52 protein-coding genes and 1 tRNA gene are annotated in these 49,437 nt (G+C 72.9%); 23 read left to right on the plus strand and 30 right to left on the minus strand.

The features are described from left to right. Positions 1-10 precede the first annotated feature (10 nt). Together ASE87_RS03430 and ASE87_RS03435 are read right to left on the minus strand one after the other, a co-directional pair. On the minus strand, positions 11-1,072 hold the full coding sequence (locus ASE87_RS03430) for an NADH:flavin oxidoreductase/NADH oxidase (protein WP_043593778.1): 1,062 nt from the start codon (positions 1,070-1,072) through the stop codon (positions 11-13). A 94-nt stretch (positions 1,073-1,166) separates the two neighbouring features. Further along, positions 1,167-1,802 carry an HAD family phosphatase gene (locus tag ASE87_RS03435; protein ID WP_043593717.1) on the minus strand — a complete coding sequence of 212 codons (636 nt, stop codon included), beginning with the start codon at positions 1,800-1,802 and terminating at the stop codon, positions 1,167-1,169. A 53-nt stretch (positions 1,803-1,855) separates the two neighbouring features. On the opposite strand from ASE87_RS03435, the gene ASE87_RS03440 reads away from it, so the two are divergent. Further along, positions 1,856-2,689, plus strand: a complete 834-nt coding sequence (locus tag ASE87_RS03440; RefSeq protein WP_056225920.1) for an ADP/ATP-dependent (S)-NAD(P)H-hydrate dehydratase — start codon at positions 1,856-1,858, stop codon at positions 2,687-2,689. 37 nt (positions 2,690-2,726) lie between these two features. On the opposite strand, the gene ASE87_RS03445 is transcribed toward ASE87_RS03440, so the two are convergent. From ASE87_RS03445 to ASE87_RS03460, 4 genes are all read right to left on the minus strand, one after another. Beyond that, positions 2,727-3,419: a YceI family protein gene (locus ASE87_RS03445; protein WP_056226830.1), complete on the minus strand. Its 693-nt coding sequence runs from the start codon at positions 3,417-3,419 to the stop codon at positions 2,727-2,729. 117 nt (positions 3,420-3,536) lie between these two features. After that, on the minus strand, positions 3,537-4,340 hold the full coding sequence (locus tag ASE87_RS03450) for an amino acid ABC transporter ATP-binding protein (RefSeq protein WP_082452270.1): 804 nt from the start codon (positions 4,338-4,340) through the stop codon (positions 3,537-3,539). Next, positions 4,337-5,176, minus strand: coding sequence for an amino acid ABC transporter permease (locus tag ASE87_RS03455; RefSeq protein WP_231567041.1), 840 nt, complete (start codon positions 5,174-5,176; stop codon positions 4,337-4,339). Before ASE87_RS03455 ends, ASE87_RS03450 begins: the two co-directional genes overlap by 4 nt. Positions 5,177-5,205: 29 nt before the next feature. After that, positions 5,206-6,036 carry a transporter substrate-binding domain-containing protein gene (locus ASE87_RS03460; RefSeq protein ID WP_043593721.1) on the minus strand — a complete coding sequence of 277 codons (831 nt, stop codon included), beginning with the start codon at positions 6,034-6,036 and terminating at the stop codon, positions 5,206-5,208. Between the two features lie 79 nt (positions 6,037-6,115). Here ASE87_RS03460 and ASE87_RS03465 point away from each other — a divergent pair, with 79 nt between their 5' ends. From ASE87_RS03465 to ASE87_RS03480, 4 genes are all read left to right on the plus strand, one after another. Continuing rightward, complete coding sequence (locus ASE87_RS03465) at positions 6,116-7,447, plus strand: glycosyltransferase 87 family protein (protein WP_082452371.1); 1,332 nt, start codon at positions 6,116-6,118, stop codon at positions 7,445-7,447. Continuing rightward, positions 7,444-7,812, plus strand: coding sequence for a thiamine-binding protein (locus ASE87_RS03470; protein ID WP_056225923.1), 369 nt, complete (start codon positions 7,444-7,446; stop codon positions 7,810-7,812). Before ASE87_RS03465 ends, ASE87_RS03470 begins: the two co-directional genes overlap by 4 nt. 5 nt (positions 7,813-7,817) lie before the next feature. Continuing rightward, positions 7,818-8,744, plus strand: a complete 927-nt coding sequence (locus ASE87_RS03475) for a L,D-transpeptidase family protein (RefSeq protein ID WP_056225926.1) — start codon at positions 7,818-7,820, stop codon at positions 8,742-8,744. Between the two features lie 233 nt (positions 8,745-8,977). Further along, positions 8,978-10,228, plus strand: coding sequence for an MFS transporter (locus ASE87_RS03480; RefSeq protein ID WP_043593727.1), 1,251 nt, complete (start codon positions 8,978-8,980; stop codon positions 10,226-10,228). Positions 10,229-10,705: 477 nt separating this feature from the next. On the opposite strand, the gene ASE87_RS03485 is transcribed toward ASE87_RS03480, so the two are convergent. The 5 genes from ASE87_RS03485 to ASE87_RS03505 form a co-directional block, all read right to left on the minus strand. Next, positions 10,706-11,383, minus strand: a complete 678-nt coding sequence (locus ASE87_RS03485; protein WP_043593728.1) for a response regulator transcription factor — start codon at positions 11,381-11,383, stop codon at positions 10,706-10,708. Between the two features lie 86 nt (positions 11,384-11,469). Continuing rightward, the gene (locus ASE87_RS03490; protein ID WP_043593730.1) at positions 11,470-12,720 is read right to left on the minus strand and encodes a hypothetical protein; all 1,251 of its coding nucleotides are present in this window, start codon (positions 12,718-12,720) and stop codon (positions 11,470-11,472) included. After that, complete coding sequence (locus tag ASE87_RS03495; protein WP_043593732.1) at positions 12,717-13,874, minus strand: sensor histidine kinase; 1,158 nt, start codon at positions 13,872-13,874, stop codon at positions 12,717-12,719. Before ASE87_RS03495 ends, ASE87_RS03490 begins: the two co-directional genes overlap by 4 nt. Positions 13,875-14,049: 175 nt before the next feature. Continuing rightward, positions 14,050-15,249: a homoserine O-acetyltransferase gene (locus tag ASE87_RS03500; protein WP_056225930.1), complete on the minus strand. Its 1,200-nt coding sequence runs from the start codon at positions 15,247-15,249 to the stop codon at positions 14,050-14,052. Positions 15,250-15,347: 98 nt separating this feature from the next. Then, a complete protein-coding gene (locus tag ASE87_RS03505) occupies positions 15,348-16,679 on the minus strand; it encodes a bifunctional o-acetylhomoserine/o-acetylserine sulfhydrylase (RefSeq protein ID WP_043593735.1) in 1,332 nt (443 codons plus the stop codon). A 196-nt stretch (positions 16,680-16,875) separates the two neighbouring features. Between ASE87_RS03505 and ASE87_RS03510 the strand changes: the two genes are divergently transcribed. After that, positions 16,876-17,652 (plus strand): SDR family oxidoreductase, encoded by a 777-nt coding sequence (locus tag ASE87_RS03510; protein ID WP_056225932.1) that lies wholly within the window; start codon positions 16,876-16,878, stop codon positions 17,650-17,652. Here ASE87_RS03510 and ASE87_RS03515 read toward each other — a convergent pair. Then, positions 17,639-18,229 carry a hypothetical protein gene (locus ASE87_RS03515; protein ID WP_056225936.1) on the minus strand — a complete coding sequence of 197 codons (591 nt, stop codon included), beginning with the start codon at positions 18,227-18,229 and terminating at the stop codon, positions 17,639-17,641. The genes ASE87_RS03510 and ASE87_RS03515 overlap by 14 nt on opposite strands. Positions 18,230-18,852: 623 nt before the next feature. Here ASE87_RS03515 and ASE87_RS16290 point away from each other — a divergent pair. From ASE87_RS16290 to ASE87_RS03550, 7 genes are all read left to right on the plus strand, one after another. Continuing rightward, the gene (locus ASE87_RS16290; RefSeq protein ID WP_056225939.1) at positions 18,853-19,815 is read left to right on the plus strand and encodes a glycosyltransferase family 2 protein; all 963 of its coding nucleotides are present in this window, start codon (positions 18,853-18,855) and stop codon (positions 19,813-19,815) included. A 127-nt stretch (positions 19,816-19,942) separates the two neighbouring features. Continuing rightward, a complete protein-coding gene (locus tag ASE87_RS03525; protein WP_056225943.1) occupies positions 19,943-21,139 on the plus strand; it encodes an FAD-binding domain-containing protein in 1,197 nt (398 codons plus the stop codon). A gap of 79 nt (positions 21,140-21,218) precedes the next feature. Further along, positions 21,219-21,983 carry a YqjF family protein gene (locus tag ASE87_RS03530; protein WP_235472178.1) on the plus strand — a complete coding sequence of 255 codons (765 nt, stop codon included), beginning with the start codon at positions 21,219-21,221 and terminating at the stop codon, positions 21,981-21,983. Positions 21,984-22,017: 34 nt separating this feature from the next. Continuing rightward, positions 22,018-22,566: a phosphoribosyltransferase gene (locus ASE87_RS03535; RefSeq protein ID WP_056225946.1), complete on the plus strand. Its 549-nt coding sequence runs from the start codon at positions 22,018-22,020 to the stop codon at positions 22,564-22,566. Next, on the plus strand, positions 22,563-23,306 hold the full coding sequence (locus ASE87_RS03540; protein WP_235472179.1) for a Type 1 glutamine amidotransferase-like domain-containing protein: 744 nt from the start codon (positions 22,563-22,565) through the stop codon (positions 23,304-23,306). Before ASE87_RS03535 ends, ASE87_RS03540 begins: the two co-directional genes overlap by 4 nt. Then, entirely contained in the window at positions 23,303-24,007 is a 705-nt protein-coding gene (locus ASE87_RS03545) for a uracil-DNA glycosylase (protein ID WP_056225949.1), read from the plus strand. The genes ASE87_RS03540 and ASE87_RS03545 overlap by 4 nt, the downstream gene beginning before the upstream one ends. Before the next feature lie 130 nt (positions 24,008-24,137). After that, positions 24,138-24,731, plus strand: coding sequence for a GNAT family N-acetyltransferase (locus ASE87_RS03550; protein WP_056225952.1), 594 nt, complete (start codon positions 24,138-24,140; stop codon positions 24,729-24,731). Between the two features lie 3 nt (positions 24,732-24,734). On the opposite strand, the gene ASE87_RS03555 is transcribed toward ASE87_RS03550, so the two are convergent. Both ASE87_RS03555 and ASE87_RS03560 read right to left on the minus strand, forming a co-directional pair. Then, positions 24,735-25,352 carry a TetR/AcrR family transcriptional regulator gene (locus ASE87_RS03555; protein ID WP_056225955.1) on the minus strand — a complete coding sequence of 206 codons (618 nt, stop codon included), beginning with the start codon at positions 25,350-25,352 and terminating at the stop codon, positions 24,735-24,737. Between the two features lie 5 nt (positions 25,353-25,357). Further along, positions 25,358-25,696, minus strand: a complete 339-nt coding sequence (locus ASE87_RS03560) for a multidrug efflux SMR transporter (protein WP_043593751.1) — start codon at positions 25,694-25,696, stop codon at positions 25,358-25,360. A 121-nt stretch (positions 25,697-25,817) separates the two neighbouring features. On the opposite strand from ASE87_RS03560, the gene ASE87_RS03565 reads away from it, so the two are divergent. Beyond that, entirely contained in the window at positions 25,818-27,242 is a 1,425-nt protein-coding gene (locus tag ASE87_RS03565; RefSeq protein WP_056225958.1) for an amidase, read from the plus strand. Positions 27,243-27,297: 55 nt separating this feature from the next. On the opposite strand, the gene ASE87_RS03570 is transcribed toward ASE87_RS03565, so the two are convergent. Genes ASE87_RS03570 through ASE87_RS03590 form a run of 5 tightly spaced genes read right to left on the minus strand, consistent with a single transcriptional unit; the run spans position 27,298 to position 32,276 of the window. Next, positions 27,298-28,104 (minus strand): ABC transporter ATP-binding protein, encoded by an 807-nt coding sequence (locus ASE87_RS03570; protein WP_235472180.1) that lies wholly within the window; start codon positions 28,102-28,104, stop codon positions 27,298-27,300. Further along, positions 28,101-28,880, minus strand: coding sequence for an ABC transporter ATP-binding protein (locus ASE87_RS03575; protein WP_056225961.1), 780 nt, complete (start codon positions 28,878-28,880; stop codon positions 28,101-28,103). Before ASE87_RS03575 ends, ASE87_RS03570 begins: the two co-directional genes overlap by 4 nt. Next, on the minus strand, positions 28,877-29,830 hold the full coding sequence (locus tag ASE87_RS03580; protein WP_082452274.1) for an ABC transporter permease: 954 nt from the start codon (positions 29,828-29,830) through the stop codon (positions 28,877-28,879). Before ASE87_RS03580 ends, ASE87_RS03575 begins: the two co-directional genes overlap by 4 nt. Further along, positions 29,827-30,780 carry an ABC transporter permease gene (locus ASE87_RS03585; RefSeq protein ID WP_056225964.1) on the minus strand — a complete coding sequence of 318 codons (954 nt, stop codon included), beginning with the start codon at positions 30,778-30,780 and terminating at the stop codon, positions 29,827-29,829. The genes ASE87_RS03580 and ASE87_RS03585 overlap by 4 nt, the downstream gene beginning before the upstream one ends. Next, on the minus strand, positions 30,777-32,276 hold the full coding sequence (locus ASE87_RS03590) for an ABC transporter substrate-binding protein (RefSeq protein WP_056225967.1): 1,500 nt from the start codon (positions 32,274-32,276) through the stop codon (positions 30,777-30,779). The genes ASE87_RS03585 and ASE87_RS03590 overlap by 4 nt, the downstream gene beginning before the upstream one ends. A 285-nt stretch (positions 32,277-32,561) precedes the next feature. Between ASE87_RS03590 and ASE87_RS03595 the strand changes: the two genes are divergently transcribed. Together ASE87_RS03595 and ASE87_RS03600 are read left to right on the plus strand one after the other, a co-directional pair. After that, positions 32,562-32,990, plus strand: a complete 429-nt coding sequence (locus tag ASE87_RS03595; RefSeq protein WP_056225969.1) for an SIP domain-containing protein — start codon at positions 32,562-32,564, stop codon at positions 32,988-32,990. A 13-nt stretch (positions 32,991-33,003) separates the two neighbouring features. Next, the gene (locus tag ASE87_RS03600) at positions 33,004-33,942 is read left to right on the plus strand and encodes a siderophore-interacting protein (RefSeq protein ID WP_200925438.1); all 939 of its coding nucleotides are present in this window, start codon (positions 33,004-33,006) and stop codon (positions 33,940-33,942) included. Positions 33,943-34,015: 73 nt separating this feature from the next. Here the strand turns inward: ASE87_RS03600 and ASE87_RS03605 are convergent, their stop codons facing one another. The 3 genes from ASE87_RS03605 to ASE87_RS03615 are packed head-to-tail and all read right to left on the minus strand — an operon-like array spanning position 34,016 to position 36,587. Then, positions 34,016-34,837, minus strand: a complete 822-nt coding sequence (locus tag ASE87_RS03605) for an SDR family NAD(P)-dependent oxidoreductase (RefSeq protein WP_056225973.1) — start codon at positions 34,835-34,837, stop codon at positions 34,016-34,018. After that, positions 34,834-35,190: a Fe-S oxidoreductase gene (locus tag ASE87_RS03610; RefSeq protein ID WP_235472181.1), complete on the minus strand. Its 357-nt coding sequence runs from the start codon at positions 35,188-35,190 to the stop codon at positions 34,834-34,836. The genes ASE87_RS03605 and ASE87_RS03610 overlap by 4 nt, the downstream gene beginning before the upstream one ends. After that, positions 35,187-36,587 (minus strand): NAD(P)/FAD-dependent oxidoreductase, encoded by a 1,401-nt coding sequence (locus ASE87_RS03615; protein WP_056225976.1) that lies wholly within the window; start codon positions 36,585-36,587, stop codon positions 35,187-35,189. Before ASE87_RS03615 ends, ASE87_RS03610 begins: the two co-directional genes overlap by 4 nt. 192 nt (positions 36,588-36,779) lie before the next feature. On the opposite strand from ASE87_RS03615, the gene ASE87_RS03620 reads away from it, so the two are divergent. Continuing rightward, on the plus strand, positions 36,780-36,950 hold the full coding sequence (locus ASE87_RS03620; RefSeq protein WP_043595102.1) for a CsbD family protein: 171 nt from the start codon (positions 36,780-36,782) through the stop codon (positions 36,948-36,950). 81 nt (positions 36,951-37,031) lie between these two features. Here the strand turns inward: ASE87_RS03620 and ASE87_RS03625 are convergent, their stop codons facing one another. From ASE87_RS03625 to ASE87_RS03650, 6 genes are all read right to left on the minus strand, one after another. Then, positions 37,032-37,802 carry a crotonase/enoyl-CoA hydratase family protein gene (locus ASE87_RS03625; RefSeq protein ID WP_369813990.1) on the minus strand — a complete coding sequence of 257 codons (771 nt, stop codon included), beginning with the start codon at positions 37,800-37,802 and terminating at the stop codon, positions 37,032-37,034. Between the two features lie 62 nt (positions 37,803-37,864). Continuing rightward, positions 37,865-38,692: an arginase family protein gene (locus tag ASE87_RS03630; protein ID WP_235472182.1), complete on the minus strand. Its 828-nt coding sequence runs from the start codon at positions 38,690-38,692 to the stop codon at positions 37,865-37,867. 13 nt (positions 38,693-38,705) lie between these two features. Next, positions 38,706-39,845: a DUF418 domain-containing protein gene (locus ASE87_RS03635; RefSeq protein WP_056225983.1), complete on the minus strand. Its 1,140-nt coding sequence runs from the start codon at positions 39,843-39,845 to the stop codon at positions 38,706-38,708. Further along, the gene (locus ASE87_RS03640; RefSeq protein WP_056225987.1) at positions 39,842-40,564 is read right to left on the minus strand and encodes a PspA/IM30 family protein; all 723 of its coding nucleotides are present in this window, start codon (positions 40,562-40,564) and stop codon (positions 39,842-39,844) included. Before ASE87_RS03640 ends, ASE87_RS03635 begins: the two co-directional genes overlap by 4 nt. 92 nt (positions 40,565-40,656) lie before the next feature. Then, positions 40,657-42,597: a TPM domain-containing protein gene (locus ASE87_RS16455; RefSeq protein WP_056225990.1), complete on the minus strand. Its 1,941-nt coding sequence runs from the start codon at positions 42,595-42,597 to the stop codon at positions 40,657-40,659. Positions 42,598-42,748: 151 nt separating this feature from the next. Continuing rightward, complete coding sequence (locus ASE87_RS03650; RefSeq protein WP_056225992.1) at positions 42,749-43,156, minus strand: hypothetical protein; 408 nt, start codon at positions 43,154-43,156, stop codon at positions 42,749-42,751. Positions 43,157-43,206: 50 nt separating this feature from the next. Between ASE87_RS03650 and ASE87_RS03655 the strand changes: the two genes are divergently transcribed. From ASE87_RS03655 to ASE87_RS03660, 3 genes are all read left to right on the plus strand, one after another. Next, entirely contained in the window at positions 43,207-44,097 is an 891-nt protein-coding gene (locus tag ASE87_RS03655; protein WP_056225995.1) for a DMT family transporter, read from the plus strand. A 142-nt stretch (positions 44,098-44,239) separates the two neighbouring features. Next, positions 44,240-44,455, plus strand: coding sequence for a hypothetical protein (locus tag ASE87_RS16025; protein ID WP_148053617.1), 216 nt, complete (start codon positions 44,240-44,242; stop codon positions 44,453-44,455). 105 nt (positions 44,456-44,560) lie between these two features. Next, the gene (locus tag ASE87_RS03660) at positions 44,561-45,145 is read left to right on the plus strand and encodes a recombinase family protein (protein WP_056225998.1); all 585 of its coding nucleotides are present in this window, start codon (positions 44,561-44,563) and stop codon (positions 45,143-45,145) included. 56 nt (positions 45,146-45,201) lie between these two features. On the opposite strand, the gene ASE87_RS03665 is transcribed toward ASE87_RS03660, so the two are convergent. After that, a tRNA-Arg gene (locus ASE87_RS03665) sits at positions 45,202-45,276 on the minus strand. 77 nt (positions 45,277-45,353) lie between these two features. Between ASE87_RS03665 and ASE87_RS03670 the strand changes: the two genes are divergently transcribed. Together ASE87_RS03670 and ASE87_RS03675 are read left to right on the plus strand one after the other, a co-directional pair. Then, positions 45,354-46,073, plus strand: a complete 720-nt coding sequence (locus tag ASE87_RS03670) for a pyridoxal 5'-phosphate synthase (RefSeq protein ID WP_052505430.1) — start codon at positions 45,354-45,356, stop codon at positions 46,071-46,073. 107 nt (positions 46,074-46,180) lie between these two features. After that, entirely contained in the window at positions 46,181-47,008 is an 828-nt protein-coding gene (locus tag ASE87_RS03675; RefSeq protein WP_235472183.1) for a gamma-glutamyl-gamma-aminobutyrate hydrolase family protein, read from the plus strand. A gap of 63 nt (positions 47,009-47,071) precedes the next feature. On the opposite strand, the gene ASE87_RS03680 is transcribed toward ASE87_RS03675, so the two are convergent. Next, the gene (locus tag ASE87_RS03680) at positions 47,072-47,698 is read right to left on the minus strand and encodes a hypothetical protein (RefSeq protein WP_056226001.1); all 627 of its coding nucleotides are present in this window, start codon (positions 47,696-47,698) and stop codon (positions 47,072-47,074) included. A gap of 64 nt (positions 47,699-47,762) precedes the next feature. Here ASE87_RS03680 and argS point away from each other — a divergent pair, with 64 nt between their 5' ends. Next, positions 47,763-49,424, plus strand: a complete 1,662-nt coding sequence (gene argS / locus ASE87_RS03685; protein WP_056226002.1) for an arginine--tRNA ligase — start codon at positions 47,763-47,765, stop codon at positions 49,422-49,424. The last annotated feature ends 13 nt before the right edge of the window (positions 49,425-49,437 follow it).

Raw genomic sequence — 49,437 nt, forward strand, 5'->3', positions numbered from 1 at the left:
CCCGGGCGGCTCAGCGCACGCGGAACGGGGCTCGCTCGTACTGCGACGGCACGTAGTCGAGCTCGACCCCGAGTTCCGCCGCGGCGCGCAGCGGGAAGTGCGGGTCGCGCAGGAACTCGCGAGCCATGAGCACGACGTCGGCGCGACCGCTGGCCACGACCTCGTTCGCCTGCTCGGCGCCGACGATGAGCCCGACGGCGCCGGTCTCGACGCGGCCCTGGGTGCGGACGTGCTCGGCGAAGCGCACCTGGTAGCCGAGGCCGACCGGGATGCTCACGCCGGCGACGAGGCCGCCGGTCGAGATGTCGAAGAGGTCGGCGCCGGCGTCGTGCGCCCAGGCGGCGACGGTGGCGGTGTCGTCCTCGTTCCAGCCGCCGTCGGCCCAGTCGGTCGCCGAGAAGCGGACGAGCAGCGGGTACTCGTCGCCGACCTCGGCTCGGACGGCCGCGACGACCTCGAGCAGGAACCGCGCACGGTTCTCGAGCGAGCCGCCGTACCGGTCGTCGCGCTCGTTGCTCAGCGGCGAGAGGAACTGGTGCAGCAGGTAGCCGTGGGCGGCGTGCAGCTCGATCAGCTCGAAGCCGGCGTCGACCGAGCGGCGCGCGGCGACGCGGAACGCCTCGACGAGGTCGCCCACCGCCTCGGTGGTCAGCGCGACGGGCTCGTCGTAGCCCTCGAAGGCGACGGCGGAGGGGGCGACGGTGGTCCAGCCGCCCTGTTCGGCGGGGACGGTGCCCTGCGTCTCGCTCCACGGGCGGAAGGTCGAGGCCTTGCGGCCCGCGTGGGCGAGCTGCACGCCGGGCACGGAGCCCTGCGAGCGGATGAACGCCGTGATCGGGCGGAACGCCTCGACCTGCGCGTCGTTCCAGAGCCCGAGGTCTTGCGGCGAGATGCGGCCCTCGGGCGTGACGGACGTGGCTTCGGCGATGACCGCACCCGCGCCTCCTCGGGCGAGCGAGCCCAGGTGCACGAGGTGCCAGTCGGTGGGGACGCCGTCCTCGAGCTCTGCCGAGTACTGGCACATGGGGGCGACCCAGAGGCGGTTGCGGAAGGCCTGGCCGCGCAGGGTGATCGGGTCGAAGAGGCCGACGCTCGCGCCGGTGGGCGCCGCGGTGGCGTCGGGGGTGGTCGTGGGGACTGCGTCCGTCTGGGTCACGAGGGGGGGGTCATCGCCTTTCGGTGGGGAGGGCCGCGAGCTCGTCGACGAAGCGTCGGAGCGGCTCGGGCCCGGTGTAGAGGTGCCCGGTGATGCCGAGCGCCTGGGCGGCCTCGACGTTGTCGGACCTGTTGTCGATGAACACCGTGGCGGCGGCCGTTGTTCCGAGTTCGGCCAGGACGTGCTCGAAGATGGTGGCCGACGGCTTGAGGTCGTCGAGTTCGGCGCTGACGAAGACGTGCTCGAACAGCTCGCCGAGGGGCGAGTGCCGGAACGGCGACGCGAAGTCGAGACCGGCGTTCGAGAGGATCGCCAGGCGCGTGCCGCCGTCGGCCAGGTCGGCGATGACGTCGAGTGTGCCGGGCTCGGGGACGAACCACGACGGGAAGTCGGCGGCCCAGAGCTCGTGCACGCGGGTGCGGGTCCAGGCGGCGCCGGTGTCGGCCTCGATCGCCCGCCAGTACGCTCCGGCGCTGAGCGTGCCGCGGTCGAGGGCGTGGCGGTGGCGACCGTAGCTGGGCCAGAGCACGTCCGGGTCGACGCCCGCGAGGTCTTCGATGCGGCGGCGCGACGCGTCGTCGGGGAACCGCGCGATCACCTCTCCGTAGTCGAAGACGACGGTGCGGCCGGGGAGTGAGATGCTCATCGGCCCACCGTATCGGCGGGCACGGGTCGGTCGGGGCCGACTACCGTCGGGGCGTGACCTCCGACACCCGCTTCACCGACTGGACCTCTTCCGACGCCGCCGACCAGATCGCCGTCCCCGCGGTCGACGACGACAAGTACAGCCGCGGCGTGCTCGGCGTCGTGACCGGCTCGAGCTCGTACCCGGGCGCCGCCGTGCTCGGGGTCGAGGCCGCGCTGCACACCGGGGTCGGCATGCTGCGTTACCTCGGCCCCGCCCGCGCGTCCGACTTCGTGCTGCACCGTCGACCCGAGGCCGTCACGAGCCCGGGTCGCGTGCAGGCGTGGTTGCTCGGCTCGGGGGTCGACCCGGACCACCTCGACGACGAGACGCGCGACGGGTTCGCGACCGCCGCCTCCTCGGGGGTGCCGCTCGTCCTCGACGCCGGGGCGTTGTCGCTGCGCGAGCAGGCGACCGGGCCCGTCGTGCTGACACCGCACTTCCGCGAGCTGGCGAAGGCGTCGGGACGCGAGGTGGACGACGTCGCGGCCGACCCGGCGGGCGCCGCCGAACGCGCGGCGGGGGAGTGGGGTTGCACGGTGCTCGTGAAGGGCCACCGCACGTACGTCGCGTCGCCGGGTGGCACGCAGCTGGTCGCCGCCAGCGCCCCGTCGTGGCTCGCGACCGCCGGTGCGGGTGACGCGCTCGGAGGAGTCCTCGGGGCCCTGGTCGCGACGCACGCCGACGAGATCGCCGGGGACGAGGAGGCGCTGGCCCGGTTGGCCACGACGGCTGCGGTCGTCCACGGCCTCGCGGCGTCCCGGGCGAGTGCCGGGGGACCGTTCACCGTGCTCGGCCTGGTCGACGCCCTGCCCGCCACGATCGCGGAGCTGCTGCGCCGGGTCTGAGCCCGGCCGTGCCGGGCCAGGCGCGAGCGCCCGAGGGTCAGGAGGCGGGGGTCGCCGCCACGAGGAACTCGACCGTGCCCTGGTCCTCGACCTTGACGAAGCCGAGGCTCGGCGCGTCGACGCCGTAGTCCGAGAAGGTCACCGGGATCGACCCGCTCACCTGCACGCCGTCGCCCGAGAGCGCCGCCTGCAGGGGTACGGTGACGGTCTTCGTGACGCCGTGCATGGTCAGCTCGCCGGTCGCCTCGACCTTGGCGACCTCGCCGTCGGACGGGACGGCCGCCTCGATCGGCTGGGTCAGCGTGAAGGTGGCCGTGGGGTACTGGTTCACCTGCATGGCGGTGCCCTTGAAGTAGTCGTCGCGGTTGCTGCTGTCGGTCGCGATCGAGGCGACGTCGACGTCGATGGTCGCGGCCGAGATGGTCGTGCCGTCGACGGTGATGGTGCCGGAGACCTGGTCGGTCTTGCCGACGACGGTGACGTCGGTGCCGTTCAGCACCTCGTCGACGCGGTAGCCGGCCGTGCTGCCGTCGCCGATGCTCCAGTCACCCGCGAGTTGACTGGGGTCGAGCGTGCTCGAGCCGGGGGTCAGCGAGGCGGTGGGTGCGGCGTCGGGTTCACCGACGATCACGTCGCGGTAGAAGGCCGGCCCGGCGAAGGCCGCGGTGGCCCCCAGGACGACGACGACGGCTGCGGCGATGCCCAGCCCGATCTTGGTCTTCTTCTTCATGGTGTCTTCGTCCTTCGGAGGGGTCGGCGTGACGCGCGGCGAGTCCACGGGGCTGGCTCCGATGGTGGCGTGCCTCTTTTGCAAGAACCTGGGAGGCGCGGGTGAAGACGGTGGGCGTCAGGGCGCGGTGAAGCGGGTGAGGAACTCGCGGGTGCGGGCCTCGCGCGGCGCCGTGAAGAGCTGCGCGGGCGGGCCCTGCTCGGCGATGCGGCCCCGGTCGAGGAAGACGACCCGGTCGGCGACGTCGCGGGCGAAGGCCATCTCGTGCGTCGCCATGAGGATCGTCGTGCCGACCTCTTTCAGCGTCCGGACGAGGTCGAGCACCTCGCCCACCAGCTCGGGGTCGAGCGCACTCGTGATCTCGTCGAGCAGCAGCACGGCGGGGCGCGGGGCCAGGGCCCGGGCGATGGCGACCCGCTGCTGCTGACCGCCCGAGAGGCGGTCGGGGTAGGCGCCGGCCTTGTCGCCGAGGCCCACGCGCGTGAGGACCTCGAGGGCGCGCTCGTTCGCGGCGGCCTTGGGCTGGCGCAGCACGTGGCGACTGGCGAGCGCGACGTTGTCGAGCACGGTCAGGTGCGGGAACAGGTTGAAGTGCTGGAAGACGACGCCGATCCGGGCACGGACGGCGTCGACGCGCACCCGGGGGTCGGTGATGTCGTCGTCACCGAGCACGATGCGGCCGTCGTCGATCTGTTCGAGCAGGTTCACGGTGCGCAGCAGGGTCGACTTGCCCGAGCCGCTGGCCCCGATCAGCGCCACGACCTCGTCTCGCACGACGTCGAGGTCGATGCCGTCGAGCACGACCGTGTCGCCGAACGACTTGCGGACGCCCTCGAGGCGCAGCACCGTCTCGGGGCCGTGAGCGGCGGGGGTGACGGGCACCGCGCCTCCTGCGGTGGGCTCGGGGGTGGGGGTGCTCATACGACGCTGCCCGCCTGTTCGCGACGACGGAGGCGCGCCGACAGCCAGTCGGTCAGCCAGATGGTGGGCAGGGCGAGCAGCACGAAGAGCAGCCCCGCGAGCACGTAGGGCGTGAAGTTCGCCGCGGTCGCCGTCTCGATCTGCGCGGCGCGGACGGCGTCGACGGCCCCGAGCACCGAGATGAGCCCGACGTCTTTCTGCATCGAGACGAAGTCGTTCATGAGGGCGGGCGTCACCTTCCGCAGAGCCTGCGGGAACACGACGAGGCGCAGGGTCTTGGCGTGGCTGAGACCGAGGGACCGTGCCGCGAGGCGCTGCGACGGGTGGACGGCGTCGATGCCGGCGCGGATGACCTCGGACACGTAGGCCGAGTAGGTGAGGATCAGCGCGATGGTGCCCCAGAACTCGGCGGGCAGGCGTGGGATGCCGAGGCCGAGGCCCGGCACGCCGAAGCCCACGAGGTAGAGCACGATGATCAGCGGCATGCCGCGGAACAGGTCGGTGTAGCCCCGCACGAGTGCCCGGACAGGGAAGAACACCGGCCCCCTGAGGGTGCGCAGCGCGGACAGGACGGTGCTGACGACGGCGACGCCGACGGCCGCGACCAGCAGGACGCGCACGTTCAACCAGAGGCCCTCGACGACGCGGGGCCAGGCCGAGGCGAAGGTCGCCCCGTCGAGGAAGCTGAACTGGACGCGGGACCAGCCGGGCGTGCTGGTGACCGCCCACCAGGCGAGGGCGGCGAAGGCGACCGTGCTGACGGCCGCGATCACGACGGAGCGGGTCGACTGCCGTCGCCGGAACGCGCGTCGGTCGAGTTCGAGGTCGCTGACCACCACCGGGTCGGCCGCGACCGTGCGAGGCGCTACGACAGCTCTTTCACGTCGTAGTCGGCGAGCCACTGCTGCTGCAGCTCGGCGAGGGTGCCGTCGGCCCGGAGGTCGTCGACGGCTTTCGTGACGTCGGCGGTCAGCGAGCTGCCGAGCGGAAGGACGATGCCGAGCTGGTCGCTCGCCCCGTCGGTCGCGGGCAGCTGACCCAACACGACGCCGCCCTCGACGAAGTAGGTGGCGGTCGGGACGTCGAGGACGATGGCGTCGACCTGACCGGCCTCGAGCGCCGCCTTGGCGTCGTCGTTCGAGTTGTAGGCCTGCACTCCGCCGTCGGGGTCGATGGCGTTCTCGGCGGCGGTGAAGCTCGTCGTGCCGCTCTGGGCCCCGATCGCGAGGCCCTTCAGGTCGGCGATGGAGGTGGCGTCGGCCGCGGCGGTGCCGGGCAGGGTCACGACCGCCTGGCGCGTCTCGTAGTAGGCGGGCGAGAAGTCGACGGCCTTCTTGCGCTGGTCGGTGATCGAGAACTGCTGCAGGTTGAGGTCGAAGGTCTTCGGCCCCGGCGCGATGGCCTCGTCGAACGTGGTGCGCACCCAGACGACGTCGGAGTCGTCGTAGCCGAGCTTCTCGGCGACCGCGTAGGCGACGGCGGCCTCGTAGCCCTTGCCCGAGGTCGGGTCGTCGTCCTCGACCCACGGGCCGTAGGCCGGCTCACCCGTGGCGACGGTGAGCTCGCCCTCGGTGACAGGGCCGACGGCCGCGGCGCCGTCACCCGAGCCCCCGTCGGACGAGCAGGCGGCGAGCGACCCGGCCAGCACGAGGGCGGCGGCGGTCGCGACGAGTCGGAGGGAGGCGGGTCTGCGCATGAGTGGGATCGTAGCGGCGACCGCCGACGTCGGCCGACGCATGACGCCCGGTGTCGGGACCGACGGCTAGCCTGTGGGCATGCCGACCCCCGTGCCCTCCGCGTCGGCCGACCCCGGTGCGCCCCCCGTCCGTGACGCGCGGTCGTCGGGCACCCGGCCCGTGGTCGAAGGTCGCACCGCGTTCGTCGAGCGGGCGAGGTCGCTCGCGGCGTCACCCGTCGTGCTCGGCATCGCCTTCGTGCTCGTGCACGCCTGGCTCGTCCGGCTGAACCTCGTCGGCGGCAACCGCACCCTGGGCGACGTCGACGTCGTCTACCGCACCTGGATGCAGCAGGGCATCGGGGGCGGCGACTGGGTGGGCGTCGACCGACCGTGGGTCTACCCGCTGCTCGCCGCGGTGCCGATGCTGGTCGCCCGGCTCGGTGGCGACTCGGGCTACGGGGCGGTGTGGCTCGCGCTCGTGTCGCTGCTGAACGCCGCGGCCTTCGTCGTGCTCGTGGCGCGGCGGCGCGCCGGGTCCGTGGCCGCCGCGTGGTGGTGGCTGGGGTTCCTCGTCGCCCTCGGGCCGATCTCCCTCGGCCGCATCGACGCCGTGACGGTCGCGATCGCCCTGGTGGGCCTGCTCCTCGTCTCGACCAGGCCCTCGCTCGCGTCCGCCCTGCTCACGGTCGCGGCCTGGGTCAAGGTCTGGCCCGCCGCCCTCGTGGTGGTCGCCGTCCTCGTGGTGCGTCGCCGGGTCGAGGTCGTCGTGGCCGCGGCGGTGACCAGCGCGGTCGTGGTCTCGATCTCGCTCGTGCTCGGCAGCGGATGGAACGTGGTGGGCTTCGTCGGTCAACAGGCCGGTCGCGGTCTGCAGGTCGAGTCGCCCGCGGCGGTGCTCTGGCTCTGGCGCGCCGCCGCCGGGGTCCCCGGCACCTTCGTCTACTACGACCGTGAGATCCTCACCTACCAGATCGCCGGCGACGGGGTCGGGTTCGCCGCGAAGGCGATGAGCCTCGTGATGGCCGCGGTCGTGCTGGGCGTCGTGCTGCTGGGTCTGCGGGCGGTGCGCCGCGGGGTGACGGCCACGCGCCTCCTGGGTCCGCTGTCGCTGGCCGTCGTCGTCGCCCTGATCGTGACCAACAAGGTCGGCTCGCCGCAGTTCGTGGCGTGGCTGGCGGTGCCCGTCGTCGTCGGGCTCGTGCTCGCGCGGTCGGGCGGGCCGCGGTTCGCCGTGCCGGCGGTGCTGGCCGTGGTCGTGGCGGGGCTGACGCAGGTGGTCTACCCGCTCGAGTACGACGCCCTGCTCGCCGCGCGAACCGACCTGGTGGCCGTGGTCACCGTGCGGGCCGTGCTCGAGCTGGGTCTGCTGGCGTGGACCGTCGTCACGCTCTGGCGCGTGCGCCCGGCACACGCGAGGATGGACGCATGATCGTCGCGTTCTCCGTCTCGCCCAGTGGTGCCGCCCCCGAGGGCGGGCCGTCCTCCGGCTCCGAGCCCGACTCGGTCCACTCGGCCGTGGCGGCCGCCGTCGCGGTCGTGCGGGCGTCCGGCCTGCCGAACCACACGTCGTCGATGTTCACCGAGATCGAAGGCGAGTGGGACGAGGTGATGGCCGTCGTCAAGGCCGCCACCGAGGCCGTGGGGGCTTTCGGCTCGCGCGTCTCGCTCGTGCTCAAGGCCGACATCCGACCGGGGCGCACCGGCGAGCTGACCGGCAAGGTCGAGCGGCTCGAGGCGGCGCTCGGCGCCACCGATCACGCGGCCTCGCCGGTCGCGGCCGCCCCCGGGGCGTAGGCCTCGTGCCGGCGCGACCGAGCCGCCGCGGGACCGCCCTCCTGGCCGGCGGCGTCACCGTGGTGCTGGTGGCCGCCGTCGCGATCGGCGTCGGTGTGTCCCAGGGCGAGCCGTCCGCGTCGTCGACGAGCGCGAGCCCGACCGTCGCGGCCGCACCCTCCCCGACACCGACGCCGACCCCCGAGGCCGTCCCCGCGCCTCCGTCGCCCGAGGCCCTCGCGGCCCTGCCGCTGGCGTTCTACGACGCCGTCATCCCCGCGCTCCTCGACGGTGCCGACGTCACGCCCGAGAACGCCTGGGCGGTGGCCACGCCGACCGCGCCGCTCGTCGCGCTGTACGCGAGCGCTGCGGCCGACGCCGTGCCGGTCGCCACGCTCTCCTCGACGGTGCCGACCCTGAACCTTCCCGCGGCGACGGCGGTCTGGGGCTCCCGCGAGGGTGCCGACGGCGGCATGCTGCTCGTCTCGACACCGTCCCGCAACGCGACGCCCGGTGACGGAGGCGTGCCGGCGGCGCCGAGTGCGACCTTCGGGTGGGTGCGCGCCGCCGACGTGTCGGTGGTGGGCGCGGCGTCGAGCGTCGTGGTCGACACCGCGGCGTCCACCCTCTCGATCGTCGGGCCGGACGGGGTGGCGTCCGCCTCCGAGGCCGTCCGACTCGGCACGCCGGACGACCCGACCCCGTCGGCGACGGCGACCTACATGCAGGCGAACTACGTCGACCGCTCGATCGGGTACACGCAGGGCAACCCCATCGCCCTCACCGGGGCCCACTCGTCGCTCCTGCCCGAGTACGGCGGCAACTCCGCCCTCACGGCGATCCACTTCTATCCCGACCCGACCGGGGCGTCCCACGGGTGCGTGCGGGCGTCGGCGGCGATGACCGCTGCGCTGGCCGCCCTGCCGGTCGGCACCGCGATCACCTTCACCTGACCTCGTCGCACACCGATCGGGTCCCCGACTCCGATCGGGCGCCCGAGACACTGGTGCCGCGCGCCGCCGGGGTCGTAGACTCGTCTTCGCATCGCGCGGTCGAATCGATACGACCCGACGTCGAGCACCTGCCGGGTGTCGACGCCGCCCTCGGGCCCGCGCCCCTCCCAGCTCGACGGCGAGCCGTGGCAGGCTCCCTCGCTGACACCCTCGAACCCGAAGGCCTTTCGCTCGTGACCCACCTCTCCCGCCGTCGTCGCACGGCCGCCCTGATCGCCCTCGCCCTGGGTGGTTTCGGCATCGGCTCGACCGAGTTCGTCGCCATGGGCCTGTTGCCGAACATGGCGGGCGACCTGCTCCCCGACCTCTACTCGCGGTCGGCGGACGCCGGCATCGCCCAGGCCGGCTGGTTGATCAGCGCCTACGCCCTCGGCGTCGTCGTGGGGGCCCCGACCATCGCCGCGATGTCGTCGCACTTCCCGAAGAAGAAGCTGCTGCTCGCGCTGCTCGCCGCCTTCACGGTCGGCACCATCGCCTCGGCCCTGCTGCCGTCGTTCGGTTGGGTGCTCGCCGCCCGCTTCGCCGCGGGCCTGCCGCACGGCGCCTACTTCGGCATCGCGTCCATCGTCGCCGCGTCGATCATGGGCCCCGGCAACCGAGGCAAGGGCGTCGCACTCGTGCTCAGCGGCCTGACGATCGCGAACGTCGTCGGCGTGCCCTCGATCACCTGGCTCGGTCAGCAGTCGGGCTGGCGAGTGGCCTACCTCGCGGTCGCCCTCATCTTCGCGTTGACCTTCGTCGCCGTCGCCTTCGCCGTGCCGCACCAGGACGGCGACGCGTCCGCCTCGATGAAGCGCGAGCTGCGGGCGTTCAAGCAGCCCCAGGTGTGGCTCGTGATGGGCATCGGGGCCATCGGCTTCGGCGGCTTCTTCGCCGTCTACAGCTACATCGCCAACGCCGTCACCGAGGGAGCGGGCGTCTCCCAGGGCATCGTGCCCTGGGTGCTCGTGACGGTCGGCGTCGGCATGACCATCGGCAACCTGCTCGGCGGCTGGCTCGCCGACCGCTCGCTCAAGCTCGCCATGTACCTCGGCTTCGTCGGCCTCATCGCGGCCCTCTCGGCCTACGCGCTCACCTCGAGCTCGATCGTCGGCATCTTCGTCAGCACGTTCTTCGTCGGCCTCGTCGGCTCGAGCGTCGGCCCGTCGGTGCAGTCCCGCCTGATGGAGGTCGCGGGCGAGAGCCAGGTCATCGGCGCCGCCCTGAACCATTCGGCCATGAACCTCGGCAACAGCTTCGGCGCGTACCTGGGCGGCGCGGTCATCGCGGCCGGCCTCGGTTTCTCGGCGCCCGGCTGGGTCGGCGTCGTGCTCGCCCTCGCCGGTGTCGTCCTCACCATGATCAGCTTCGGCATGCAGCGGGTCGACGACCGACGCGGTGGGGCCCGGGCCACGGCCGCCGAACGCGAGTCGGTCTCGGCGTAGGCGTCCTCGGGGCGCCGGCCCGCGCCTCCTGAGGTCGTGCGCGACCGCCTGCGGGAGCGGATTGCCGGTCGCTGCACGACCGACGTCCCGTCGTCGTGCCGAACCCGATCGCGCCCTCAGGCGTGCCGATCCCGACTCGTCTCGTTCATTCGGCCGTGCCGAACCCGACTGGTCTCGGGCCGTCGGGCGTGCCTAACGTGACTTGTCTCGGACCGTCGGGCGTGCCTTACCCGACTCGTCTCGGGCCGTCAGGCGTGCCGAACCCGACAGAACGTGTTCGACACGCCGCTCAAGTCCTGGCTCCACCCCGTGTCGGGCGCTGGCTTGTCGCGATTTGCATAGGGCAGGGCAGGGCAGGGCAGGGCAGGGCAGGGCGGCGTCGCGGGGGAGCGGCGGGTCAGGAGGCGCAGGTCGCGCACACGACGAACGGCCCGGCCCACGAGGGGGTCGGGCCGTGCTCCGGGGTGACGCCGGGCGTCAGAAGCTGGTCTGGGCCGGCGTGTCGGTCTGCAGCAGGATGCCGTCCTGGATGGCGCGCTTCCGCAGGGCGACCTTGGTGCCCACGTCGTAGCCGGCCACGCGGTACTTCTCGCGGATGCGCTTCAGGTAGCTCTTCGCGGTCTCTTCGCTGATGCCCAACTGGTAGGCGACGGCCTTGACCGGCTCGCCACCACCGTAGAGCGCCATGACCCGGCGTTCTTGTGCGCTGAGTTTCGGCACGCCACCGACCTCGGCGGCGTTCAGGGCCAGGTCGAGTTCGGCCGAGATGTACGACTCGCCCTTGGCGGCAGAGCGGATCGCCTCGACGATCATCTCGGCGTCCTCGCTCTTGACGAGGTAGCCCAGGGCGCCGGCGGCGAGGGCCTCGCGCACCACGTTGGGCTCGGAGTAGGTGCTCATCAGGACGGTCTTGACGCCCGTCGTCTTGAGCGTGTTGATCTTGAGCGAGATCGGGATGTTGTCCTTGAGGTCGAGGTCGAGCAGCACGACGTCGACGGGGAACTCGGGGTGCGTGAGCAGCTCGGGCCAGGACGCGACCGCGGCGACCATCGAGATGTCGCTCGCGGCACCACGGATCCACTCGCTGAGGGCGCCCAGGAGCATCTTGTGGTCGTCTACGAGGGCGAGGCGGATGCGGTCGTCGTGGTCTGACACGTCGGGACCTTCTTTCAGGACGGTGTGGGGTTCATGCTACGGGCGGGGGTGGTGATCGGGCCGGACCACGCGGGGTGCTCGGCGGCTCAGGCCTCGGCGGGGTTGTCGACGATGCAGCTGACCGAGATCTTGACGCTCGATTCGTGGGACGACACCACGTACTCGCCGGCGCGCTCGAGAGCGTTCCAGGTGGCGGGTGTGACGCGGTTGCGGCGGATGCCCGTCGTCGAGATCACGACGGGTACGCAGACGCTGCGACCGGCGAACGACTGGGACGCGGCGGTCACCGGGCCGAGGGCCAGCTGGATGGTCGTGCCCGGTGCGCGGCTCTTCGAGTCGCCGAGCAGCAGCCAGACGCCCTGCAGCAAGCCGTCGCGCTGTGCCGGGGCGAGGAGGCCGGCCAGCGACGACGGGTCGACCAGCGTGACCGACCGGCCGAGGTACTCGGACTCGGTGACCGCGTGGTGCAGCCAGGTCTCGCGCCGCCCCTCGATGAGGTGCAGGCGGAGTTCGGTGGCGAGCGACGCGGCCTGCGAGGCGACCTTGGGCGAGAGGGGCAGCGGCACGTCGCCGTTGGCGACGCCGTCGAGCAGCTTCTCGGCCGCGAGGTCGAGTCGCGCCAGTTCGTCGCTCGCGAGCATGCCCACCGCGAAGCGGGGTTGCGACACGTTGCTCTGCACGAGCACCCGGTCGAGCTCGACCTGCACCATGCGACGGAACCGGTGGACCGCGAAGGTGGCGATGGCGCTCGGCAGGACGGCCAGGGCCACGACGGTGATCTGCTGCGGGCCCGAGTCGCTGGTCACGGGGGTCGAGAGCGCCACCATGACGACGAGCGCCACGAACAGCAGGGCGGTGGCGATGACGACCTCGCGCACGGGCCTCAGGGTGACGATCGGCAGCAGGCCGAAGCCGACGGCCACGCTCGAGGTGGCGTAGGCGCCCACGTCGTGCAGGGGCCAGATGGCGACGAAGTCGAGCGCGACGACGACGGCCAGGACGACCCCGATCACCGCGAACACCCCCGTGGTGAGTCTCTCGCCCCGCACGGTCACGAGCACGGCCGTGCCGATGAAGGTCGCTACGTACAGCAACCACGAGATCAGGACGGGGGCGACGTCGGGATAGGCCGACAGGTGGCTGAGGAAGAAGGCGAGGCCGTAGACGGCCTGGAGTGCGGCTACGACGGCTGCGCCGACGCCGAGGTAGCCGGTGCCGAGGGTCGCGCCGGCCGCTCGCGCCTGGCGCAGCGAGCGTGCGCCGGTCGAACTGATCGGCAGGCCGCGGGCGGCTCGGCGGCCCCGGACGACTCCGAGGGTGTTCTCGTCGATGCTCATCGTGGGGCCTCCAGGACGACGGTGGTGCCCGAGCCGGGGGACGAGAAGAGGCGGGCGCTGCCGCCGACCTCGTGCAGCCGGCCGACGACGGACTCCTTGAACCCCAGGCGTTCTTCGCTGATGCCCGCGAGGTCGAAGCCGACACCGGCGTCGGTGACCATCGCGCGCACCATCGAGTCGTCGTGGATGATCGTGACGTGGGCCTCGGTCACCCCGGCGTGACGACGAACGTTCTCGAGGCACTCGGCGAGGGCCAGCAGGAAGGCGTCGAGCACGTGCGTGGGCAGCAGCACCTGGCCGGTGCCGTGCCAGCTCACCTCGAGACCCATGCGTCCGAAGCGCTGCTTGACCGACTCGAGGGTCTGGCCGAGCGGCGACTCCTCGACGGTCTCGAGGCTGTAGTCGCCCGAGGCCTGCGGCTGGGGTGTGCCGCCGAGACGCAGGTGGCGCAGCAGGCGGGCGTCCTCGGCGGCCTGGTCCTGCAGGGCCTGGGGCGTGACGCCGAAGCCCGAGTGGGCGAGCAGGGTCAACGTGGCCAGCACCGTGTCGTGCAGCAGGCGTGCGCCCTGTCGTCGTTGCGCCTCGGTCTCGCTGGCCTGGCGTTCGGCCCGGTGGGCGTTGCCGATGCTGTAGATGCGGCGGGCCGCCAGGGGCACGGCGCGCCCGAGCCAGAGGCCCGTGACGAAGCAGGAGACCCAGCCGAGCAACACGGCGGCCACCGGGAAGGTGAGGAGCGAGCCGGTGGCCAGGGCCACCAGGGCCAGCTCGACGACGAAGGCCACGATCGCCGTGGTCAACCGCGGTCGGCTGGACGAGAGCATCAGGCTGAAGGCGGCGGTCGCACCACCGGCCAGGGGGATGATCGCGGTGGCGAGCGGGCCGTCGTCGGGCCCGCCGGCGGGCAGCAGCGCCACCACGGTCGCCGCGATGCCCGAGGCCAGTCCGACCGGGACCCAGACGCGGGCGCGCGGCCCGGTGACGAAGAGCAGCGACACGACGAGCAGCGCGACGAGCGGGGCGATGGCCGCGAGGTGCAGGGGGTCGGTCACGCCGGGGATCGCCAGGGCCACGATCGAGACCGCCGCGCAGGCGAGCCCCAGGGTGCTGGTCGTGCTGCTGAGCAGACGATCGCGCTCTTGGGCGAAGATGTCCATGATTCGTGAGTGGCTTCCGACGGTGGCGTCACGGCTGCCGGGTGGCTGGCGACTCCTCATGTTTTCATACCCAGCCCCTTCTCAGGGGGTCGTGCGGGGCCCGAATCGCCGATCGGCGAGGTAACGATCCGGTCGCGACGCCGAACTGTACCCCGCGGTGTCCACCGAACTGGGGTCAGGCGAGGAGGCGACGCAACTGGGCGCCCACCGCGTCGCCCTCGATGAGGAATCCGTCGTGTCCGTAGGGGCTCTCGACCACGGCCACGTCGTCGCCGTCCAGCCCGTGCCGCAGGTGTCGTGCGATCACCCGCTGGTCGGACACGGGGAAGAGACGGTCGCTGTCGACGCCGAGCACGAGCGTCCGGGCCGTGATGCGGTTCAGGGCCGCCGCCACGCCACCACGGTCGCGCCCGACGTCGTGCGAGTTCATCGCGCCCAGCAGGGTCACGTAGCTGCCCGCGTCGAAGCGCCGGGTGAACTTGTTGCCGTGGAAGTCGAGGTAGCTCTCGACCTGGAACCGCCCCGGGCCGCCGAGCGGCGAGATCTCGCTCTGCCAGCTGCGACCGAACCGGGCGTTCAGCTCGTCGGGCGAGCGGTAGTTGAGCAGGGCCATCCGCCGGGCGAGCGCGAGGCCTCGGTACGGGCCGTCCACGGAGTCGTAGTAGTCCCCGCCGTCGAAGGCGGCGTCCATCCGGATCGCCTCGTACTGCACCGTGTTCAGGGCGATCTGGTCGGCGCTCACGACCGGCGGCGCGGCCAGCACGGCGAGCCGGTCGACGCGCGCCGGGTGCGTGACGGCCCACTCGAGGGCGTGCATGCCGCCCATCGACCCGCCCACGACCGCGGCCCACCGCTCGATGCCGAGGCGGTCGGCCAGTGCCGCCTGGGCGGCGACCTGGTCGCGGATCGTCAGGTGGGGGAACCTCGACCCCCACTCGACGGCGTCCGGCGCGAACGACGAGGGGCCGGTGCTGCCCTGGCAGCCCCCGAGCACGTTCGGGGCGACGACGAACCAGCGGTCGGTGTCGATCGCGAGCCCGGGGCCGACGACGCCGTTCCACCAGCCGGCCGTGGGGTGGCCGGGGCCGGCCGCTCCGACGACGTGGCTGTCTCCCGTCAGGGCGTGCGAGACCAGCACGGCGTTGCCGCGGTCGGCGTCCAGCTCGCCCCAGGTCTCGTAGGCGATCCGTGGGCGGGGCAGCGTGACGCCGCTCTCGAGCTCGAGGTCGTCCAACGCTTCGAAGAGCCGGGCCCCGGGATCGTCCCCGTCGCGCCAGGCGCCGGTGACCGGCGGGCGGCCGAGCATCGCCAGGCGCGTGCGCTCGCTGATGACGCTCGACGGGACGGTGTCCTCGGGTGTGCTCTGCCAGTCCATGTGACGTCCATCCTGGACGAGCCGAGGAGGCGCGGTGCGTTTGTTACGCGCACCGCGCCTCCTCGGGCTGCCGCGTCCCGCGCGGCCTCGTCGTCGTCCTAGCTGCTGCGGAGCGCCTCCCGGGTGACGGCGCGCGCCGCCGCGAAGCCGGCGTCGAGGTCGGCCTTCAGGTCGTCCACGTTCTCGAGGCCGACCGAGAGGCGGACGAGTCCCGGGGTGACGCCGGTCGTCAGCTGCTGCTCGGGGGTGAGCTGCGAGTGGGTCGTCGACGCGGGGTGGATGACGAGGCTCCGCACGTCGCCGATGTTCGCGAGGTGGCTGAACAACTCGAGCCCGTCGACGAGGGCGCGTCCGGCGTCCACCCCGCCCTTCAGCTCGAACGACAGCACGGCTCCGACGCCCCTGGGGGCGTACTTGTTGGCCGCCGCGTACCACGGGCTGGTGGGCAGACCCGCGTAGTACACCGCGGCCACGTCGTCACGCGAGTCGAGCCACTCGGCGATCTCCTGGGCGTTCTGGACGTGCCGCTCGATGCGCAGGCTGAGCGTCTCGATGCCCTGGATCAGCGAGAACGCCGTGTCGGGGCTGTTCGAGGCCCCCAGGTCGCGCAGGAGCTGCACCCGTGCCTTGATCACGTACGCGAGCGCGTCGCCGACGGCCTGCGTGTAGACGGCCCCGTGGTACGACGGGTCGGGCTGCGTGAGGCCGGGGAAGCGCTCCGCGTTCGCCGACCACGGGAACGTGCCGCCGTCGACGATGAAGCCGCCGATGACCGTGCCGTGTCCGCCGAGGAACTTCGTCGCGGAGTGCACGACGATGTCGGCGCCGTGCTCGAGCGGCCGGATCAGGTACGGCGTCGCGATGGTGTTGTCGACGATCAGCGGCACGCCCTCGGCGTGCGCGACGCCCGACACCTTCTCGAGGTCGAGGATGTTGATCTTCGGGTTGCCGATGGTCTCGGCGAAGAACAGCTTCGTGTTCGGCCGCACCGCACGGCGCCACTCGTCGGCGTCGTCCTGGTTCTCGACGAACGTCGTCTCGATGCCTAGCTTCGCGAGCGTGTACTTGAAGAGGTTGTAGGTGCCGCCGTAGATCGACGACGACGACACGATGTGGTCGCCCGCCTCGGCGATGTTCAGCACGGCGAAGGTCGACGCGGCCTGGCCCGACGCCACCAGCAGGGCACCCGTCCCGCCCTCGAGCGCGGCGATGCGCTTCTCCACGACGTCGTGGGTGGGGTTCATGATGCGCGAGTAGATGTTGCCGTTCTCGGCCAGGGCGAAGAGGTCCTGCGCGTGCTGCGCGTCCCGGAAGACGTACGACGTCGTCTTGTAGATCGGCGTGGCACGGGCATGGGTCGTCGGGTCGGGCTGGGCCCCGGCGTGGATCTGCTGCGTCTCGAACTTCCAGGCGGGCTGGGCGTCGGTCATGGTCTGCTCCTGCGGTCGGGGTGCGTGAGGTGGGGTCCGTCCGCCGGGTGGTCGGCGGGGTCTGCGGTGACAGCCACGGTACGGACCGGGCCCCCGACCGTCCACGATGCCGGACACGCGACGTAACGGGGCCGCTAGCGTGGACGGGTGCGTCCGCAGCGGGCGACGACGACGAACGACGCAACAGGAGGCACACGTGACGAAGCGGGTCGTGGTGACGGGAGCCAGCTCGGGCATCGGAGCGGCGACGGTGCGGCTGTTCCGCTCGCGCGGCTGGGACGTCCTGGCGGTCGCCCGGCGCGAGGAGCGCCTCCGTGCGCTCGCCGACGAGACGGGGGCGACCTGGTTCCGGGCCGACCTCACGCGCGACGACGACGTGGCCGCCCTGCGTGCCCACGTCGAGTCGACCGGGCCGTTGCACGCCCTGGTCAACAACGCCGGCGGCGCCTTCGGTCTCGACAGCGTCGAGAACGGCTCGATCGACGACTGGCAGCGCATGTTCGACGTGAACGTGCTCGGCACCAAGCGGGCGGTCACCGCCCTGCTGCCCTCGCTCCGCGGCGGAGCCGAGGAGGCGCGGGGCGCCGACATCGTCACGGTCACGTCGATCGCCGGTCACGTCGCTTACGAGAACGGCGGCGGCTACAACGCCTCGAAGTTCGCCGAGCACGCCCTCGTGGCCGTGCTGAGGCTCGAGCTCGCGGGGGAGCCGATCCGGGTGATCGAGATCGCCCCGGGCATGGTGCACACCGAGGAGTTCTCGCTCGTGCGCTTCGGCGGGGACCAGGACCGAGCCGACGCCGTCTACCGCGACGTCGAGGCGCCGCTGACGGCCGACGACGTCGCCGAGGCGATCGTCCACTCGGTCGAACTGCCCGCCCACGTCAACCTCGACCTGGTGACGATCAAGCCCGTGGCGCAAGCGGCGACCTACAAGGTGGCCAAGGGCGAGCTGAAGGTCAAGAAGGACTGACCGGGCCGGGGGAGCCCGCGGACCGGGCGGCGCGCAGCCGGGCGAGGTCGCCCTCGACGAGGTCGCGCAGCCGCTCGTGGCGTCCGTCGTCGTAGTCGTCGTCCGGGCGCGCCGCCCAGCCGAGCCGATCCACGACGGTCTGGCCGACGTCGTCCCAGGCACGTGACCGGGCGGCCGCCACGACCTCGGCCACGAAGTCGTCGTCGTCCCGGCGCGAGGCCAGCGCCCGGGCCACGCCCTTCGAGGCGGCCTCGCGCAGCTTGAGCGCGTCGACGTCCTCGGGGCGGTAGTCGAACTGGTGTCGGGACTGCCCGTACGACCGGCCGGTCATGCGCCGCAGCCGGCGCACCCGCACGGCGGCCGCGGCCTGCTCGGTGGTCAGGCGGTCGATCTCGTCGCGGGTGACCCGGGTCGCGACGGCCTCGTCGAACGGCAGGTGCTCCTGCAGGGCGCGCCGGATGATCTGGTTGGTCACGGCGACGACCAGGGCGGAGCGGACGATCAGCAGGCCCTCGTCGACGGCGCGCTCGAGCGCCGTGCGTTCGGCGCGTCGGCGCGTTCCCGGTCCGTGGGGCACTGGTCGACGTCCTCTCGTGGTCTGACGGGTGAGGCCCCGACCCTACCGGCGTGCCGGGGGCTGCCGACCGGGTGGGTGGCCCGGGCGACGGGGGTCGGGGCGGCGCACCACACGGGTCACGAGCGGGTGGTTCCGACGCGGGGCGGCCCGGCGGACGACCGGGCGGACCTCGCCGACGGTGCCCGCGCCTCCTGCCGTCCGATGGCCCGGGGGCCGCGGAACCGCGCAGGACGGCGGGCATCACCCGGGGGGAGCCGGCGCGGGTCGGGCCCCACCCGGACGTCACCCGGACGAGGCCCCCTCGAACGGGGGACCCCCTCGTGCCTCGTCTTCCCAGGAGGCGCCCCGTAGCGTTGTCGAGGTCAGGACGCTCCGAACCCGAATCCGGGGCGTGCCTCTGCCGCGGTCGCCCGAATCGACCACCGGCCGACGACGCCGGGCCACCCACCCGACGACGTCCCCCGAACGCACCCTCCGACGATGGTCGCCACCCGAACGCGCCGCCCCGCGGCGTGACCGGCGCCCGTCGACGACCCCAGAGGAACCCCCGTGACCCTCCGCGTCCGCACGCCCCTCCCCGCCGTCCGCCCGTCCACCTGCCGCTCCCCCCGGGGAGGTGTCGCGTGAACCGCCCCGCCCCCCGCGTCAGCGTCGTCGTCTGCGCCGACGAGTCGACCCCGTTCGACGGTCTGACCGCAGCGCTCGACTCCGTCCTCCGCGACGGGGACGTGCACGACGTCCTCGTCGTCGTCGACCGTGCGCCGCGACTCCGCGACCACCTGCGCCACCGCTACGACGACCTCGTCGTGGTCGACAACACCCGCACGCCGGGGCTCGCCGGCAGCCGCGACACCGGCATCGAGTCGGCGCGAGGCGACGTCGTCGCGTTCCTCGACGCGGACTGCGTCGCCCACGCCGGCTGGGCCCGGGCGCTCGCCGCGCCGTTCGACCAGGTCGACGTGATCGCCGTCGTCGGCCGGACCGAGGCGACCTGGTCCGGTGCCGCCGCGTCGGCACTGCCCGACGACCTGCTCTGGGCCGTCGACTGCACGCCCCGCTCGCGTCCCGACGGTCTCGTGGGGCTCGACGACGTGGCGGGGGCGACGGTGGCGTTCCGCCGCTGGGACCTCCTGCAGGTCGGTGGCCTGGCCAGCGGGGTCGACGTCCGAGACGCCGTGCCCCGCGGTGCCGAGTTCGTCGAGCTGTGCCTGCGCCTGGCGGCGGACGAGCCGGAGGCGCGGGTCGTGTCGACCTCGTCGGCCCGCGTCTCGCGCACCGTCCGTCCCGGTGAGACGAGTCGGCGGTCCGTCGTCGGCGCCGCCGTCGACCGGGGTGTCGCCCAGATCGCCCTGCGACGCGCGGTCGGAGGGGACGGCGACGCCGACACCGACCGACGTGTCACGGCCGGCCGACTGGCCCTCGGTGCGTGGCGGACGCTCCTGCGCCGTCGTCGCGGGGCGACCGTGCTGGCAGCCGGGTCGATCGGTCTCGTGACCGGACGCGTGCTCGGTCTGGTGCGCGGGACGCGCATCGGCCTCCCGGTCGACCAGCTCGAACCGCTGCGCTCGGCCACCGTCCGCCACTGACCGGGGCCAGGACCTCGACCTCGACCTCGACCTCGGGGACGGGGCGGGTCGACGGCTCCGGCGTCCACCGCACGCCTCCCACGGACGAGGCCGGTCGGCACGGCCCGCGGGGTCGCACGATGGGGGCATGCCCATCCCGACCAGAGTCGCCGGCCTCGAGGCCCTCGACGAGTTCCTGCCCCGCGCCGGTTCCGCCTACGCACGTGATCGCAATCAGGACCTGGGGGTCTCGCGGCGCACCGTCTCGGGGCTGTCGCCGTACCTGCGCCACCGCCTCGTGACGGAACGCGAGGTCGTCGGCGCGGTCCTCGAGCGGCACACGCTCGGTGCTGCCGAGAAGTTCGTGCAGGAGGTGTTCTGGCGCACCTACTGGAAGGGCTGGCTCGAGCAGAACCCCGAGGTGTGGCGGCGGTACCGCCGGGACGTCGACCGCGCCGTCGACGCCGGCGTCCCCGCGGGGTACGAGGAGGCGGTCGCCGGCCGCACCGGCATCGACGCGATGGACGCCTGGGTGCGTGAGCTCGTCGACACCGGGTACCTCCACAACCACACGCGCATGTGGTTCGCCAGCATCTGGATCTTCACGCTCGGCCTGCCGTGGCAACTGGGCGCCGACTTCTTCTACCGACACCTGCTCGACGGCGACGCGGCCTCGAACACCCTGTCGTGGCGCTGGGTCGCCGGCCTGCAGACCGCCGGCAAGACCTACCTGGCGACGGCCTCGAACATCTCGCGCTTCACCGACGGCCGGTTCTCGCCCGCTGGCCTCGCCACCACGGCCCGGGCCCTCGACGAGGAGCCGCTGCCCCCGCGGACGCTCGTCGAGGCCGCCGACGTCGTCGGCTCCCCGGGCGGGCGGGTCGGACTGCTGCTCCACGAGGAGGACCTCGAGCCGGAGAGCCTGCTCGCCGAACGCCCCGGTCTCGTCGCCCGGCTGTCGGCCGTCGCCGTCTGCGCCGATCCCGGAGCACGGTCCCCACAGGGCGCCTCCGCCGCCGTCGTGGCCTTCACGACGGGCGCTCGGGACGACGCGGCGGCACGGACGCGGGACGCCGACGGTCGGCCCGCCCGGACGCTCACCGACGCACGGCCCGCCACCGTGGCCCGGTGGGCGCGGTCCGAGGGGCTCGACACGGTGGTGACGCCGTACGCCCCGGTCGGTCCCGTCCAGGAGCGACTGCCGGCCGTGCACCGAGCCCTCTCGTCCGAGGGGATCGACCTCGTCACCGTTCGACGGAGGTGGGACGGCGAGGCCTGGCCGTCCGCCTCCCGGGGCTTCTTCTCGTTCCGCGGTCGCATCCCCGAGCTCGTCCGCCGGCTCTGAGGCGGCCCGGGCGAGGGCCGGGGCGGCAGCTCGTCCGAGGCTGTGGACCGTCCAGGCGGTCGTCCGTACCGTGGAGGTCATGGACCAGACCATGCCGGGGGCCGAACCCGATCCGGTGTCCCGCACCGCGCCTCCGTTGCTCCGCCCCGCGTTCATCCGACAGCACTGGGGCGGCCTGGCTTTCGCGCACTGGCGGGTCGAGCCCGACCGTGTCGCACCGTTGCTGCCGCCCGGCACGCGGCCCGACGTGTTCGACGGATCGACCTGGGTCGGGCTGATCCCGTTCAAGCTGACCGGCAGCGCCTTCGGGCCGCTGCCCGCCGTGCCCTGGGCCGGGGACTTCCTCGAGACGAACGTGCGGTTGTACTCGGTCGACACCCTGGGCCGTCGGGGCGTGGTGTTCCGAACCCTCGAGGCCCAGCGTCTCGTGTCGGTGCTCGCCGCGAACGTGGGCCTCGGTCTGCCGTACCGGTGGGCGTCGATGCACGAGTCCCGGGCCGACGGGGTCGTGACGTACCGCAGCACCAGGCTCGGGCCGGGGGCGAACCCGTCGTCACGCCTGTCCGTCCGACCCACCGACGAGGTGGTCGAGGGTGATCCGCTCGCCGAGTTCCTCACCGCCCGATGGGGCATGCACGTCGCCCGGGGTGGGCGCACGAGGTACTGGCCGAACCGGCACGACACCTGGTCGCTGCGCCGGGCCGAGCTGGTCGACCTCGACGACGAGCTGGTGGCCGACGGCGGCCTGCCGGGCGTCACCGACCGCGAGCCCGACTCGCTGCTCTGGTCCGACGGCGTCGACACCGTCTTCGCGCCTCCCGGGGGTGCCTGGGTCCCCGCGTGACGCGTGGTGGCCTGCGCGCGTTACGGTTGTCGGCATGGTCACCCCACCCGACGACAGCCAGGCCGCCCCCGCACGACCCGAGGTCGAGGCTCCCGAGAGGGAGGTGCTCGGCTGGCTCGAGTTCGGAGAGGCCGCGCGGCACCTGGCCTCGGACGTCGTCCAGGCGGGGTTCACGCCCGACGTGATCGTCGCCGTCGCCCGCGGGGGGCTCGTGCTCGCCGGGGCCGTGGCCTACGCGCTCGACACCAAGATGTGCGGCTCGATCAACGTCGAGTTCTACACGGGCGTCGACGAGCGACTGCCCGAGCCCGTCCTGCTGCCCCCGACCCTCGACGCCCCGTCGCTCGAGGGCAAGAAGGTGCTCGTCGTCGACGACGTGTCCGACTCGGGGCGCACCCTCGTGCTCGTGCGCGACCTGCTCGCCGAGGTGGCCGCCGAGGTGCGCACCGTCTGCCTGTACAGCAAGCCCCGCACCGTGCTCGAACCCGACTTCGTCTGGAAGCGCACCGACCAGTGGATCACCTTCCCGTGGAGCGCCCAGCCGCCGGTCACGCGTGAGGTCGGCGCGGGGGTGGGCGCGTGAGCATCCACCTGGTGGGCGGCGGCTGGTCGCCCGACGACACCGAGCTCTACGGCCTCTTCGTGGCCGAGGCCGCCGTCCGCGGGGCCGCCGTCGGCCGGGCCGTGCCGCGCATCGCCGTGCTCATCGTCGTCGCCGACGACTCGCCGTCCGCCGAGTTCCGCGACGGCTACCCGGCCATGCTCGCCGCGGGCGGCCGCTGCGAGGCCCTCACCACGATCGTCGCCGCGGGTGACGAGTTCGACACCCGCGTGCTCAGCGACGTCGACGGGTTGCTCGTCGCGGGCGGGCTCACCCCGGCCTACCTCGACGCCGTCGCGCCGCTGATCGACCAGGTGCGCCTGCTCGTCGCCGACGGGCTGCCCTACCTCGGCTTCTCGGCCGGTGCGATGATCGCCGCCGACCGTGCCGTGCTCGGCGGCTGGTTGATCGGCGACGTCCCGGTCTGCCCCGAGGACGCCGCCGAAGACCTGGACGAGGTGACCCTCGCCGACGGACTCGGCCTCGTCGACCTCGCCATCGACGTGCACGCCGCCCAGTGGGGCACCCTGACCCGACTCATCGCCGCCACCGAGGCCGGACTCGTCCGCGGCGGCGTCGCCATCGACGAGAACACCGCCCTGGTCGTCGGCGAGGGCGCCCTCGCGGTGCTCGGCACCGGCAGCGTCTGGCGGGTCGAACCGCAGCTCGACGACGACGGCGAGATCGTCGGCGTCTCGGTCGGCACGCTCGGGGTCGAGTGACCGTCGAGGCGCACGACCACCGTCGACCCCTCTCGGAGCAGATCGACCCGTCGTGGGCGACCGCACTCGAGCCCGTGGCCGACCGCATCGCCGACATGGGCGAGTACCTGCGGGCCGAGGTGCGGGCGGGGCGTGGTTACCTGCCCGCCGGCGCGGACGTGCTGCGCGCCTTCCGTCAGCCCCTCGACGAGGTGCGCGTCCTGATCGTCGGTCAGGACCCCTACCCGACGCCCGGGCACCCGATCGGGTTGTCGTTCGCCGTCGACCCGCACGTCCGACCGGTCCCGCGCAGCCTCGCGAACATCTACCGCGAGCTGCACGACGACCTCGGCGTGCCCGTCGTCGAGCACGGTGACCTGACCTCGTGGTCGCGCCACGGCGTGCTGCTGCTCAACCGGGTGCTCACGGTGCGTCCGGGCGAGACGGCGTCGCACCGCGGCAAGGGCTGGGAGCCGGTCACCCAGCGCGCCATCGAGGTGCTGGCCGCACGGGGCGGGCCCCTCGTGGCCATCCTGTGGGGCCGTGACGCGTCGGCGCTCAAGCCGATGCTCGGCGACGTCCCCTCGATCGAGTCGCCGCACCCGAGCCCCCTGTCGGCGTCGCGCGGGTTCTTCGGATCGCGGCCGTTCAGCCGGGCGAACGAGCTGCTCGTCGCCCAGGGCGGCGAACCCGTCGACTGGACGCTGCCGCCCGCCGTCTGAGCCGTGACCGGTCGGCGTCCGTCCCGGAAGCGGGCATGTTCGTCGGATGCGGGCCGCCCCGAGCGCCCGCCGACGACGAACACGCCCCGCGTCCGCGCCGGGCCCACGTCCGGCGTGGCAGAGTGGGCCCGTGCTCGAAGAGGAATACCAGCCCCGCCGGCGCCTTCCCCGGGCACTGCGGCCCCCGGTCCCGGTCGAGCCCGGGTTCTCGTTCGAGATCCGCCCCGCGACGCCCGCCGACCTGCCCTACGTGCGCGAGATCTACAACCACTACGTGGCGAACTCGTCGGTCACCTTCGACGAGGACGCCATGACCCTCGCCGAGTGGCGTCGCAAGTACGCCTTCGTCACGAAGCTCGGCATGCCCTTCCTCGTCGCGGTGAACCCGTCCGGCGAGGCCCTCGGCTACGCGGTGGCGACCCCGTGGGGTGGGAAGGCGGCCTATCGATACACCGTCGAGAGCTCGATCTACCTGCGGGCCGCGTCGACCGGCAAGGGCCTCGGCCGTGCCCTGCTCGAGGCGCTCGTCGAGGCCTGTCGTGACGCCGGCATCCGCGAGATGATCGCGGTCATCGCCGACAAGAACGCCGAGGCGTCGATCGGCCTGCACGAGCGGATCGGCTTCACCGAGGTCGGTCGCATGGGCCGGGTCGGCTTCAAGTTCGGCCGCTGGCTCGGAACGGTCACGATGCAGAAGTCGCTCAAGAAGCGCCGCCGCGGCTGAGCCTCAGAGCGACGGCCCGACGATCTCGCGCAACACGCGTTCGGTCGCGTCCGCGGTGGCGGGCTCGCCGCGCCAGAGCATGCGGACGATCAACCCGTCGACCGCGAGGGCCACGACGTCGACCCGCTCGGTGGGCACGCCCGCCCGCCTCAGCACGTGCTCGAGCGACGAGTACCAGAGGTCGGCGTCCTCGCGCAGCGACTCGTCCCGCATGGCGGTGAAGAGCAGCTCGTACTGCGCCCGGGCCGACCCGCGCTCGGTGATCGCGTACCGGACGAGGGTCTCGGCCAGGTCGGCCAAGGAGGCGCGCTCGAGTCGGTCGAACGACCGCACCCAGTCGGTGGTCGCGTGGCGCAGCGCCGCGCGCAGCAGGTCGTCGCGTCCGGCGAAGTAGTAGGTGGCCGCCGAGACCGGGACGCCGGCGGCGCGGGCGACCGCCCGGTGCGTCACGGCCGAGGGGCCGCCCGCCTCGAGGACGGCCAGGACGCCGTCGAGCAGCGCGCGCCTCCTGGTCTCGCCCTTCGGGGTGAGGGCCTGGCCGCCGGGGCCGGCGGACGGGCCGCCGGGGCCGGGGGACGGGCCGCCGCGGGCCCGGCCGTCACCCGCCGTGGTGTCGGTCACCGGGGTCAGGCCGCGGCCTCGTGGCGACCGCCGAGCTCGAGCATGGTGACGCCGCCGATGACGAGGACGATGCCGCCGAGCTGGACGAGGGTCAGGGGCTCCTTGAAGAAGATCCAGCTGATGAGGGCGACGAGCACGACGCCGACGCCGGCCCAGATCGCGTAGGCGATGCCGAGCGGCACGCCCTTGGTCAGCGACTGCGAGAGCATCGCGAACGCGAAGACGTAGCCCACGACGACCGCCGCGTACTGCCACCACTTGGCGTCGGGGCCGCTGGTGACCTTGAGGAAGCTCGTGGCGAAGACCTCGCCGACGATGGCGAGCGCGAGGAAGAGGTAACCCATGACGGTGTCCTGTCGAGACGTGCGACGGTCCCGGCGGCGACCTGCGGCCGAGGGAGCACGAATGGGACAAATGTACCAGAAACAGCCGTCCGTGCCCGGGGCCGCGGCCTAGGCTCGACGGGTGTTCGAACTCCACCACCTGAGCGCCCACGAGCAGTGGGACTGGCTGCGCCGCGGCGAGGTCTCGCCCCGCGAGCTGACCACCCACTACCTCGAGCGCATCGCCCGCCTCGACGGCGACCTCGGCGCGTTCGTCACGGTGACCGGCGAGGCCGCCCTCGAGCGGGCCGACGCCCTGGCCGCCGCCGGGCCCTCGGTCGCGCCGCTCTGGGCGCTGCCGCTGGCCGACAAGGACCTCAGCGACCGGGCGGGCGTGCCGACCTGGTCGGGATCGCGGCTGAGCAGGGGGCGCCTGCCCGGGGCGTCGTCCGAGATCACCGAGGTGCTCGACGAGGCCGGCGCGATCAGCGTGGGCAAGACGGCCACGCCCGAGTACGGGCTGACCGCATACACCGAGACGCTCGTCGGTCCTCCGACGCGCAACCCGTGGTCGCTCGAGGCGGGCGCGGGCGGCTCGAGCGGCGGGGCCGCCGCCGCCGTCGCCGCCGGGCTGCTGCCGTTCGCGCCCGGCTCGGACGGCGGCGGCAGCATCCGCATCCCGGCGGCCGCCACGGGCCTCGTCGGCCTCAAGCCCTCGCGGGGTCGGGTGCCGGCGCAGTCGGGTCTGACCAGCCTCGCGGGCCTGCCGGTCGGCGGGGCGCTGGCTCGCTCGGTGGCCGACGCCGCCCTGCTGCTCGACGCCATGGTGTCGCCCGACGGTCGCGACCCGCGGCACCACCAGGCGCTCTGGGCTCCGCCGTCACCCGACGGTGCCTACCTCGGCACCGCCGTGCGCGGCGAGGGACGCTTCCAGGTCGCGGTCATGACGACCAGCCCCTGGGACGACGCGTTCGACGTCCGGGTCGACCCGCGCCTCCTGGGCGTCCTCGGCGAGACCGCCGACCTGCTCGCGACGATGGGGCACGGGGTCGACGAGACCAGCCTGCCGCCGTCGGACTACCCGGCGCTCTTCCGCACGATCTGGCAGGCGGGAGCGGCGGGCATCCCGGCCGAGACCGAGGCCGAGCTGGCACTGCTCGAGCCGATCACCCGGTGGCTGGTCGAGCAGGGCCGACGCGTGACGGCACGCGAGCTGTCGGCGGCGCTCGTCGGGCTGGCGGCGTTCGAGCGCGCCGTCGTCGAGCGGTTCTCGGCCTTCGACGCCGTCCTGACGCCGACGCTCGCGATGGTGCCGCGCCCGATCGGCTGGTACGACGCCGAGGACGCCGAACGCAACTTCGAGCAGCAGTGCCTGTACTCGCCGTTCACGTCGTTCGTCAACGTGGCCGGGTTGCCCGCGATCAGCCTCCCGGTGGGCGAGGTCGACGGCGTGCCCGCCGGCGTGCAGCTGATCGGGCGACCGGGACGCGAGGACGTCCTGCTCGCGATCGGCGCCCAGCTCGAGCGGCGGCTGCGGTGGCAGCGTCGGCACCCGCCGATGTGGTGAGCCGGGCTGCCACCCGGTGACGAGCCGGGCTGCCACCCGCTGACGAGTCGGGGTCTCAGTCGAGCGTCGGCACCGAGTCGACGAGCGTCCGTGTGTAGTCGTGCTGCGGTCGGCGCAACACGTCGTCGGTGACCCCCTGCTCGACGACGCGACCGTCGCGCAGCACGGCGACCCGGTCGGCGAGGTGCTGCACGAGCCCGATGTCGTGCGAGACGAGCAGCAGCGACAGCCCGCGTTCGTCGCGCAGCTCGCGAAGCAGGTCGAGGATCTGTGCTCGCACGGTGACGTCGAGGGCACTCATGGGCTCGTCGCCGATCAGCAGTCGCGGCCGGTGCACGAGGGCCCGGGCCAGGGCGATGCGTTGCCGTTGGCCCCCGCTGAACTCGTGGGGCCAGGCCTCGGCGTCGCGCGCCGCCAGACCCACGCGCTCGAGCATCTCGGCCACCAGACGGTCGTGGTCGCCCTCGACGCCTAGCGCACGCAGCGGCTCGGCCACGGTGTCGCCGACGCGCATGCGGGGGTCGAGCGAGCTGAAGGGGTCCTGCAGGACGATCCCGGTCTGCCGCCTCAGCCAGCGCAGGCGGGATGCGCGGTCGGGGGCGACCGTCCGGCCGTCGAACGTCACGGTGCCCGAGGTCGCCCGGTCGAGGGCGAGCAGCAGGCGCACGAGCGTGGACTTGCCCGAGCCCGACTCGCCGATCAGGGCGACGCTCTCGCCGGCCGCGACCTCGAGGTCGGCGTCGACGAGCGCGTGGCGCACCGGCCCCGGCTGGAAGGGCGACCGGCGCGGCAGCGTGAAGGTGCGGGTGAGGCCCCGGGCGACGAGCAGAGGAGGCGCGGGTGCGGTCGTCGGGTCGCTCACGAGGCCCTCCAGGTCGTCGTCCTCGTGGCCTCGACGAGTCCGCGGGTGACCTCGTGCTCGGGGCGGTGCAGCAGCTGCTCGACGGGGCCGCGTTCGACGACGCGCCCGTGCGACAGGACCGCCGCGTGGTCGGTGATGCGAGAGAGCACCGCGAGGTCGTGCGTGACGAAGAGCAGCGACGTCCGCTGCTCGTCGACCAGGCGCTGGAAGAGCGCGAGCACCTCGGCCTGCGTCGTGACGTCGAGGGCCGTGGTCGGTTCGTCGGCGAGCACGAGCCCGGGGCGGTTGATCAGGGCCATGGCGATGCCGACGCGCTGTCGCTGACCGCCCGAGAGCTGGTGCGGGTAGAGGTCGACGACGGTCTCGGGGTCGGGCAGGCCGACCTCGGCGGCGGTGGCCACCGCCCGGGCGCGGGCGTCGCGGCGACCGACGCGGCCGTGCAGGCGGAGGGGCTCGGCGATCTGCCGCCCGACGGTGACGACGGGGTCGAGGGCCGTGCGGGGGTCCTGGAAGACCGTGCCGACGACGCGGCCGCGCAGGCCGGCCAGCTCGCGCTCGGACGCCCCGAGCAGCTCGCGCCCGTCCAGCCGGATGCTGCCCGTGGCGCGGGCGCCGTCGGGCAGCAGGCCGAGGACGGCCAGCGTCGTCATCGACTTGCCCGAGCCGGACTCGCCGATCAGCCCGACCCGAGCACCGTCGGGCACGTCGAGCGAGAGGCCGTCGACGACGCGGCGGTCGCCGACGGTGACGGTCAGGTCGTCGATCACGAGGCTCACGAGACGACCCCCGGGGTGGTCGGGGTGCCCGCGGCACCCGGGGCGGTCGCCCGCGGGGGAGCGGTGGACGGGCCCGACGTCGAGGGGGAGCCCGGGGTGCCGCGTCCCGTCCGCCGGGACCGCAGCCGGGGATCGGAGGCGTCGCGCACGGCGTCGCCCAGCAGGTTGAGCGCCAGCACGGTCAGCGTGATGGCCAGCCCGGGCCAGACGACCGAACCGGGGTGCACGCCGATGAACTTCTGCAGGTCGCTCAGGAGGCGCCCCCACGAGGCGGTGTCGGCGGGGGCGCCGTAGCCGAGGAACGACAGCCCCGCCTCGGCGAGCACGCTCGTGGCCATGGACAGCGAGAGCTGGACGACGACGACGGGCGCGATGTTCGGCAGCACGTGGCGACGCAGCACGGCCCCGGTGCCGAGCCCGTTCGCCCGGGCGGCGAGCACGTAGTCGGTCCGCGCGACCTGGCGGATCTCGGACCGGCTGACCCGGGCGATCGTCACGCCGTAGCCGACGCCCACGGCGACGACCACGACGGTGAGCGACCCGCCGAACGCCGCGGCGAGGGCCATGGCGATCAGGAGCGTCGGGAACGCCACGAGCACGTCGATCAGCACGGCGACCGACTCGCGCACCCAGCGGGCCGTCAACGAGCCCAGGGCGGCCAGGCCGACCCCGACCACGGTGGCGACCACGCCCGAGGCGACGGCGACCACGACCGTCGTCCCGGTGGCCGCGAAGACGTAGCTGAAGATGTCCCGGCCGACCGAGTCGGTGCCGAAGGGGTGCCCGAACGAGGGCGTCAGCCAGGCCGAGTACGGGTCGGTGTCGAACGGGTCGAGCGGGGTCCAGACCCGGCTGACCAGGGCCGACAGGACGATCAGGGTCAGCCAGCCGACACCGAACGCGCCCTGCGGTCGACGCAGCAGCTCGCGGACGAACGCGCCGCGCCTCATCGGTCGCCCTCGCGGAGGCGCGGGTCGAGCCGTCGGTGCACGAGGTCGATCACGAGACCGATGAACAGCACGAGCGTGGTCAACGTCATCAGTTCACCCTGCACCTTCGTCAGGTCGCGGCGACCGACGTCGGTCACCAGCATGCGGCCGAGTCCCGGCAGCGTGAACAGCTGCTCGATGACGACGGCCGACACGATGAGGCCCGCCACCTGCAGGCCGAGGATCGACACGACGCTGAGCATGACGTTCGGCAGCCCGTGGCGGACGAGGGCACGCGACCGGGTCATGCCGTTGGCGGCGGCCGTCCGCACGTAGTCCTGGTCGAGGGCCCCGAGCGCCGCCGAGCGCGTGAAGCGCAGCAGGACGGCCCCCTCGACGATGCCGATGGTCAGGGCCGGCAGCACGAGCGAGCGCAGCGCCCGCCCGGGCTCGCTCCACCCGTCGGCCGGGAACCCCTGCGTGGGCAGCAGCCGCAGCGTCACGGCGAAGACGCCGATCAGCAACATCCCCGCCCAGACGACCGGGACGGCCGCCAACAGCTGGGCCCCCGTGCCGAGGACGACCCCGGAGGCGCGGCCGCGGCGGAGCGCGCTCGTCACGCCGAGCGGGATGCCGATCAGCAACCCGAAGACCAGGGAGAGCGCCGCGAGCGGGAGGGTGACGGCCAGCTTGTCGAGCACCTCGTCGATCACCGGCGTGCCGGTGACGAGCGACTCGCCCAGGTCGAGTCGCACCAGCCCGCCGGCCCAGTCGAGGTACTGCACCACGACGGGCCGGTCCAGGCCGAGCTGCTGACGCAGGGCGGCCACCTGCTCGGGCGAGCCGGTCGTCCCGGCGATCGCCTGGGCGACGTCTCCCGGCAGCAACCGCAGGGTCGCGAAGATCAGCACGCTCGCGACGGCCAGCCCCCCGACGAAGAGGAGCAGGCGGCCGACGACGAAGCGGGTCACTCCGTCGTGGCCAGGTCAGCCAGGTCGAGGCGGGTCGTGGTCGAGCTCGTCGGGAACCCGGTGACTCCGTCGTGGATCGCCGTCAGCGTGGTGGCCGTGTAGAGCCACTCGGCGGGGGCGTCGTCCGAGACGATCTTCGCCGCCTCGGCCAACTTCTCGTCGGCGACCTGCGGGTCGGTGGCCGCGATCGACTCGGCGTAGAGCTGCTGCACGGGCGCACTGTCGTAGCCCCAGTAGTAGTCCGGGTTCGCCCAGTTCGAGAAGTCGTGGGTCTCGGCGTGGTTCACCATGCTGAGCTCGAAGTCCTTGTTCACGTAGACGTCGTCGAGCCAGGTGCTGAAGTCGACCTGCTGCACCGTCAGCGTGACGCCGACGGCCTTGAGCTGCGTCGTCAGCACGTCGCCGATCGCGGCCGGGTAGACGTTGGGGTACTCGAGGGTGAGCGACAGGTCGCCGTCGTGGCCGGCCTCGGCGAGCAGGCTCTTCGCCTCGTCGGGGTCGTAGGCGTCGACGCTCGTGAGGTCTTCGTAGCCGGGGTCGAGCTCGGGGATCGGGCCGCCCTGGTCGACGGCCGACCCGCCGACGGCGGCGATCAGTGCGTCGTTGTCGATCGCGAGTCGCAGGGCCTTGCGGACCTTCGCGTCGGTGAAGGGTGCGACGGCGTTGTTGAACGCGAGCGTGTACTTGTCGGTCGTCCTGCCCTTCTCGAGCGTGATGCCGTCCACGCCGTCGAGCTGGCTCGACAGGGTCGCGTCGACCGCGGTCTGCACGTCGACGTCGCCCGAGATCGAGGCGTTGATCGCCGCGGACGGGTCGGTCACGTAGCGGAAGGTGACGCCCGCGACCTTCGCCGGGGTGCCCCAGTAGTCGTCGAAGCGCCCGAGCTGCAGGTTGTCGCCCTGTCGCCAGCTCGTCAGCTCGAAGGGGCCGGTGCCGTTCGCCGTCGTCGAGAGGTCGTTCGTCGCCGACTGCTGCAGCACGAGACCGGCCCGCCCCGTGAGGTCGAACAGCAGGGACGAGTCGGGTCGCGAGAGCGTGAGCACGACGGTGTCGGCGGCGGGCGCCGTGATGGTCGAGACGGCGGCGAGGTCGGCGTGGTTCGCGAGCGAGGCGTCGTCCTTGACCTGCGACAGCGACCAGACGACGTCGTCGGCCGTCATCGCGGCACCGTCGTGGAAGGTCACGCCGTCGTGCAGCGTGAACGTGTAGGTGAGGCCGTCGTCGCTGACCGTGTGGCTCGCGGCCAGCACGTCGCGGATCTCGTTGTCCTGCGTGCGGCCCACGAGGCCCTGGTAGACGTTGTCGATCAGCACCTGGTCGAGGGCGATGCCGGCCGTGGTGCGGATGTCGAGGTCGCTCGGCTCGAGCACGAGACCGACCGTGACGGTCGCGTCGGGGTCGGGGGTGCCCGACCCGTCGGGGGACGAGGCGGACGAGCAGCCCGTCACGACGAGCAACAGCGCGGCGACGGCGGCGGAGAGGGGGAGGGTGCGCACCTGGTGGGGCCTTCCGGGGATGGCCGTGGCGGATCGTCCACGGCGACGAGGGACCGGGGGCGCGGGAGAGCCCCTCGGTCGTTCGGCGGGGGAGTCCCGGTCGCTGCTGAACCGGTCCACGCGATCCGCCACCGTGTTGCTGTCGGACACGGCACGGCCCCTTGTGCCGGGCGTCGCTGACGGACTCCCGAACCCGACAGAACTTACCATCACGGCAGCGAGGTCGCTGTCAATCGAGAGACCCGTGTGGCGGATGAGGCAAGCCTTACCTATATTGAAGGGGACATGCTCCTCGTAGACCAGAACCCGCCCCTGCCGCACGACGCCCTGCGCGTCCTGTTCGCCGCAGAAGCGACGTCGATCCCCGTCCTGCGAGAGATGCTCTCGGTCCTTCCGATCTGCGCCCGGGGTCAGGTGTTCGTCGAGGTCGAGAGCGCCGACGACGTCGTGCCGCTCGCCTCGCCGGGTCGCGTCACGGTGACCTGGCTCGCCCGTGACCGCCGCTCGGGCGTGCCCGGCACCAGCACCGCCTGTGCCCCCGGTCAGGCCCTCGAGCGGGCGGTCCGGGCCTGGCTCGGCGAGATGTACGTCGAACCCGAGACCGTCGCGACGGGCGACCACGTCGTCTGGATCGGCGGCCCGCCCTCGTTCGCCTACGACCTGCGGCACGACCTGCACGAGCTCTTCCACGTCGGCACCCCCGCCGACGCCTGAGCGGCGCCCCTCGATGACGATCACGTCCACCGCCACCGTCGAGCGCCCGGCGAAGCCGGCCCACCGTCCCTACCGCGTCCGGGTCGCGGCCGTCCGTCGCCTCGCCCCGTCGTTCGTGCGCATCACGTTCACCGGCGACGACCTGGGCGACTTCGGGGTCGACGGTCTCGACCAGCGCATCAAGGTCGTGCTGCCCCTCGAGGCCACCGGCTACGACACGTTCCCCACCGACGACTGGTACGCCTCGTGGCGCGCCCTGCCTGCCGAGCAGCAGAACGTCTTCCGCACCTACACCGCGCGAGCCGCCCGCCCTGCGCTGCGCGAGGTCGACGTCGACTTCGTCTGCCACGGCGACACCGGCCCCGCCTCGGCCTGGGCCGGTCGTGCCCGGGTCGGCGACGACCTCGTGCTGATCGGTCCCGACGCGACGAGCGGCGTCACGGGCAGCGGGGTCGAGTGGTCACCGGGTGACGCACGCACCGTCCTGTTGGCCGGGGACGAGACGGCGGCCCCGGCGATCTGCTCCATCGTCGAAGCACTGCCGACCGACGCCAAGGGGTGCGTCTTCATCGAGATCCCGACCGCGGCCGACGAGCTCGACCTCGTCGCGCCTCCCGGCGTCGACGTCCACTGGCTGCCGAGGCGGGACGCCACGTCCGGCCACGGTGAGGCCCTGGTGATCGCCGTCCGTCGCTGGACGGCCCGCTACGTCACCGCCTGGCACCACGGCGTCGAGGTGAGCGAGGTCGACGTCGACCACGACCTGCTCTGGGACGTCCCGCAGGGCGACGACCCGCGCGGTGCCGCCGTCAGCTCCGACCTCTACGCCTGGTTCGCGGGCGAGGCGGGGGCGATCAAGACGCTCCGTCGCTTCCTCGTCAGCGAGGTCGGCGTCGACCGGCGCCAGGTCGCCTTCATGGGCTACTGGCGGGTCGGCAAGTCCGAGTCCTGACGCGAGGCCCTCGACGACGAAGGAGGCGCGACCACGTCGGTCGCGCCTCCTTCGTCTCGTCCCCTGGTCGCGCCTAGACCTCGGCGGGCAGGCCGACGAGCTCGGAGGTGCGCTCCCAGAGGGCCTCGGCGAGCAGCGGGTCGGTCGCCTGACGGTGCAGGCGACCGTGCGGCGTCAGCTGGTCGAAGTAGGTACCGCTCTCGACCGCGATCGTCGTGGGCCCGGCGAGCTGGATCAGCGGCACGGCACCGGCCGGGGCCGAGATGCCGTAGTTGCCGTTGGTCAGCACGTTCGCGACCCGCATCGAGCGCGAGTCCGAACCGAAGCCGGTGACCACGATGCCCGGGTGGAACGAGAACGCCTCGAGCCCGGTGCGTTTGGCCAGCTCGCGGATGAAGAGGACGGTCTCGATCTTGGTCGTGCCGTACTGACGCCACCCACCGCCCCAGCGACGTTTCGCCCAGTTGAGGTCGTCCAGTCGCACGTGGCCCAGCAGGTTGGCCGTGCTCGCCGTCGAGACGACGCGGCCCCCGCTCTCGACGAGGCGGGGCAGGAGCAGCCGGGTCAGGAGGAACGGTGCGAGGTGGTTCGACTGCAGGGTGCGCTCGAAGCCGTCCGCCGTGACGCCCCGTTCGCTGACGAGACCGCCGGCGTTGTTCGCGAGGGCGTCGATCCGCGGGTAGCGGTCGAGCAACCGGTCGGCCAGCGACCGGACGTCGTCGAGTCGGTCGTAGTCGACCAGGAAGGCCGTTCCGCCCACCTCGTCGGCGACGGCCTGCGTGCGCTCGGGATCGCGCCCGACGACACCGATCTCGGCGCCGCCCTTCGCGAGCTCGCGGGCGGCCTCGCGGCCGATGCCGCTGCTCGCCCCGGTGATGATCACGGTGCGGGTCATCGATATCCGCCCTTCTCGAGGCCGGCCTCGATCTCGAATCTGTTCGACAGCGGGTCGCTGCCGGCCAGGAAGTACAGTACGGGCATCAGCATGCCGTACCTCCGCCACTGACGGACGTGCACGGCCTCGTGTTCGAGGACGCGCGGCCCGTCGTTGTCCCGGGTGAGGTAGACCCGACCGACGCAGGTGCCGCCGCGCTTGAACGCCCAGCGGGGCAGTCCGCGGCACACGATCAGGTCACCGACCACGCGGACGCGCCCGACGCTGAGCGGCACCCCGACCGCGAGACCGACGGCCGTCGCCCAGGCGCAGCCGAGTCGCGAGATCGGGGAGTCGAGCAGGGGGTTCTTCACGGACGGCCGTAGGCGTCGAGCAGGCGCAGCCAGACTTCGCTCACCGTCGGGTACGACGGGACGGCGTGCCACAGCCGGTCGATCGGCACCTCGCCGACGACGGCGATCGTGGCGGCGTGCAGCAGGTCGCTGACGTCCGGGCCGACGAAGGTCGCACCGACGATCACCTTGCGGGACTCGTCGACGACGAGCCGCGCCTGGCCCTTATACTCGTCCGAGTGGATGGCCGAACCGGCGACCGCGGCGAGGTCGTAGTCCACGACCCTGACGTCGATGCCGCGCTTGCCGGCGGCGTCGGCGGTGAGGCCGACGCTCGCGACCTCGGGGTCGGTGAAGGTGACCTGCGGCACGGCCGCGTCGTCGGCGGTGGCGACGTGGGCGCCCCACGGCTCGGCCTGCACGGGCTTGCCGAACGCGCGGGCGGCGATGACCTCGCCGGCGGCGCGGGCCTGGTACTTGCCCTGGTGGGTCAGCAGCGCGCGGTGGTTGACGTCTCCCACGCCGTAGAGCCAGTCGGTGCCCTTGACGAGCATGGTGTCGTCGACGTCGAGCCACTCGCCGGGGGTCAACCCGACGTTCTCGAGCCCGAGGTCGGTGGTGCGGGGCACGCGGCCGGTCGCGACGATGATCTCGTCGGCGATCACCGTCGAGTCGTCGTCGAGGGTGACCTCGACCGTGTCGTGCTCGGTGCGCAGCACGTTCGAGGGCGAGACGCCGAGTCGCACGTCGACGCCGAGTCCGCGCAGCGAGTCGGCGACGAGTTCGCCGGCGAAGGGCTCCTGCCCGCCGAGCAGACCGCTGCGCGCGATCAGGGTGACGGTGGAGCCGAGCTGCTGGTACGCCGTGGCCATCTCGGCCGCGACGACGCCGCCGCCGACGATGACGACGCTCTGCGGCATCGACTTCACGCTGGTGGCCTCGCGGCTGGTCCAGGGCTTCGCCTCGGCGAGGCCGGGGATGTCGGGCAGCAGCGCCGACGAACCGGTTACCGCGGCGACGGCGTACTTCGCCTGGTGCACCTCGCCGTTCACCGTGACCTCCTTGACGCCGGTGATGGTGGCGTGACCGCGGATCAGGTCGATCCCGGCGCCCTCGACCCAGTCGGCCTGGCCCGAGTCGTCCCAGTTGCTGGTGAACGAGTCACGGCGACGCAGCACGGCGGCGACGTCGACGTCGCCGGTCACGGCCTGCTTGGCCCCGTCGAGCGTCTTGGCGGCACGGACGACGGCGCTGGACCGCAGCAGCGCCTTCGAGGGCATGCACGCCCAGTACGAGCACTCGCCACCGACGAGCTCGGCTTCGACGAGGCCCACCTTGAGGCCGTTGCGGGTGGCGTAGTCGGCCACGTTCTCGCCGACAGCGCCGGCTCCGATCACGATGAGGTCATAAGTCGTCATGGCCCCGACGCTAGTCTCCCCGGGTCCTGCGTTCTCAGGCGGGTCCACCCGGGGCATGGCCGTTTCGTGAAACTCTCCTGGGTCTTCCCTGAACGGCCTGAGCGAGATCCGGGAGGCGCGGGTAGCGTCCCTCACATCAGCGCACCACCGCGATCCTTGCGGCGGAGCGCGTCAACCTACGAGGAGGCACACATGGGACTCGACGACAAGATCAAGAACGCCGCTCAGGACATCGCCGGCAAGGCGAAAGAAGCTCTCGGCGACCGCAAGGGCGACGACGAGCTGAAGGCCGAAGGTCAGAAGGACCAGGCCGGTGCCTCCGCCAAGAAGGTCGGCGAAGACGTCAAGGACGTCTTCAAGTAGGCCGATCCGCCTCGTTCTCGAGCCCGTCCACCCTCTGGGGTGGGCGGGCTCTTTCGTGTGCCCACGGCCGAGGAGGCGCGGTCAGCGTCCCGTGAACTCCGCGGCGGTCCGCGACACGAAGGCCTCGAACCCGATCCGGGCGTCGTCCGAAGCGAGCAGCCGCACGAGCTCGGGCTGCAGACGGGCCTCGGCCGCGGCGTCGCCCTCGCGGACCGCGAGTCGGGCGTTCGCCAGGGTCGCCTGCACGGCCAGGGGGGCCTGCGCCGCGATCCGTCGAGCGAGGTCGAGGGCGTGGTCGAAAGCCGATCCGACGTCGACCAGGTCTTGCACGACCCCGATGCGCCGCGCCTCCTCGGCGTCGAGGAGGTCGCCGGTCAGCAAGTACCGCATGGCGTCGCCCCAACCGACCCGGCGGGGGAGGCGGATGGTCGCGCCGCCGAACGGGAGGATCGCCCGGCTCACCTCGATCTGACCGAAGCGGGCGTCGCGGCTGGCCACCACGACGTCGCTCGCCAGGGCGAGTTCTACCCCGAGCGTCAGGCAGGTGCCCTGCACGGCCATGACCACGGGCTTGCTCACCTGTCGACCATGCACCTGCCACGGGTCGAGGCCCCCCTCGGGGACGACGTCGAGGCCCTCGGCCGTCACCGCGGGCACCACGTCGCCGAGATCGAGGCCGGCGGTGAAGTGGTCCCCGTGGGCGAAGAGCAGCCCGACGCGCAGGTCGGGGTCACGGTCGAGCTCGCCGTAGGCCAGGGCCAGCTCGCGCAGCATCCGGAGGTCGGCGGCGTTGCGCTTCTCGGGCCGGTCGAGGCCGATCAGCAGCACGTGGCCGTCGCGCTCGACCGTCACTCGCGGACGGTCCTCGCCCGAGGCGGCTCGGTCTGCCGGGTCGGCGCTCGTCGGACCGGCGCTCATCGCGAGAGGGCCCCGAGGATGCGCAGGATCGCGCCCATGTCGTCGGAGGCCGCCGCGGCGTCGACCGGTGCGAACGAGCACAGGCCGGCCCCGACGAGGGTGAACCGCTCCTTCAGGGCCGTGATCGTCTCGATCAGCACGCCGAGCTCGAGCCCGAACGGCTGGGGGTCGAGCAGACCCTCGATCACTCCCGGGTCGAGCACGTCGAGGTCGACGTGCAGGTAGACCTCGGTGGCGCCCGAGGCCTCGACGGCGGCGACGACCTCGGCGGGGTCGAAGTCGAGCGACGACACCGACGGGACGTGGCGACTCTCGATGTAGCGATCTTCGGCGTCGTCGTAGCTGCGCGCCCCCGCGAGCACCACCCGGGCGGGGTCGAGCGGTTCGGGCGTCGGGCCGGATCCGATGGTCGGGAGGTCTTCGGTGGCGTCGCCGATCAGGGCCCGCAGCACCATGCCGCTGAAGGCACCGCTTTCGCTGCTGCGTGGACTGTGCAGGTCGGGGTGGGCGTCGAACCAGACGACGGCGGTGCGGGGGGTGACGGCGTGACGGACGGCCGCGAACTCGACGCCGCAGTCACCGCCGACCACGATGGCGGGGGAGTCGTCGGTCCGCAGCTCGCGCCCGACGGACTCAGCGATGGTGAGCACGGACGAGAGCCGGTGCACGCGCGTGCCGAGCGAGTCGCCCGCACCCACCGGTACCTCGACCACCGTGGTAGCCGTCGACGGCAGGTCGCCGAGGACGGCGTAGGCGCCTTCGGCCAGCCGCATCGCACGCGACGACGGAGAACCCTGCCACTGTGGAACCACGACGAACCTCACGGGCGTCAGTCTGTCACGAGCGGGTGCCCGTGCTCCAGGCCCAGGGGCGACTCAGTGCACCGACGGCGCGTTCGAGCGGCCCCCGCCCGACGAACCGCTGCCAGAGGGTGGCGTAGAGGAGCGTGAGGACGACGGCGACGACCAGGTGGACCAGGGGAAGGCCGTAGGCGGCGGTCGGGTCGGACAACCGGTACACGGTGAACAGCGGCGCGGTGATCAGCACGTGGGCCGTGTAGACGGTGAGCGGTTGCGCGCCCGTGGCCGCGAGGGGTCGCAGGACGGTGCGGACGACCGCAACCGCGCCTCCTCGTCCCTGCCGCTCGGGCGTCACGGCACGGCGCGCGGTGGTGACGAGCAACAGCAGCCCGAGCACGGCGGCGGCGACGCCGCCCGAGCCCACGATCTCGGCCGGCATGCCCTCGTGGTCGGCCGGGTCGAGCCAGGTGACCGAGGAGGCGCCGGGCAGGAAGCGCGCCGAGTACCCGACGATCGCGGCCGACGCCCCGACGACGAGCAGCGTGACCTGGGTGCGGGTGCGGGTGAGGTCGGAGCGCGCCGCGGCGAGACCGACGAGCAGGAACGGCGTCCAGACCAGCGCCGGGTAGGCGCCGACCAGGAGGGCCTCGGTCGCGAGACCGGGGACGCCGGACAGGGCGGTGTCGCCGTAGGCGTCGACGGGGACGAACGAGGCCAGCCACGGGGCCACGACGGCGAGCAGCGCGGCGGCCGCCAGCAGCACGGTCCGGGGGGCGAACAGCAGCCCCAGCGCCAGGACGAACATGACCCCGTAGTACGGCAGGATCACCAGGAGGTAGGGATTCCAGACCTGCAGGGCGAGGCCGAGAACGATCAGCAGCCCGGCCCGGATGGCGATGCCGCCGACGACCCGCCCTCGAGTACCGCGGGGCGTCGGCCTCGCGCCTCCTGACATGAGCCCGAGCGAGACCCCCGCGAGGGTCGCGAAGAGGATCGCCGACCGCCCGTCGAAGATGCGCTCGTCGAGCAACAGCCGAGGCCACATGTGGGCGGCGAACATCCCGATCACGGCGAGGCCGCGGGCGACGTCGACTCCCATCAGGCGGGGTGCCGCCCGGCGTGCCGGCACCGGCGGGACGTCCGCCGGTGCCGGAGTGCGGGGCAGCGGCTGGCTCACTTGTCGAGCGCGCCGAGCTTGAGGGCGGCGAGGCGGGCGTCGACCTCGGTCTGCTCACCGAGGTCGTCCAGGCTCTCGAACTGCGCGTCGAGGCTCGAGGCGGCGAGCTCTTGACGACCGAGCATCTTCGCCTCTTCGCGGCGGACCTTGTCCTCGAAGCGGCTGATCTCGCTCGTCGGGTCGAGGATGTCGATGCTCTGGACGGCGTCGGCGACCTTGGTCTGCGCCTCGACCGTCTTCGAGCGAGCGTTGAGCTCGTCACGCTTGGCGGCGAGCTGGTCGAGCTTGGACCGCATGCCGGTGAGGCCGGTCTTGAGCTTGCCGACGACGTCGGTCTGGGAGGCGATCTGCGGTTCGGCGGTCTTCGCCTCCTTCTCGCTCTGCAGCTGCTTGCCGAGGGCCACGCGGGCCAGGGCGTCGAACTTGTCGGCGTCGACCGGGTTGCCCGACGAACGCAGTTCGTCGGCCTTGTTGCTCGCGGCGAGTGCCTTGCGCTCCCAGTCCGCGGCGGCGGCGACGTCCTCGGCGTGGTCCTGCTCGAGCAGGCGCAGGTTGCCGATGGTGGTCGCGACGGCCTCTTCGGCCTCCGCGATGCTGTTGGTGTAGTCGCGGACCATCTGGTCCAGCATCGTGCTGGGGTCCTCGGCCTGGTCGAGCAGGCCGTTGATGTTCGCGCGGGTCAGTTGCGCGATGCGTCCGAAGATCGACTGCTTTGCCATGGTGCGTCCTTTCGAGAGGTGGTGCCGTGGGGTGGTGCTCGTCGTACTCGTGGTGCTGCTCGTGCGGGCGGGGCGGGGTGGGGCGAGCGGACCTAGAACCGGCCGCCGCCGGAGCTGCGGCCGCCGCCACCCCCGCCGCCGAAGCCGCCTCCGCCGCCCCCGCCGAAGCCGCCCCCGCCGCCGAAGCCGCCGCCACCGCCGCTGAAGAGTCCACCGAGCAGCATGCCGGTGACGATGCCGCCGAGATCGGCCCCGGCCGACCCGCGGGTGCCGACGCCGCCGCCGAACGGGCTCGCCTGCTGGTAGGACGAGACCTCGGCCTCGGCGCCGGCCGCTGCGGCCTGCGACAGCTGGACGGCCTGGTGGGCCTCGAACAGGGCGGCGTCGCGGTCGGACGTCGCGAGTGACACCGCGGTGGCCAGGTGTCGTTCGGCCTCGGACAACCGGGTGCGCGGCTGCGGGCCGATGCCGCCGCGGCGCGTCTCGATGAAGTCACGGGTGGCGCTGATCTGGCTGCGGGCGGTCAGCAGCGCCTGGTCGAGGGCCGCCTGGGCCCGGCGCTGCTTCTCGGTGTCTTCGCGCACGGCGGCGAGCACGTGGTCGATGCGGTCGTTGGCGGCACCGAGCGAGGCGACGACGGCGAGCGGGTCGTCGGTCGTCGTCTCGGCCAGCGTGACGGAGGCCCGTGCGGCCGAGACGGAGCCGGCGACGTCGACGCCCTGCGGGGCCGTGCCGTCGGGCAGCCCTTCGGCCGCGGCGATGTCCCGCCGCAGGTCGAGGGTCATCGCCGTGATGGTGCTGCCCGCCGTCCTCAGCGACTCGGCGGCCCCGTCGACCGCGGACAGCAGCTGGTCGACCTGCGCCAGGGCCTGACGGGCCTCACGGATGGCGATGACGGCCTCGGAGGTGGAGGACGACGCCACCGCGGTCGTCGCCGTGCCGGTCCGCTCGTCGGCGAACTCGAGCAGGCGATCGGCCTGGTCGTCGTTCTGGTCGATCGACGCGACCGCCCGTGCTGAGTAGATCGTGGTCAGTTCGCCGATGACGGTGCGGGCCTCGGCGAGCCGGGCTCGTCGCGTCTCGATCTCGCCGGGGAGCGCCGCCACGTCGCGCGGAGCCCGACTCTCGGCTTCGCGCAGCGCGTCGAACGCGGCGGACTGTTCGGCGAGTGACGCGTCGGCCGCCTCGCACAACTCGATGATGCGGGTGGTCCACTCGCGGCGTTGCTCGGGGGAGTCGGGAACGGAGTCGTCCAGCTTCTGCTGCAGGGCGAACGCCTCGCGGGCGTGCACCCGGGCCGCGTCGAGTGCCTCGGCGAACGGCCGGGCCGCGTCGTCGCCGAACTGTGCCGCCGCGAAACCGACCTCGTGCGCGCCCGCCGTCAATTCGTCGTCGAGGGCGACCAGCACCCGTGCGGCACGCTTGTCGAGTTCGTCCTGACGGGCCTTCTGCGCGTCGGACTCGCTGCGTCGACGTCGTGCCCGGCGGACCACGACGACGACGACGACGGCCGCCGCGACGAGGACCAGCACGAGCAGCGCCCAGAGCACCCAGCTGAGGTCGGGCCCGGCCTGGTCGCTGCGGATTCCGTCGGCCAGGGCGACGGCGGCACCGGCCCAGTCGCCATCGCGCAGCTCGGGGACGACGACGTCGGTCTGCAGCGCCTCCCGGTCGGATTCCGGGATCACGGACGTGTCGGCCGAGAGATCGTAGAACTGGTCGTCGACCGCCACCGAGAGCAGCACGTCGTTCGCACCCAGTTGGTTCAGGGACGCCGTCGCCTCGCCCCAGGCCGTGCGGTCGGAAGGCGAGGAGAAGGAGTCGACGTAGACGACGAAGAGGTTGACGCCGGTGTCGGTCGAGAGGCGGTCGAGGGCGTCGGTGACCTCGGTCTCGTCCGCGCTCGACAGCACGTCGGCCTGGTCGACCACGTAGGCGCCCGAGAGGTCGACCGGCTCGACCGCCTGGGCGGGGACCGCGCCGAGGGTGATCGTGCCCACCACGGCCAGGACCGCCGCGGCGACGGTGGTCACCGTTCGTCTCGTCGGTCGTCGGCCGGTCGTCGATCTCGTGCTCACGACGCTCCCCTCGCTCATTGCGGGGGAGTCTATCGACGGCCCCCGTCAGACCGCCCGCGTCGTGGTGCGCACGGATCGGTCGACGACGACCCGGTCACGGGACGGGTCAGGAGACGAAGAGCAGACCGACCGACGCGACGGCACAGACCGCCCCGACCGCGTAGAGCACGACCCCCACGGTGCGGGGCGCGCGTCCGTCGTCGTGCGGGGGGTGGACGCGGGCACGGTGCGGGCGGTCCGGGTCGTAGTGCACGGTGAGCTCGGTCTCGAGCGGCGTCGTCACCGGGACGTCGCCGAACTGCGTCTCGTGCAGCTGCCCGTCGACGTCCATCCACCGGGCGGTCGCGGCGCGGGCCCAGTCGGGCGGCGGGATGACCACGCCGACGGTGCTCTCGAGGCGGGTCGCGCGGCGCCGCAGCGCCCAGCCGGCCAGGAGGAAGGGCGTGCCGACGATGAACCCGAACCAGCCGAAGAGCTCCACCACCGGCGAGATGACGGAGAAGGCGTCGCTCATGCCACGATCGTACTGTGCCGACGTGCACCCCGTGACGAACCCGGAGCCCCGTGAACCCCAGCCCCCTCGGCCGTGTGCCGTCGCCCTTGCTCGCCGTCGCGGCGATCGTCTCGGTGCAGTTCGGGGCGGCCCTCGCCAAGACGCATTTCGAGGCCCTGGGGCCCCTGGGCGCCGCTGCGCTCCGCCTCGCGTTCGGCGCCGCCCTGCTCGTGCTGGTCTTCCGCCCGCGCCCGTGGCGGTGGCCCCGCCGCACGTGGCTCGGAGTGCTCGTGCTGGGTCTCGCCCTGGCCGGGATGAACTCGCTCATCTACCTCGCGATCGACGTCGTGCCGCTCGGGGTCGCGGTCACCCTCGAGTTCCTCGGTCCGCTCGTCGTCGCACTCGTGCAGACCAGGCGGTGGTGGGACGCCGCCTGGGCCCTCCTCGCCCTCGCCGGGGTCGTGCTGCTCGGCTCCGACTCGACCGGCTCGATCCCGATCGCCGGTGTGCTGCTCGCCCTCGGCGCCGGGGCGTTCTGGGCCTGTTACATCCTGGCGAACGCCGCCCTCGGTCGCGGTCGCGACCCGATGGGTGCCCTCGCGACCGCCATGCTCGTCGCCGCGGCCGTCGTGGTGCCGTTCGGAGCACACGACGCGACGGTGGCCGTCCGGGCCGACCCGCGCCTCCTGCTGGTCTTCCTGGTGGTGGCGGCGCTGACCTCCGCGATCCCGTACGCCCTCGAGTCGGTGGCGTTGCGGCGACTGCCGACCCGGGTGTTCGGCGTCCTGTCGAGCCTGGGGCCGGCGGTGGCCGCTCTGGCCGGACTCGCCGTGCTCGGCGAGGCACTCGGGGTGCGCGAGGTCGTCGCCCTCGCCTGCGTCACGGCGGCGAGCGTCGGGGTCACGATCGCGGCCGGTCGACGCCGGCGTCGTGGGCCCCTGCCCGAGGCCCCGCCGGCCTGATCGGACCCCCAGGCCTCGCGTCTGTCCGAGGAGCGAGTCAGAGGTTCAGTCTGACAACTCCACGGGGACTTGTACCCCACATGCGGGGTACGCTGCGATGATGGCCCGGTTACGAGGGCCGGAGAACGATGAAGGAGACATCATGGGTGCTGTCTTGGAGCGCACGTCCCGAGCGGAGGTCGTCCCCCTGGGTGACGGATTCCACCGCGTGTCGACGCCGACCGCAGGGGTGATCGGGTTCGTGCACGAGTCCGACGGGTTGTTCGAGGTGCTGCGGGGCCGCGTCCGCACCGCCGTCCGGCGTGAGGGTTCGTACCGCACGCTCGACGTCGCGGTGATCGCGCTCACCTACAGTTGAGTTCGACCCACCACTGACGCACGCCTCCGGGCGGACGTCCTCGAGGCCTCGCCGTCGGCGGGGCCTCACCTCTCTGTCCACCCTCGCCTCGCCGGAAGGCCCCCCGTGACCGTCGTCGGGTACGCCCGCATCTCGCGAGACGACCCGTCGTCCGATCGGCAGACCGAGCGCCTCCGGACGGTCGGGTGCGACCGCGTCTTCGTTGACCACGCCACCGGCACCAGGCAGTCCCGCCCCGAGTTCGCCAAGGCCATCGGCAGCCTGCGCGAGGGTGACGTCTTCGTCGTGACGAACGTCGACCGCATCGGCCGCTCGGTCGCCGAGCTGGTCGGCGTGATGGCGACCCTCGACGCGCTCGGCGTCGCCTTCCGCTCGATCGACGAGCAGATCGACGAGCTCAACGCCTACGGCCGCTTCTTCTTCCGCGTCACCGCCGCCCTGGCCCGCTTCGACGAGCAGGTCGGCGGCGAGCTCCACCGCGCCGAGACCCGCAAACGGCAGGAGGCGCGGGTTGCGCAGACCCCGAAGCCTCCGGTCTCGAGACGACGCCTCGACGCGGCCCGCCAGCTGCGTGCCGAGGGTGCCAGCATGCGCCAGGCCGCCGAGCACGTGGCCGTCCCCGAGCGTGTCCTGCGCCGCGAGCTCGAGCGCGACGACGCCGACCGTGCCCGCCGCCGGCAGCCCGACTGATCCGACAGGGCCGCTGTCCGACCGGCCACGAAGGACCGTCGCATCGAGAGGAGAAGTGGTGCCCCCAGGCAGATTCGAACTGCCGCCCCTGCCTCCGGAGGGCAGTGCTCTATCCCCTGAGCTATGGGGGCCCGGGAACGTCGTCCAGGTTAGCAGCGAATCGGTCCGGTCTGGGACGACCTGACGGTGTGGGGTGCATCGTGGGGGAGTGACCGACGACACCCGCACCGACCGAGCCGACACCGGCACCCGCTCAGACCGCACCGACCCCGACGGCCCGACGCTGCGCGAACGCCTCCGCTCCGCTAAGGTCTTCCACCCCGAGCTGCCCACCTTCGACGTCGACGACGTGGCCGACGACGCCGTCGACCAGTTCGTCGCGTGGCTCGTCGAGGCCGTCGACCAGGACGTCGCCCAGCCGCACGCCATGGTCATCTCGACCTCGTCGTCCGACGGCGACGTGACGGCTCGCACCCTGTTGCTCAAGGACGTCGACGACGGCGCCCTCTGGTTCGCCACGTCGTCGATCAGCCCGAAGGGTCGGCAGATCGCCGAGAACCCCCGGGTGGCCCTCACCCTCTACTGGCGTGAGCAGGGCCGTCAGGTCCGCGTGCTCGGTCGGGCGACGCCCGGCCCGCGCGACGTCAGCGAGAAGGACTTCACCGCTCGCCACCCCGACTCCCGTGCCGTCGCGATGACGCAGCCGCAGAGCAGCCCGATCACCGACGAGGCCGAGACGCGTCGTCGCCTCGCCGAGGCCAAGGCGGCGATCGAGTCCGACGACACCCTCGTGCCCGACGACTGGACCGCGTGGCGGGTGGACCCCACCTCGATCGAGTTCTGGCAGGCCACCACGGGCCGCGACCAGGTGCGCCTGCGGTACGACCGCGACGGCGACGGCTGGACCCGCGCCTCCCTGTGGCCCTGACCGCCACGGCGGGCGCCGACGGCGCGACCGCGACCGAGGCCGTGGCGCGGACGTAACGCGGCGACACGCACCTGGCGGGCCGTCGGCCGCGACGGCAGCATGATCGCATGACCTCGTACCGCGCCCCGTCGATCCGCCCGAGCGACCTCACCGTCGCCTCGATGCGTCTCGCCGTGGTCGAGGTGACGCGGCACCGGCCGCACGCTCCCGAGTACCACGCCTACGTCGACGACATGAACTCCCGGGTGAGGGCGACCGCCGAGGCCGCGGGCTGGCAGGCGACGCGCCTCGCCGCGGGCGACCTCGGCACCGACGAGCTGCTGCGGGTGACCGCCGACGCCGACGCGATCGTCGTCCTCGGTGGCGAGGACCTCTCGCCCCGTCATTACGGAGGCGCGCCCGGCTACCCGGGCGAGGGCCGCCACGACCCCGTGGCCGACGAGGCCCAGCTCGCGCTCGTGCGCCGCGCGGTCGCCCGCCGCACCCCGCTGCTCGGGGTCTGCCGCGGCCACCAGGTGATCAACGTCGCCCTCGGCGGAGACCTCGTGCAGCACCTGGACGACCACGACGGGGTGCACCGCACCCCCGACGCGCCGGTCGACCAGCTCATGCACCCGCACGCCGTCGGGCTCGAGCCCGCCAGTCGCCTCGCCCGGGCCCTCGGCACCGAGCCCGTCGTGCAGAGCGCGCACCACCAGGCCGTCGGCCGCCTGGGCCGGGGCCTCCGCGTCGTCGGGCGCGCCTCCGACGGCACCGTCGAGGCCGTCGAGCACGACTCGGCCCCGGTGGTGGGCGTGCAGTGGCACCCCGAAGACAAAGGAGCCCCGGTCGGTCAGCTCGAGGCGCTGTTGGCGTCCTTGGCCGCCTCCGTCGAGGCGGGGCGCCTCGCCGCGTCCGCCGTCTCGCGAACGGACCAGGAGGCGCTGGTCGCCTAGGCCGCGCCCGTCACCCGAGCGCGCCTCCCGCGCCCGCGCCTCCCGCCCCCGCGCCTCCCGCGCTCAGTCGACCTGCTTCAGCGCGGAGAGCACGGCCGACACGACCGGCTCGGCGTCGCCGGGTTCGAGGAACGTCGTCGAGCGGGCCACGACGAAAGCAGGGGACGAGAACGCCTCGGCCGTGCCGATCTCGCCCGGGGTGTCGAAGTAGCCCTCGACGCCGAAGGTCGGCACCGAGTTGCTGGTGGCGACGAGCTCGTTGGCCAGTTCGTCGAGGCTGTCCGGGTCGAAGTGCGCCACGCCGACCGTGACGGTGGCGCCGCCGGAGTCCTGCCACGTGCACGTCGTGCCGTCCGCGTCGGCCACCTGCTGCAGGGCCTCGCCGTCGCGACTCTCGTCGCCGCTCGCGCTCTCGTCCGGCACGGCCGTCAAGCCCGGGTACCAGGACGCGAGCGAGCCCGTGTCGAGCAGGTCGTCGCAGTCGATCGTGAACGGGGTGCTCACGAGGTCGGGCGTCGGCGTCGCGGTCGGCGTCGCGCCGGGGGTCGCGGAGGCCTGCGCATCCGACGTCGGCGTGGCGCTCGGTGCGGCCTGCGACGGGGCCGTGCAGGCGGTGAGGGACAGGGCGAGGGCACCCGTCACGACGAGGGTGCGCAGGACGACGGGGGAGCGGGTCGGGGCAGGGCTCATCTCCCCATCATCACCGACGGCGGGCTCGTCGTCGGCCCCGTGGCTGCCGGTAAGATCGACCCTCGTGACTCCCGCCGAACTCTCCACGTCCCTGCTCGCCGTCGTCCAGGGCGTCCTCGAGCGCCGAGGCACCGTCGACGTGGCGGTGACCGAGGGCGACGTGGCGCTCGAACGGCCGAAGAACCGCGACCACGGTGACTGGGCATCGAACGTGGCGATGAAGTTCGCCAAGCGCGTCGGCACGAACCCGCGCGAGCTCGCCACCGAGATCGCCGCCGAGCTGGCCGAGGTCGACGGGGTCGCCGACGTCGACGTCGCGGGCCCCGGGTTCATCAACATCCGCCTCGACGCCGCCGCCGCGGGTCTGCTCGCGCGGTCCGTCGTCGAGCAGGGCGAGGCGTACGGCCGCGGCGACTACTACCGCGGCGTCACGATCGACCTCGAGTTCGTCTCGGCCAACCCCACCGGCCCGATCCACCTCGGCGGCGTGCGCTGGGCCGCGGTGGGCGACAGCCTGGCCCGCGTCTTCCAGGCCCAGGGCGCGCTCGTCACCCGCGAGTACTACTTCAACGACCACGGCGGGCAGATCGACCGCTTCGCGCGCAGCCTCCTGGCCAGCTCGCTCGGCGAGCCCACCCCGGACGACGGCTACGGCGGGCAGTACATCGCCGAGATCGCCGCGCGTGTCGAGGCTACCTTCGACGGCGACGTGCGCGACCTGCCCCGTGACGAGGCGCAAGAGCTGTTCCGGGCGGTCGGCGTCGACTTCATGTTCGCCGACATCAAGGCGTCGTTGCACGACTTCGGCGTCGACTTCGACGTCTACTTCCACGAGAACTCGTTGCACGAGTCGAAGGCCGTCGAGCGCGCCGTCGCCCGCCTGCGCGAACTCGGCCACGTCTACGAGTCCGAGGGTGCGACCTGGCTGCGCACCACCGAGTTCGGCGACGACCGCGATCGCGTCATCGTCAAGAGCGACGGCGAGGCCGCCTACATCGCCGGTGACCTGGCCTACTACCTCGACAAGCGCGAGCGCGGCTTCGAGCGCAACCTGATCATGCTCGGCGCCGACCACCACGGCTACGTCGGCCGCATGATGGCGATGTGCGCGGCGTTCGGCGACGAGCCCGGCGTCAATCTCGAGATCCTCATCGGCCAGATGGTCAACCTGCTGCGCGACGGCGAACCGATGCGCATGTCCAAGCGTGCGGGCACCGTCGTCACGATGGAGGACCTCGTCGACGCCGTCGGCGTCGACGCCGGCCGGTACTCGCTGGTCCGCAGCCCGGTGAACAGCTCGATTGACATCGACCTCGACCTGCTCACCAAGCGCAGCAACGACAACCCGGTCTTCTACGTCCAGTACGCCCACGCCCGCACCCGCGCGGTGGCCCGCAACGCCGAGGCCGCCGGGGTGACGCGTGACGCGTTCGACGCGTCGCTCCTCACGCACGAGACCGAGAGCGCCCTGCTCGGAGCCCTGTCCGAGCTGCCCCGCGTCGTCGTCCAGGCCGCCGAGCTGCGCGAGCCGCACCGCGTGGCCCGCTACGTCGAAGAGCTCGCCGGCACCTACCACCGCTGGTACGACAACTGCCGCGTCACGCCGCTCGGCGACGACGAGGTCACCGACCTGCACCGCACCCGCCTCTGGCTCAACGACGCGGCGGGCCAGGTCATCCGCAACGGGCTCGGCCTGCTGGGCGTCTCGGCACCCGATCGCATGTGACCTCCCACGCCGC

The organism is Frigoribacterium sp. Leaf44 (assembly GCF_001421865.1).
Taxonomy (GTDB): Bacteria; Actinomycetota; Actinomycetes; order Actinomycetales; family Microbacteriaceae; genus Frigoribacterium.

What these genes read in the sequence shown, in the direction of transcription:
- ASE87_RS03620 (WP_043595102.1), top strand. Translation starts at nt 36,780, where the DNA reads ATGGGACTCGACGACAAGATCAAGAACGCCGCTCAGGACATCGCCGGC.
- ASE87_RS03640 (WP_056225987.1), bottom strand. Translation starts at nt 40,564, where the DNA reads ATGGCAAAGCAGTCGATCTTCGGACGCATCGCGCAACTGACCCGCGCG.
- ASE87_RS03560 (WP_043593751.1), bottom strand. Translation starts at nt 25,696, where the DNA reads ATGGGTTACCTCTTCCTCGCGCTCGCCATCGTCGGCGAGGTCTTCGCC.
- ASE87_RS03615 (WP_056225976.1), bottom strand. Translation starts at nt 36,587, where the DNA reads ATGACGACTTATGACCTCATCGTGATCGGAGCCGGCGCTGTCGGCGAG.
- ASE87_RS03650 (WP_056225992.1), bottom strand. Translation starts at nt 43,156, where the DNA reads ATGAGCGACGCCTTCTCCGTCATCTCGCCGGTGGTGGAGCTCTTCGGC.
- ASE87_RS03600 (WP_200925438.1), top strand. Translation starts at nt 33,004, where the DNA reads ATGACGATCACGTCCACCGCCACCGTCGAGCGCCCGGCGAAGCCGGCC.
- ASE87_RS03500 (WP_056225930.1), bottom strand. Translation starts at nt 15,249, where the DNA reads ATGGACTGGCAGAGCACACCCGAGGACACCGTCCCGTCGAGCGTCATC.
- ASE87_RS03460 (WP_043593721.1), bottom strand. Translation starts at nt 6,036, where the DNA reads ATGCGCAGACCCGCCTCCCTCCGACTCGTCGCGACCGCCGCCGCCCTC.
- ASE87_RS03495 (WP_043593732.1), bottom strand. Translation starts at nt 13,874, where the DNA reads ATGGACATCTTCGCCCAAGAGCGCGATCGTCTGCTCAGCAGCACGACC.
- ASE87_RS03490 (WP_043593730.1), bottom strand. Translation starts at nt 12,720, where the DNA reads ATGAGCATCGACGAGAACACCCTCGGAGTCGTCCGGGGCCGCCGAGCC.
- ASE87_RS03470 (WP_056225923.1), top strand. Translation starts at nt 7,444, where the DNA reads ATGATCGTCGCGTTCTCCGTCTCGCCCAGTGGTGCCGCCCCCGAGGGC.
- ASE87_RS03680 (WP_056226001.1), bottom strand. Translation starts at nt 47,698, where the DNA reads ATGAGCCCTGCCCCGACCCGCTCCCCCGTCGTCCTGCGCACCCTCGTC.
- ASE87_RS03505 (WP_043593735.1), bottom strand. Translation starts at nt 16,679, where the DNA reads ATGACCGACGCCCAGCCCGCCTGGAAGTTCGAGACGCAGCAGATCCAC.
- ASE87_RS03675 (WP_235472183.1), top strand. Translation starts at nt 46,181, where the DNA reads ATGACCTCGTACCGCGCCCCGTCGATCCGCCCGAGCGACCTCACCGTC.
- ASE87_RS03595 (WP_056225969.1), top strand. Translation starts at nt 32,562, where the DNA reads ATGCTCCTCGTAGACCAGAACCCGCCCCTGCCGCACGACGCCCTGCGC.
- ASE87_RS03435 (WP_043593717.1), bottom strand. Translation starts at nt 1,802, where the DNA reads ATGAGCATCTCACTCCCCGGCCGCACCGTCGTCTTCGACTACGGAGAG.
- ASE87_RS03605 (WP_056225973.1), bottom strand. Translation starts at nt 34,837, where the DNA reads ATGACCCGCACCGTGATCATCACCGGGGCGAGCAGCGGCATCGGCCGC.
- ASE87_RS03450 (WP_082452270.1), bottom strand. Translation starts at nt 4,340, where the DNA reads ATGAGCACCCCCACCCCCGAGCCCACCGCAGGAGGCGCGGTGCCCGTC.
- ASE87_RS03530 (WP_235472178.1), top strand. Translation starts at nt 21,219, where the DNA reads ATGGACCAGACCATGCCGGGGGCCGAACCCGATCCGGTGTCCCGCACC.
- ASE87_RS03535 (WP_056225946.1), top strand. Translation starts at nt 22,018, where the DNA reads ATGGTCACCCCACCCGACGACAGCCAGGCCGCCCCCGCACGACCCGAG.
- ASE87_RS03580 (WP_082452274.1), bottom strand. Translation starts at nt 29,830, where the DNA reads ATGAGGCGCGGCGCGTTCGTCCGCGAGCTGCTGCGTCGACCGCAGGGC.
- ASE87_RS03465 (WP_082452371.1), top strand. Translation starts at nt 6,116, where the DNA reads ATGCCGACCCCCGTGCCCTCCGCGTCGGCCGACCCCGGTGCGCCCCCC.
- ASE87_RS16025 (WP_148053617.1), top strand. Translation starts at nt 44,240, where the DNA reads ATGGGTGCTGTCTTGGAGCGCACGTCCCGAGCGGAGGTCGTCCCCCTG.
- ASE87_RS03445 (WP_056226830.1), bottom strand. Translation starts at nt 3,419, where the DNA reads ATGAAGAAGAAGACCAAGATCGGGCTGGGCATCGCCGCAGCCGTCGTC.
- ASE87_RS03525 (WP_056225943.1), top strand. Translation starts at nt 19,943, where the DNA reads ATGCCCATCCCGACCAGAGTCGCCGGCCTCGAGGCCCTCGACGAGTTC.